The 47,778-nt window shown below is 40.8% G+C and carries 46 protein-coding genes and 3 pseudogenes; 27 read left to right on the forward strand and 22 right to left on the reverse strand.

Going from position 1 to position 47,778, the window contains the following annotated elements:
- The 5 genes from QZ488_RS06410 to QZ488_RS06430 all read left to right on the forward strand — a co-directional run.
- The coding region (locus tag QZ488_RS06410) for an IS110 family transposase (RefSeq protein WP_293747007.1) at positions 1-723 on the forward strand (723 nt) is incomplete at its 5' end.
- Between the two features lie 516 nt (positions 724-1,239).
- On the forward strand, positions 1,240-3,396 hold the full coding sequence (locus tag QZ488_RS06415) for a S46 family peptidase (RefSeq protein WP_293747008.1): 2,157 nt from the start codon (positions 1,240-1,242) through the stop codon (positions 3,394-3,396).
- A 496-nt stretch (positions 3,397-3,892) separates the two neighbouring features.
- A complete protein-coding gene (locus QZ488_RS06420; protein WP_293747009.1) occupies positions 3,893-4,171 on the forward strand; it encodes an NYN domain-containing protein in 279 nt (92 codons plus the stop codon).
- 141 nt (positions 4,172-4,312) lie between these two features.
- Positions 4,313-4,633 (forward strand): OST-HTH/LOTUS domain-containing protein, encoded by a 321-nt coding sequence (locus QZ488_RS06425; protein ID WP_293747010.1) that lies wholly within the window; start codon positions 4,313-4,315, stop codon positions 4,631-4,633.
- A gap of 89 nt (positions 4,634-4,722) precedes the next feature.
- On the forward strand, positions 4,723-5,097 hold the full coding sequence (locus QZ488_RS06430; protein WP_293747011.1) for a hypothetical protein: 375 nt from the start codon (positions 4,723-4,725) through the stop codon (positions 5,095-5,097).
- A gap of 108 nt (positions 5,098-5,205) precedes the next feature.
- On the opposite strand, the gene QZ488_RS06435 is transcribed toward QZ488_RS06430, so the two are convergent.
- Entirely contained in the window at positions 5,206-5,877 is a 672-nt protein-coding gene (locus tag QZ488_RS06435; protein WP_293747012.1) for a hypothetical protein, read from the reverse strand.
- A gap of 5 nt (positions 5,878-5,882) precedes the next feature.
- Complete coding sequence (locus QZ488_RS06440; RefSeq protein WP_293747013.1) at positions 5,883-6,431, reverse strand: hypothetical protein; 549 nt, start codon at positions 6,429-6,431, stop codon at positions 5,883-5,885.
- Here QZ488_RS06440 and QZ488_RS06445 point away from each other — a divergent pair.
- Positions 6,352-7,086, forward strand: a pseudogene (locus QZ488_RS06445) (IS3 family transposase); the annotation flags it as partial. The gene QZ488_RS06440 and the pseudogene QZ488_RS06445 sit on opposite strands and share 80 nt — an antisense overlap.
- 406 nt (positions 7,087-7,492) lie before the next feature.
- Here QZ488_RS06445 and QZ488_RS06450 read toward each other — a convergent pair.
- Together QZ488_RS06450 and QZ488_RS06455 are read right to left on the reverse strand one after the other, a co-directional pair.
- Positions 7,493-8,170 (reverse strand): DUF2293 domain-containing protein, encoded by a 678-nt coding sequence (locus QZ488_RS06450; protein WP_293747014.1) that lies wholly within the window; start codon positions 8,168-8,170, stop codon positions 7,493-7,495.
- Between the two features lie 58 nt (positions 8,171-8,228).
- Positions 8,229-8,648: a ribosome recycling factor family protein gene (locus QZ488_RS06455; RefSeq protein ID WP_293747015.1), complete on the reverse strand. Its 420-nt coding sequence runs from the start codon at positions 8,646-8,648 to the stop codon at positions 8,229-8,231.
- 247 nt (positions 8,649-8,895) lie between these two features.
- On the opposite strand from QZ488_RS06455, the gene QZ488_RS06460 reads away from it, so the two are divergent.
- A complete protein-coding gene (locus QZ488_RS06460) occupies positions 8,896-10,335 on the forward strand; it encodes an SDR family NAD(P)-dependent oxidoreductase (RefSeq protein ID WP_293747016.1) in 1,440 nt (479 codons plus the stop codon).
- A gap of 179 nt (positions 10,336-10,514) precedes the next feature.
- On the opposite strand, the gene QZ488_RS06465 is transcribed toward QZ488_RS06460, so the two are convergent.
- The 3 genes from QZ488_RS06465 to QZ488_RS06475 all read right to left on the reverse strand — a co-directional run bounded on the left by QZ488_RS06465 (position 10,515) and on the right by QZ488_RS06475 (position 13,626).
- Positions 10,515-12,293, reverse strand: a complete 1,779-nt coding sequence (locus QZ488_RS06465) for a protein adenylyltransferase SelO family protein (RefSeq protein ID WP_293747017.1) — start codon at positions 12,291-12,293, stop codon at positions 10,515-10,517.
- 152 nt (positions 12,294-12,445) lie between these two features.
- The gene (locus QZ488_RS06470) at positions 12,446-13,051 is read right to left on the reverse strand and encodes a DNA-3-methyladenine glycosylase I (protein WP_293747018.1); all 606 of its coding nucleotides are present in this window, start codon (positions 13,049-13,051) and stop codon (positions 12,446-12,448) included.
- Positions 13,052-13,125: 74 nt separating this feature from the next.
- On the reverse strand, positions 13,126-13,626 hold the full coding sequence (locus QZ488_RS06475; protein WP_293747019.1) for a hypothetical protein: 501 nt from the start codon (positions 13,624-13,626) through the stop codon (positions 13,126-13,128).
- 288 nt (positions 13,627-13,914) lie between these two features.
- On the opposite strand from QZ488_RS06475, the gene QZ488_RS06480 reads away from it, so the two are divergent.
- Complete coding sequence (locus QZ488_RS06480; protein ID WP_293747020.1) at positions 13,915-15,528, forward strand: cation:proton antiporter; 1,614 nt, start codon at positions 13,915-13,917, stop codon at positions 15,526-15,528.
- 173 nt (positions 15,529-15,701) lie between these two features.
- A complete protein-coding gene (locus QZ488_RS06485; RefSeq protein WP_293747021.1) occupies positions 15,702-16,505 on the forward strand; it encodes a caspase family protein in 804 nt (267 codons plus the stop codon).
- Positions 16,506-16,520: 15 nt separating this feature from the next.
- Here QZ488_RS06485 and QZ488_RS06490 read toward each other — a convergent pair whose 3' ends face one another.
- On the reverse strand, positions 16,521-17,321 hold the full coding sequence (locus tag QZ488_RS06490) for a hypothetical protein (RefSeq protein WP_293747022.1): 801 nt from the start codon (positions 17,319-17,321) through the stop codon (positions 16,521-16,523).
- A gap of 357 nt (positions 17,322-17,678) precedes the next feature.
- On the opposite strand from QZ488_RS06490, the gene QZ488_RS06495 reads away from it, so the two are divergent.
- The 5 genes from QZ488_RS06495 (at position 17,679) to QZ488_RS06515 (ending at position 20,911) form a co-directional block, all read left to right on the forward strand.
- On the forward strand, positions 17,679-18,233 hold the full coding sequence (locus QZ488_RS06495; RefSeq protein WP_293747023.1) for a hypothetical protein: 555 nt from the start codon (positions 17,679-17,681) through the stop codon (positions 18,231-18,233).
- Positions 18,234-18,362: 129 nt separating this feature from the next.
- Positions 18,363-18,548: a DUF2970 domain-containing protein gene (locus QZ488_RS06500; protein WP_293747024.1), complete on the forward strand. Its 186-nt coding sequence runs from the start codon at positions 18,363-18,365 to the stop codon at positions 18,546-18,548.
- Between the two features lie 529 nt (positions 18,549-19,077).
- Positions 19,078-19,365, forward strand: a complete 288-nt coding sequence (locus tag QZ488_RS06505; protein WP_293747025.1) for a hypothetical protein — start codon at positions 19,078-19,080, stop codon at positions 19,363-19,365.
- 42 nt (positions 19,366-19,407) lie between these two features.
- On the forward strand, positions 19,408-20,403 hold the full coding sequence (locus QZ488_RS06510; RefSeq protein ID WP_293747026.1) for a methyl-accepting chemotaxis protein: 996 nt from the start codon (positions 19,408-19,410) through the stop codon (positions 20,401-20,403).
- Positions 20,384-20,911, forward strand: coding sequence for a DUF6436 domain-containing protein (locus tag QZ488_RS06515; protein ID WP_293747027.1), 528 nt, complete (start codon positions 20,384-20,386; stop codon positions 20,909-20,911). Before QZ488_RS06510 ends, QZ488_RS06515 begins: the two co-directional genes overlap by 20 nt.
- A gap of 19 nt (positions 20,912-20,930) precedes the next feature.
- Here QZ488_RS06515 and QZ488_RS06520 read toward each other — a convergent pair whose 3' ends face one another.
- Positions 20,931-21,623 carry a Crp/Fnr family transcriptional regulator gene (locus QZ488_RS06520; RefSeq protein ID WP_293747028.1) on the reverse strand — a complete coding sequence of 231 codons (693 nt, stop codon included), beginning with the start codon at positions 21,621-21,623 and terminating at the stop codon, positions 20,931-20,933.
- Between the two features lie 89 nt (positions 21,624-21,712).
- On the opposite strand from QZ488_RS06520, the gene QZ488_RS06525 reads away from it, so the two are divergent.
- From QZ488_RS06525 to QZ488_RS06560, 8 genes are all read left to right on the forward strand, one after another.
- Positions 21,713-22,468 (forward strand): class II aldolase/adducin family protein, encoded by a 756-nt coding sequence (locus QZ488_RS06525; RefSeq protein WP_293747029.1) that lies wholly within the window; start codon positions 21,713-21,715, stop codon positions 22,466-22,468.
- Between the two features lie 3 nt (positions 22,469-22,471).
- Positions 22,472-23,362 (forward strand): alpha/beta hydrolase, encoded by an 891-nt coding sequence (locus tag QZ488_RS06530; protein ID WP_293747030.1) that lies wholly within the window; start codon positions 22,472-22,474, stop codon positions 23,360-23,362.
- 55 nt (positions 23,363-23,417) lie between these two features.
- Entirely contained in the window at positions 23,418-23,870 is a 453-nt protein-coding gene (locus tag QZ488_RS06535; RefSeq protein ID WP_293747031.1) for a DUF3291 domain-containing protein, read from the forward strand.
- 89 nt (positions 23,871-23,959) lie between these two features.
- The gene (locus QZ488_RS06540; RefSeq protein ID WP_293747032.1) at positions 23,960-25,087 is read left to right on the forward strand and encodes a 4-phosphoerythronate dehydrogenase; all 1,128 of its coding nucleotides are present in this window, start codon (positions 23,960-23,962) and stop codon (positions 25,085-25,087) included.
- Positions 25,088-25,143: 56 nt separating this feature from the next.
- Complete coding sequence (locus tag QZ488_RS06545) at positions 25,144-26,160, forward strand: aspartate-semialdehyde dehydrogenase (RefSeq protein WP_293747033.1); 1,017 nt, start codon at positions 25,144-25,146, stop codon at positions 26,158-26,160.
- Between the two features lie 394 nt (positions 26,161-26,554).
- A complete protein-coding gene (locus tag QZ488_RS06550) occupies positions 26,555-30,187 on the forward strand; it encodes a FimV/HubP family polar landmark protein (RefSeq protein WP_293747034.1) in 3,633 nt (1,210 codons plus the stop codon).
- 237 nt (positions 30,188-30,424) lie between these two features.
- Positions 30,425-31,063, forward strand: coding sequence for a methylamine utilization protein (locus QZ488_RS06555; protein ID WP_293747035.1), 639 nt, complete (start codon positions 30,425-30,427; stop codon positions 31,061-31,063).
- Between the two features lie 64 nt (positions 31,064-31,127).
- Positions 31,128-32,303 (forward strand): hypothetical protein, encoded by a 1,176-nt coding sequence (locus QZ488_RS06560; RefSeq protein WP_293747052.1) that lies wholly within the window; start codon positions 31,128-31,130, stop codon positions 32,301-32,303.
- Positions 32,304-32,326: 23 nt separating this feature from the next.
- Here QZ488_RS06560 and QZ488_RS06565 read toward each other — a convergent pair whose 3' ends face one another.
- From QZ488_RS06565 to QZ488_RS06575, 3 genes are read right to left on the reverse strand one after another with little or no spacing between them, the layout of a single operon-like run.
- Entirely contained in the window at positions 32,327-32,638 is a 312-nt protein-coding gene (locus QZ488_RS06565) for a cupin domain-containing protein (RefSeq protein ID WP_293747036.1), read from the reverse strand.
- Positions 32,639-32,860: a DUF1272 domain-containing protein gene (locus QZ488_RS06570; RefSeq protein WP_293747037.1), complete on the reverse strand. Its 222-nt coding sequence runs from the start codon at positions 32,858-32,860 to the stop codon at positions 32,639-32,641.
- Positions 32,847-33,491: a DJ-1/PfpI family protein gene (locus tag QZ488_RS06575; RefSeq protein ID WP_293747038.1), complete on the reverse strand. Its 645-nt coding sequence runs from the start codon at positions 33,489-33,491 to the stop codon at positions 32,847-32,849. Before QZ488_RS06575 ends, QZ488_RS06570 begins: the two co-directional genes overlap by 14 nt.
- A gap of 163 nt (positions 33,492-33,654) precedes the next feature.
- Here QZ488_RS06575 and QZ488_RS06580 point away from each other — a divergent pair, with 163 nt between their 5' ends.
- The gene (locus QZ488_RS06580) at positions 33,655-34,614 is read left to right on the forward strand and encodes a DJ-1/PfpI family protein (RefSeq protein ID WP_293747039.1); all 960 of its coding nucleotides are present in this window, start codon (positions 33,655-33,657) and stop codon (positions 34,612-34,614) included.
- Between the two features lie 57 nt (positions 34,615-34,671).
- On the opposite strand, the gene QZ488_RS06585 is transcribed toward QZ488_RS06580, so the two are convergent.
- The 3 genes from QZ488_RS06585 to QZ488_RS06595 form a co-directional block, all read right to left on the reverse strand.
- Entirely contained in the window at positions 34,672-35,394 is a 723-nt protein-coding gene (locus QZ488_RS06585) for a DUF481 domain-containing protein (RefSeq protein WP_293747040.1), read from the reverse strand.
- A 99-nt stretch (positions 35,395-35,493) separates the two neighbouring features.
- Positions 35,494-36,282, reverse strand: a complete 789-nt coding sequence (locus tag QZ488_RS06590) for a DUF481 domain-containing protein (protein WP_293747041.1) — start codon at positions 36,280-36,282, stop codon at positions 35,494-35,496.
- Between the two features lie 183 nt (positions 36,283-36,465).
- A complete protein-coding gene (locus QZ488_RS06595) occupies positions 36,466-37,311 on the reverse strand; it encodes an HDOD domain-containing protein (RefSeq protein WP_293747042.1) in 846 nt (281 codons plus the stop codon).
- A gap of 162 nt (positions 37,312-37,473) precedes the next feature.
- Between QZ488_RS06595 and QZ488_RS06600 the strand changes: the two genes are divergently transcribed.
- The 3 genes from QZ488_RS06600 to QZ488_RS06610 are packed head-to-tail and all read left to right on the forward strand — an operon-like array spanning position 37,474 to position 40,678.
- Positions 37,474-38,922 (forward strand): wax ester/triacylglycerol synthase family O-acyltransferase, encoded by a 1,449-nt coding sequence (locus QZ488_RS06600; protein WP_293747043.1) that lies wholly within the window; start codon positions 37,474-37,476, stop codon positions 38,920-38,922.
- 24 nt (positions 38,923-38,946) lie between these two features.
- On the forward strand, positions 38,947-39,747 hold the full coding sequence (locus QZ488_RS06605) for a hypothetical protein (protein ID WP_293747044.1): 801 nt from the start codon (positions 38,947-38,949) through the stop codon (positions 39,745-39,747).
- 22 nt (positions 39,748-39,769) lie between these two features.
- Positions 39,770-40,678 carry an alpha/beta hydrolase gene (locus tag QZ488_RS06610; RefSeq protein ID WP_293747045.1) on the forward strand — a complete coding sequence of 303 codons (909 nt, stop codon included), beginning with the start codon at positions 39,770-39,772 and terminating at the stop codon, positions 40,676-40,678.
- Here the strand turns inward: QZ488_RS06610 and QZ488_RS06615 are convergent.
- From QZ488_RS06615 to QZ488_RS06625, 3 genes are all read right to left on the reverse strand, one after another.
- The gene (locus QZ488_RS06615) at positions 40,671-41,453 is read right to left on the reverse strand and encodes an SDR family oxidoreductase (RefSeq protein ID WP_293747046.1); all 783 of its coding nucleotides are present in this window, start codon (positions 41,451-41,453) and stop codon (positions 40,671-40,673) included. The genes QZ488_RS06610 and QZ488_RS06615 overlap by 8 nt on opposite strands.
- Positions 41,454-41,510: 57 nt before the next feature.
- A complete protein-coding gene (locus tag QZ488_RS06620) occupies positions 41,511-41,777 on the reverse strand; it encodes a DUF1289 domain-containing protein (protein ID WP_293747047.1) in 267 nt (88 codons plus the stop codon).
- 94 nt (positions 41,778-41,871) lie between these two features.
- Positions 41,872-42,579: a hypothetical protein gene (locus QZ488_RS06625; RefSeq protein WP_293747048.1), complete on the reverse strand. Its 708-nt coding sequence runs from the start codon at positions 42,577-42,579 to the stop codon at positions 41,872-41,874.
- A 235-nt stretch (positions 42,580-42,814) separates the two neighbouring features.
- Between QZ488_RS06625 and QZ488_RS06630 the strand changes: the two genes are divergently transcribed.
- Positions 42,815-43,588 (forward strand): transporter substrate-binding domain-containing protein, encoded by a 774-nt coding sequence (locus QZ488_RS06630; RefSeq protein WP_293747049.1) that lies wholly within the window; start codon positions 42,815-42,817, stop codon positions 43,586-43,588.
- An 11-nt stretch (positions 43,589-43,599) separates the two neighbouring features.
- Here QZ488_RS06630 and QZ488_RS06635 read toward each other — a convergent pair.
- The 4 genes and pseudogenes from QZ488_RS06635 to aceE form a co-directional block, all read right to left on the reverse strand.
- Positions 43,600-43,857: pseudogene (locus QZ488_RS06635) on the reverse strand (M13-type metalloendopeptidase); the annotation flags it as partial.
- 267 nt (positions 43,858-44,124) lie between these two features.
- Positions 44,125-45,546: a dihydrolipoyl dehydrogenase gene (gene lpdA / locus QZ488_RS06640; RefSeq protein ID WP_293747050.1), complete on the reverse strand. Its 1,422-nt coding sequence runs from the start codon at positions 45,544-45,546 to the stop codon at positions 44,125-44,127.
- Between the two features lie 121 nt (positions 45,547-45,667).
- On the reverse strand, positions 45,668-47,329 hold the full coding sequence (aceF, locus tag QZ488_RS06645; protein WP_293747051.1) for a dihydrolipoyllysine-residue acetyltransferase: 1,662 nt from the start codon (positions 47,327-47,329) through the stop codon (positions 45,668-45,670).
- Positions 47,330-47,355: 26 nt separating this feature from the next.
- Positions 47,356-47,778: pseudogene (aceE, locus tag QZ488_RS06650) on the reverse strand (pyruvate dehydrogenase (acetyl-transferring), homodimeric type); the annotation flags it as partial.

The raw sequence follows: 47,778 nt of genomic DNA on the forward strand, positions 1-47,778 counted from the left end.
CATATCCGTTTTGTACCGGTGAAGTCTGAGCACCAGCAGGAAATTTCCTGTTTGCATCGTATCCGAGAACGACTGGTCAAAAACAAAACTGCGATGAGCAATCAAGCCCGAGGCTTATTAAGTGAGTTTGGTGTGGTGTTTCCTTGTGGTCACAAGGCGCTCTTAAGTGGATTAAGCAGCGTCATAGATAACCCTCAGTATAGTCACCGATTACAAGATATGGTGATAGACATGTTGAGTGAGTATAACGTCACACTTAAACGCCTAAAAAGTATTGAAAAACAGTTAGGCGAATTTGTTGATGGCAGTGAAAGCGGTAAGATATTAAGCAGTATTCCTGGTATCGGTGTGATTAATGCTTCAGCATTGTTAGCTGCCATAGACAAAGGGCAAGCATTCAATAGCCCCAAAGAGTTTGCCGTGTGGTTAGGGCTGACGCCCAAACAACATGCCTCGGGTAACATCAGTAAAATGGGCGGCATCACCAAGCGCGGTGACCGCTACTTACGTAAACAACTGATACATGGTGCTAGAGCCTTTGTCAGTCGTGCAGCCAAAAGCACCGACCCATTAGCTTTATGGGCAACTAAGCTTCGCCTCACCAAACCGTTCAATAAAGTGGCAGTCGCCGTAGCGCATCGCTTGGCGCGTTTAATCTGGATATTGCTCACGCGCCAAGAGCACTATCGCGTTATGCCTACTTCTTTAGAGGTCAACGCGTAACATGAAACAGTTTACGTTATTCCAGCCTTGTTCAATTCCGTCCGAGACAAAGGCAACAAGCCTGTGTGGGTGTTGTGGAAGGCAAGACTCGGGATAACACCTTTTTACCCAACCCGCTTAGTCAGAACATGATGAAGAAAACGGTCTACCCTACCTCATCAAAGCCAGACTAGGACAAGGATTACTAATCCGTGTGGGTGTATTTTAAAGGCGATAAGGTACGGAGTTCATCAGAGGCCAGTGTTGATAAAACCAACGCTAATCAAGAGCCTGAATATATGTCAGAACTAAGCCATTTTTAGACTGCCTTCAGCACAACAGACTAGCGGAAAAAGAAGATTAAGAACGTAATTCGTGCTGAAATCAGCAAGAAGAGACAGGTATTGCGTTGACATATCGGGAGCGTCCATATATGTCTAGTTTAAGTTCTGTATTCTTATAGCAAGGTTTGAAAACCCCAGCATTAGGTGTTAGATTTCTTGGCTAATTATCCAATATAAAATAAGAAGAATGGCGATGAAAAAAACATTTATGGTGGTAAGCGCCATGCTGATAGTTGGCCTGCAAACGGCAGTGGCAAAAGAGGGCATGTTCACGCCAGAACAGCTCCCTCTTATCAAAAAAGACTTAAAAGCAACGGGTCTTAAAATTTCTCCAGAATCTCTTTCCAGTTTGACCGGTTTTCCTATGGGGGCGGTTGTATCACTGGGTGGTTGTTCAGCATCCTTTGTTTCACCTAAAGGATTGACAGTGACCAACCATCATTGTGCGCGAGGCTCGGTGCAATTCAATAGCACTGCCGAAAACAATTATCTCGAAAATGGTTTTTTAGCTAAGAAGTTGGGCGATGAACTACCAGCAGCACCTGGCTCTCGTATTTATGTAACAGAGGCGTTTAGTGATCTAACTGAAAAAGTCATAGGCAACTTAGCAGATACTTTGCAGGGTAAAGCCCGATATGACGAAATTACTAACAGACGCAAAGCCTTGATCGCTGAATGTGAGCAAGATGAAGGCTACCGTTGTTCTGTCAGCTCTTTTTATTCAGGCAAAGAATTTAAACTTATTAAGCAACTTGAAATTAAAGATGTGCGCATTGCCTATTCACCTGCCGACTCAGTGGGTAAATATGGTGGTGATATTGATAACTGGATGTGGCCGCGCCACACTGGTGATTTCGCTTTCTATCGCGCTTATGTTGATAAAAATGGCAAGCCAACAGAGTACAGTAAAGACAACGTACCCTATGAACCCAAACATTTCTTGAAAGTGTCGGCTAAAGGCCTTGATGATGGCGACTTTGTGATGGTGGCTGGTTATCCTGGTTCCACTAATCGTTATGCTTTGTTGTCAAATGTCGAGCATGTTTTTTCATGGTTATATCCTACTTACATTGACATAGTCGCTGAATGGATCGAGACAATTGAAAAAAGTGCACCAGTTGGCAGTTACGCCCGGGTTAAATATGAGTCATCTTTAGCCGGCCTTAATAACTTTTTGAAAAATACCAAAGGCCAGTTAGAAGGTGCTCAGCGAGTTGGTCTAGTTGACCGTAGAGCAGATCGCGAAGCTCAGCTGAATCAGTGGTTAAATAAAGATAGCAGTCGTCTAGATGTGGCTAAATCAATTGCTAAACTTAATGAAATGGCGAAGCAAAAAGCCGTCACAGATAAACAAGAATTTTGGTACGGCTTTGCCACTCGCCCTGCGCTTTTGGGTGTAGCACAAAACCTATATCGACTATCTATTGAAAGTCAAAAGCCCGATACACAGCGGGAGCAAGGGTACCAAGAAAGAGACATAGAGCGTATCGAAGAACGTATGAAACGGATTGACCGCCGCTTTGATGCCACCGTTGATATGGCACTTTGGCAAATGTACCTGGCAAATTATTTAGCCGAGCCTGAAGAGCGTCGTGTGCTGGCATTAGACAAAGCCCTTGGCCTAGATGAAGTAGGTGATTTGAGTGCAAAATTAGGCGTCTATTACAAAAACACTCGCCTTGATCAAGTTGAAGAACGCCTAGCGATGATGAAAGCGACTCAAGCAGAGCTAGAAGCAAGTGATGACCCTTTCATGCAGCTTGCCGTTGCTTTGTACGATGAAGAAATGAAACGTGAAAACGAATATAAAGAGCGTGAAGGACAACTAGCCGCGCTGCAGCCAAATTATATGAAAGCCATTATTGAATGGCAACAGAGTAAAGGCCAGGTTCTATACCCAGATGCCAATAGCACTTTAAGAGTGACCTATGGCAATGTGATGGGCGGCTCCCCTAAAGATGGCCTGATTTATGAGCCCTTTACTCGTTTAGAAGGCATAGTCGAAAAAGACACGGGGGTTGAACCGTTTTATTCACCCAAGGCGCAGTTAAGCTTAATTGAAAACAAACAATATGGCGATTACACCCTTGATAAGATTGGCAGTGTTCCGGTCAACTTTTTGAGTGACTTAGACACCACTGGCGGTAATTCAGGCTCGGCAACCTTAAATGCTAATGCTGAATTAGTTGGGTTACTGTTTGATGGTACCTTTGAAAGTGTCAACTCAGATTGGGACTTTGACCCGCGCACTACCCGCAGTATCCATGTTGATACACGCTATATGTTGTGGTTGATGGAATATTTAGATGATGCCGGCAATCTAATTGATGAAATGACTATCGTTAAATAGAAAAACGGCTTTAGACATACAAGTTGCTTGCTATAAGCAAATACCTTGTATGGCTAACTATCGGAGTCAGAACAAATTAACAAGAAAATTTACAACAATTAACAATAGAAACAACAATTAACAAGACACAATAATGATAGCGTTCAACCCCAAAAAATAGCTTTCGGTTTTATTACGAATCGCCGTCTTTTTAATTTTCTTTTTTAATTACGTTTGAAATGAAAAGTCAAAAAAGGAAGGGCACGACACAAGTCGTGCTTTACCGGCCGAAGGTTAAATGAAAATGCTGTTCTTGTTGTTTTAATTTTTTCTGTGTAAAACAGTGACTAGCGATGTCTAAACTTAAATAGGCCACCCATAATAATTTGACTGTTTTTTTTTCTGCACTAAGCTTTACTAACACTAATTGAAATAGCACAAATTGAAAGGAGTCTCTTATGCCCAAGTCTCGTTCATCTCAGATCAGCCTCATCGATACCGTGATTCAAGAATAGATATGAAAGACTTAGATGTTCACAAGAAAATAGCGGTACTTATTGATGCCGACAACGCACAGCTTTCAAAGCTTAAAGCAGTACTTGATGAGATATCAGCACATGGCCATGTTCTGATAAAGCGTGCATACGGTGATTGGTCGATAGAACATTTAAAGAACTGGAAGAAACCGTTGAATGAGTTAGCCATTCAACCTATACAGCAATTTGCCTACACCACTGGCAAAAACTCAACTGTTGCCTCGATGATTATTGATGCAATGGACTTGCTCTATTCTTAGACAATCGATGCCTTTGCGCTGGTATCCAGCGATAGTGACTTTACCAAGCTCGCATCCAGGCTTAGATAATCTGAAAAATTTGTATTTGGTGTTGGTGAGAAGAAAACACCAGTTTCATTTAGAAATGCCTGTGATGGCTTTGTGTACACCGAAAACTTAGACAGTGCTAATAAAACGGAAAAAGATACAAAAGAAGAGCCTTTGCAAGATAAAGGTAACCTTGATGAAGTAGTCCCATTGTTACATAAAGCATGGAAGCAGTTTCAGGATGATGACGGTTGGGTAAATATTGGTGCCGCAGGTAGCTTTTTAAAAAGAGCACAACCAGATTTCGATCCACGCTCTTATGGAGTAACCAAAATGACTCAAGTTGTACAAATGCTCAACAGCGTTTTTGAAATGAAAAAACAAAAAGGTAAGGGCACTACACAAGTCGTGCTTTACCGACCTAAGAGTAAATAAAAATGTGTATCATGTTGATATACCTTTTTGCAGCATAAAACGGCGACCACAACAACAAACAACTATTTTAAAAGGGAACTATTAGGGCGATGGATCATGAAAAATTCCAAAGTTTGATAAGGCAACTTTATTCAACAGTAGCTGAACTAGAAGAAATGTTTCCCGGCAGACACTTTACGCCACACGGCCACATGGTTGGCAGCATTGGAGAGTGCCTAGTTTCTGATGTCTATGATCTGATACTTGAAACGGCTTCCAACAAAGGTTTTGATGCCGTTACTGCAAATGGTAAGCAAGTAGAAATTAAAGCTACTCAGTCCAAGTCCGTCGCTTTTCGTAGTGAGCCAGAACATACGATAGTTATTAAAATACTACCTAACGGATCATTTGAAGAGATCTACAATGGCCCTGGTTCTTTGGTTTGGGAGCAATTCGAGGGAAAGAAAATGCCTATGAATGGTTAATATCGGATATCGATAAACAAATTGAAAAAACTTAATGAATTAATCGATATTAAAAATCGTGTGTCTAGAATTTGATAGGTTGAAAGAGTTATATTTACATTTTTTATTTCAAACAATCACGACACTAAAGTTATCTTCAGATTCTGCCTCTAGTCTTCTGATTTCAGTTGGAACGCTTTTCAAAATATTTGATAAGTTTGTCTGTAATAGAGGCTCAGTTACAGACCAAAACCCATCGCTACAAAGGATTAAACGTTCTACATTCAATGTAGCGACTTTCTTTATCGTTAGTGAATTATGGTTATTTGCACCAACTTTCAATTTAGTCGAAATTAAGTGTCGTGCTTTAGCATAAATTTCTTTTGTTATGTGACCTTTGTTGTAGAGGTTAAGTGCTGGTACGTCATCTTTAGTTAACCAGCGTACTCCTTCTTTGGTTAAATCTCCTATTCGACAGTCACCACAGTGAGCTAAAATTGTTTCTTTTTCAAAAACGATAGCAATACAACAACAAAATGTCTGACCATTATGTTCAGACTGCATTGATTCGAGTACTTTAAGAATATTATCTCTCACCTTTTTGTCAGGGCTATCGATATTAATCCAATCAGAATTAATTAGACTTTTAGCAAAATATTGAACAGCAGCCATAGTTTTATCATTGTGGTTTACTCCATCGCAAACCAGATAAATACTCCCATTTTCTATTTGCCACTCTGTAACAAGATCTGCATTTACTGGTTGCACAGGACCTTTGCCAGTAGAAATGATGTATGCCATTTATGTTATACCTTTTCATCTGCCAGTTTATGAAACAGTTCTAGTACGATATCAATTCGATCTGGTTCTTCTCCATTTAGTGCGTTCGCAAAAAGATATTCAAAATTGCTATTGGCAATAAATTGCTTCATTTGTGACTTAATATAGGAAATTAATTCAGTTGGTCCTTGAAACACTTCGTCGATTAAAGCATCCCTCCCATTTATAAGAATACAAATATCTTCTGCATCCTTACTTTCTAGGATATCGATTTTACGTCCCAAAAAAGCGGCTAACTTTGTTGCTAATAGATATTTAGCTTTTACTAATCTTATTTTAACCCCATGCGGTAATTTATACTCAATTGGATCTTTTTGACCAGGTTTGAACCACTGATTGCTAAAACCGAGAATATTCTCATCATCTGGCATAACATCAACAAGAATCCCATTACAGACAAAACGGCAAAGTGGATCCTCATCATCTTGCGGAATGCTGTATCGACGAGCAAAAGTATTATTCAAGGCAAGTCGAAACAGTTTAGGCAGCAGAGAGCTTGCTAAAGCACTACGCAAAGAAGGCTTTCAAATAACGCGGTATCGCGCCATTAAGTTAATGGAACGGCTTAAATTAGTTGTGACTCAGCGAATAGCTTATAAAGTGACAACCAAGCGCAAACACAGTGATGCTGTGGCTGACAACTTGCTAAATATGAATTTCAATCCTGTTGGACCCAATCAAATTTGGGCGGGTGATGTGTCCTATTTAAAGACTGGTGAGGGCTGGTTGTACTTAGCCATTGTCATGGATTTGTATTCACGCCGGGTTGTAGGTTGGCATATATCAAAACGCATGACGCGTGATTTGGTCGAGCAAGCACTGACAAAGGCTCATAATTTACGCAAGCCAGGCAAAGGCTTGGTGTTTCACAGTGACAGAGGCTCTCAGTACACGAGTAAAGGCTTTAGAAACCTACTGTCGCGATTAGGTTGTCGAGCTAGTATGGGTGACGTTGGAGCTTGCTGGGATAATGCTGTTGTAGAACGCTTCTTTGGAAGTTTAAAGTATGGTTGGTTGTTTAAAGTACCGCAGCCCACTCGAACACATATGCGAGAAGATGTTGCTAGGTACATGAAATATTATAATGTTGAGCGACTGCATTCAGCCAATTTGGATCAATCGCCAATTGAATTTGAAAACTCCTTTAGGAAAGTGTCCGGTTGGAGTTGACCAGAACAAACCATGATAATTAGTCATCAAAAAAAGAGCTGTTCTAACTCTTTAGTTCAAATCTCTGGTGGCTCCGCCACTGCTTTCCCCGCATGTAAAGTTTCAGCACAAAAAGGCTTATTTTAGGGGCAAATGACAGGGAAGTCATTTGAGTGAAAGCTGGAGGGACACATTCTGTAGCGACCCTAAAATAAGCCTTTTTGTGCGGTTAAGAACTTTTGAAGCGGCGGCATTTTTCTGGTTACTCTATTTTTTGCTGCTGAAAAAAGAGTAATTGGCTTGAAAGGATTCAAGTCAAAAACCATCACGGACGATGGCGCGAAGCGTGCTTTTAATCTTTTGAATAGCGAAAAAGCATACGCTGTGGCTTATCACGGTTCAGCGTGATCAACGCCAAACAATCCTATTACCCATGCAAAGCCTTACAAAGCGGGCAAGCTTTAAAATCAAAATCCTCTCCACTCCGATACTTAGCCAAAATTCGCTCAGACTGCCGCGCTATCTGTCGCCTTAACTCTCGCCTAGCGCCCTTAACACGGGGAACAGGTGTTGAATCATAAGCACTGGTTTTATGCCGCATCCAGGCCATGACTGCCAAGGCCGCTTTATCTTCTAAAGTGACCGATGAGCTGCGCGCTACTGTACCGCTGCCAACGGGCACCGCATGTTCTTTTACCAGCTTTGACAATTGCTCAACCAAAAGGTGATGCTTTTGGTCGAAGTTGAGAAATTGAATGATTGCTTGTTGAAAGTCTTCGCCGAAGACCGTTTCCTTTGCTTCGCGGCGCACTTTTACCTGGGCTAATTTTTTTTGATGTTTGGGATCGGCGCGTTGCGCTTTGACCAGTGTTATCGCTTGTTCAATCTGTTCTTTTGCAGCCCAGACGCCGTGAGAAAATGCCTTGCGGCCTTTTTTTTCCTGCACTGTCCAAGTAGGTCCTAGGGATTTTAACTTGCGTGTTACCGAGGCATCGCCGGCAGGTAAATTCTCCCAACCTGTTGGTACTGTAAAAACCTTGCCCGTTTTATCTTTAAGGCGATTATCAGACTCAGTGATTAAAAAGCTGCGTGTTTCTGTAGGCATTCATTATTTCCGGTCAGTTGTTTGATTCAGTACTTCGATTCAGTTCTTAGATGCATCATTACCAGCTTTCAGCCTCAAAGCGAGCAACTCTTGCCTCTGCCTCGGTGCATTGGGTAAGTAATACCAATTGTGCTAACGTGATATTTGGGGTTTGGGTGATCAATCGAATCAACTTTGCTTCTAACGTTTCTAATTTGTCAGCATGTCCCAATAAAGCCGTTTCAATCTTCTTGATAAGATAATGAAACTCACCATCACCTTGTTTATTTAACTTATGTGAAATCATTTGATGTGCTTTTAGCTGTGCGGCGTAAGTTTGAACCTTTATCGCATCACCCGTTACACGCCAGTTTCTTGAACGACGTACTCGTTTTAATTCGCATTCATACTGTAATGCCATTGCTTTAGCTTGTTTAGCGGTCTCGCTGCCAATTCGGTGAATGAGAGAAGGCAGCGCAATGATAATATCTTCATTCATGACGGTGAGTGCGTAAGTTTAATAAGGCTCTATGACTGGCTATTAAATCATTAAGTTGGATATTTCCCCATTTATTTCTTAATTTTGCTATTTAACGAATAAATCAAAAGAACGAGTGCTATTAAACATCGGGGCATCTAACTTGGATTTGACCTTTCTTAGACGCAGCAATTCATTTACCCCATCGCTGAACTAAAATACTCGTCGCCGCGTATTTTTAAGTTATCTGTTAACAATGGAATGTAATGTGAGCAATATTATTACCCTAGATAAAACTATTGAAGTGACACGCAAGCTCCATGAGGCATTTGCCTACGTGAGTGAGTTCTCACGTATTGAGCAATGGGATCCTGCTGTAGCTAGTGCCTCGAAGTTATCTACTGGGACACCCAGCGTTGGCAGTCGTTATCAGATCAACATGAAAGCAGGCTTTAGCCTGTACTACGAAATTATTGAATTTGAAGCGAATAAGCGCCTGCTAATGACGGTCGATTCAAAACTATTTACAGCCGTAGAAGAAATTATATTTACCACTACCGATACCGGCACCAAGGTGCGTTATATCGCTAACTTTAACTTCCCGGCGCCCATAGCGATTATCAGTCGATTAAACCCTGCAGTAATGGATAGGGTCGGCAACACTGCACTTGAAGGCCTAAGAAAAGCATTAGAAGACAATTTTACTGCTCCCAAGGCGTCAAAAGTTCTGGCAGTTGCCGACAAACTAATACTGCCAGGTGTCTGGCGTTTTACTCGCTTGGGGTATACCAATTCTCGTAAGCGCTGGCATGCGCTGTCGGCATATATGTATGATCGCCATGCAGTCATAACCGGCGCAACTTCGGGTATTGGTTTGGCAGCTGCAAAACAATTGGCCGAACTTGGCGCAGAGTTAACATTGGTAGTACGTGATAAAAACAAAGCGCAACAAGTTGTACGTGAACTAATAGAGCAAACTGGTAATACTCGAATCAATATAGAGGTTGCCGATATGTCGCTAATGAAAGATGTACATGGGTTGGCAGGCCGTCTACTCAAAGCAGGTAAACCGGTTGATATATTAATTAATAATGCCGGCGCTTTGTTTAATCCTCGCCAACAAACCACCGAGGGTTTAGAGCAAAGTTTTGCCTTGTTGTTACTTGGGCCTTATATCCTTACCGAACGATTGCATCCATTACTGGCAAAGTCTGAGTCAGCAAGAGTTGTTAACGTATTGTCGGGCGGAATGTACTCGCAAAAGATTCAGGTAAACGACTTACAAAGCCAACGCGGTAAATACTCGGGCTCTACCGCATATGCCAGAGCAAAACGTGGCTTAATTATCTTGACTGAAGAATGGGCTAAGCGTTGGCAAGGTGATGATATTAGCGTTAATGCAATGCATCCTGGCTGGGTTGACACGCCTGGGGTTGTTAATGCTTTGCCAGAGTTTTATAAAGTGACTAAGTGTATGCTGCGCACGCCTGAGCAAGGCGCGGATACTATCACTTGGCTAGCCGCTGCTAAAGAAGCGAGTCAAGTCTCTGGTAAGTTTTGGCTAGATAGAGAGCAGCACCCTAGTCATCTTTCAAAACGTACAGTTGAATCTGCCGCGCAGAGAAAGCAGTTGCTAGTGGAGCTGGAAAAATTAGAAAAAACAACTGCGGCGACTAAACCCAAACCACGAATAAAAGCCACTAGTTAACAACTGTTCAGCTAATAATTAACAAGAAAGTCGGCAAAGCCGACGCTGTTGTTTTTTGATTTACTCTGGCATTTTTGTTTGCCAAGCGCCTTTATTGAATAGAGCTAAAGCATGCCGACGCCGCGCGGGATGCCAGTGTGCATAGCACATGCTTTGTTTACTAAAAATCAAAAGAACAATTACGATGAACAACTAAGGTGAGATACCCCCGCCACCTCAAAGAACTCATTCGGTTTCAACCGGTAGTATTTGTCTTCAACAAGCTTGGATTGCTCTGCATAGGGTTGTGTCATCACCGCTTGTAATTCGTGAATGAGCGCATAATCTCCCGACGTGGCTTGCTGATAAGCCGGCACAACAAACCACTCGCGCAAAATGTATTTTGGGTTAACCCGCTTCATCTGCTTAGATATTTGGTCACTTGAACGGGCCGAAGTGGCATTGGCGTTACTCGCGCCAAAGAGCAGTGTTTTCCAGTTGTCTAGCCACTGTGCCCAGCGTTTGTTGATGTCTGCGGTATCACTGGCAGTATGTTGGGGCACGTTTTTGTAGAAACTTTTCTGCAACGGGCTAATGTCGCTGGGTATTGACGAGAGCTCTCGGAAGAAAATAGTGTAATCCACAGGCGTTTGTTGCATCAGAGTGTGTAATTCGCTGAGCAGTAGGTTGAAAGCGGCTTCGTCAGTGTCAGAATCTATAGCCAAAGTGCTAAGGCCCAGCTTGGCAGCCCAAATTATTTTCATTTGTGTGTGCATGACCTTGGAAAATCCATCTTGCACCTCGTCGAGCGCTAGCAAATAGTCTTGATGCGCTGCCAGTAAAGGCCGTAACGCTGAACAAAACATCTCGAAGTTTTTTTGCGCGGCATTGGGTTGGTTCATAAACGAGAAGTGATGGCCGCCGCCTGTCCAAGGTTGATAATAGGGTTGAAACATATCGCAAAAACCAAAGGGACCATAATCAAGGGTAAAACCGCCTACTGCGCAGTTATCGCTGTTGAAGTTACCTTGGCAAAAACCTACACGGATCCAATTCGCCACCAGTGACGCAAGGCGGCCTTGAAACTCGCGCGCCAGCAACACTACTTTTTCAGGGGTAGACAGCTGGGTGTCGATAACGCCTGGGTACTCACGGTCAATCACGTGCAGCACAATTTTTTCGAGCTCTTGCATGGCTGTTGGGTGTTGTTTGACACGGGCACGACGAGCGAAAAGTTCAAGTTGGCCAACCCGTATGAACGACGGCGCAACACGTGTTGATATGGCTGTAGGTTCATAAATATACCTATCGGGATCCTGCGATAGCGAACCCGGCGAATACCACGGGCGCTGCACGGTATCGGTTTTTGACACGTACAAACTTAAAGATCGTGATGTGGGTACGCCTAATGCGTACATGTGTTCTTGGGCCAAGAACTCGCGAATACTTGAGCGCAAAACAGCGCGACCATCCGCGCCACGGCAATAGGGTGTTTGGCCGCCCCCTTTGAGCTGCATTTCCCAGCGCTTGCCGTTAATTACAGCCTCAAGTACAGAAATTGCGCGACCGTCGCCATAGCCGTTGCCCGTTCGAAACGGACACTGTTGAATGTATTCTGTGCCATAAATTGACAGTGCATAGCCCGTTGCCCAACCCGTCTTGCGCATTGGCGCTGGCACCTCAGAGGTGTCGCCTGAGAACATGCGAACGAAGTCGGCTGATTGCGCCATACTGTCGGCAAAGCCAAGTTCACTGAAGAAGGTTTTGCTGTGCGCCACATACTCTGGGTCGTTAATTGGCGTAGGATTAACAGGCACGTAATGGCCCGAGAAAACTTGTCGAGGCGCATGGTCAACGCCATTTTGGGTTGCATCAGGATCACAGTTGAGGGTGTCCATCAGCGAATAATTAGCCAAGGTGGCAAGATCGTTAAGCGTTGCTATAGTTGCGGGTTTTTTTTGAGGCAGTGTGTTTGTCATCGTTGTGTATACCAAGGCGCGTAAAGATAAATGTTGATACTGGGTATCTTACCTTATTAAGTTTGCAGAAATCTGTGATCTGCGGTGCCAGGTTCGTTGAAAATTATTTTCTAAGACAGCCATCATACTGCTATTCAAGCAAACTCATCACCTCATGGCCGAACCAACTTCGCCCTTTGCTGCATCGCCTTTACTCTCAAAGCACAGCCATCAGCATGATCATTCACCATGCCCATTGCTTGCATAAAAGCATACATAGTAGTGGGGCCAACAAATTTCCATCTGCGTTTTTTTAAGTCTTTAGATAATGCGATGGATTCTTCGCATGTCGCCATAAACCCTGGGGCAATCGCTTCATCACGCTTTGGCTCAAATCGCCAAAAGTAATGGGCTAATGAACCAAATTCCGTCATTAGTTCTTGAGCGCGTTTGGCGTTGTTTATGGTGGCAGTGATTTTACCGCGATGCCGCACTATGCCGGCGTTTAACATTAAACGCTCAACATCGTCATCGGTAAACTTAGCCACAAGGTTAAAATCGAAACTAGCAAAAGCGGCTCTGAAATTATCGCGCTTTACCAATATAGTTAGCCAGCTTAGGCCAGACTGAAACCCTTCTAAACAGATTTTTTCGAATAGCCGTTGATCATCGGTAACGGGGTAGCCCCACTCGTTCTCGTGATACGCAACATACTGAGGCGTTGCCTGACACCAAGCACATCGCGCTTTGCCATCCTCGGCGATATAGATTTCTGACATAGTTAAATTTCACTTATTGGTTTAAAAGAAAAACGAGTTACTTACTGGTTTGATTAGGCTCGATTTCAATCATCTCATTCATTGTCCAAAAAAGGCATTAACTCTTGGGTTTGGTTATTCCATCTGGCATTAAATGTTTTTAGGTTTTGTTTTCTGACTTTGGAGCAAGCAACGAATATTTTCATATCGCTTTTGTTGCTTAAACATTCAACCGATTCTTTGAAATAGCGATACCAGGCTATTTTCTTTTTACCCTTAAAGTTTGTGTAATCAGAGACAATTAGATGGCCAGAACTTTTACGAGGAGAAAATTTATACTTAGGTTTTGTGATCTTGCGAGCTTTGCTGCTTGAATGTTTAGGGGATGTCTTTTTTACTTTTGCTTCTTCTGTTGGCTGTCGTAAGCAATCTAGAAAATCACTTTTTGCTTCACGGTGTTTGTTTCTTGCCAACTCTGTGACTCTATTTTTAAGAATACTATTCCATTTATCGACTAGTTTTTTTTCTGGTTCACATTGACTGTAGGCTAATTGGCTAAAAACACTCATGACTAACAATAATATTACTATTTTCAACTGATAAGTTCCTTTTCATAGTCTTGGTGAATTTTTAATTATGCCCAATTTAGTTACCGATGCGAGTAAATGTTACATCTGCATGGAATGAAAAGGTAACCATCAAAGTGTTAGCGCCAAAGTCGATGCCATTGTCTTTTGATTTACCCTTGCATTTATGTTCGCCAAATCTCACAGATAATTGGACATAATCCCAAGCAATGCTTATTCTATAAATGTAGGACACATTAAAAAAACAAACCTTTTTGTTATAACTTTGTTAATCACGCTAAGGCTAGTACGCTAATTATGGACTCTATTCTCCTTATTATTTTTATCTCTCTGGCGATTGCCAGCGTGCTTAACTTGGTGTTAAAAAAATTCTCCATTTCGCACATTATTGGTTACATCATTACCGGCACCATCATAAGTAATATCTTCGATTTTAATGGCAGTGAAAACCTAAGCTCTTTGGACCTAATTGGTGAATTTGGCATTGTATTTTTAATGTTTACCATAGGTTTGGAAATGTCTTTTGCCAAGCTTAAGAAAATGCGTGAAGTGGTGTTTATTAACGGTACATTGCAAGTGGTGATCAGTGCTTTAGTGATTTATCCGGTTGCTCATTATATTTTTGCTCTCGACTCCACTTCTTCTATTGTTATTGCGCTGTCTTTTAGTTTGTCGTCTACCGCTATCGTATTGACTTACCTGAAAAAGTCTAAAGATATTGTTACTCCTTATGGTGAAAAATCAGTGGCCATCTTAATCTTTCAAGATTTGGCGGTGATCCCCATTTTGTTATTGATAAGTTTTTTAGCCAATAACGAGCTGTCTATTCAAGAAGTGCTGCTAAAAACCTTGTTGTCAGCTGCTGCAATTCTCATTTTTATGTTTACGTTAGGTAAAAAGTTGATTGAGTGGTTATTACATTTTTCGACTCATGCCAAACTCGAGGAGTTATTTTTAGGCTCGGTGTTAACCATAGTAATAGGCGCATCATTATTGGCTCATGAGATCGGTTTTACTTATTCTTTAGGTGCTTTTGTTGCAGGTATGATTATTGCCGAAACGCACTATCATGTGAAAGTTGAATCTGATATTGCGTCATACAAAGATATTTTACTTGGTGCCTTTTTCTTTTCTATTGGTACCAAGATAGATATCCATTATTTTTACCAAGAGTTCTTTTTAGTGTTAGGCGTATTGTTGCTAGCAATGTTAGTTAAGGCAGTGATCATTTTTGCTTTGATTAGGCGTAAAAACAACAAGAGTGATGCTATCAAGTCAGCCATTGCCTTGTGTCAAATAGGTGAGTTTTCGTTTGCGATATTTTCTTTAGCCACTAGCCAGCACATCATTGCCGCACAGTTAGGAAGTTTTCTGATTTTGGTGACGGTGTTATCCATGATAGTCACGCCCTTTATGGTGAATAATATCTATAAATTGGCCTCTTATTTTGTGGTGGAGTTTTTTGAGTCAGACAAAATTGCGCTCATTGTCGCGAACAACCACATTATTCTTTGTGGGTTTACCATAGTAGGGCGCATTGTTGCTACTGAGCTGAGTAAACAAGGCAAAAATTTTGTGATTATCTCGGACAATTTATCCCATGTATTACTTGCTCGCGATCGCGGTTATATGGCGTATTTTGGTCACTTGGAAAAACTACCAGTATTGGAATCGCTGAGGGTTGAGCAGTCATCAAGTATTATTATCACCATGAACACATTGTTAACCCAAAAAATCATCTGCCAAGCGGTATTGGATTATTATCCCCAAGCCAAACTTATCGTAAAGGTGAATAGCCGCGCCGAACAATCTGCTTTGTCGGGACTGAATATTCAGTCTTTTGTTCACGCCCGTCATGAGGCGGCTTTATTGCTGGTCAAAAAATGCGTGGAATCAACAACTTCAACTTAAAGTGCCGCGAATACAATAGCGCGCTTTTTCTGGGGAGTGTGGTCAACTGGTCAAAGAACCCGAAACAAATTAAACAAGTGCATATATGGCTAGATTCCCTTTGAGTAATTTAATCCTGTTTATCTAGCGCGAAAATTGTATTATTTTGGCAGAAGACAGTAAAAAGGCTTGGCATGTTCAGAACACTATCTAGATTTACCCTGCTATTTTTTGCTTGGAGTTTTTCGGCATTCGCATATGAAGATAACGTTGCTCGATTTGCTTTAGTGATAGGTAATCAAAATTATCAGCAAGCGCCATTAAAAAATCCTATCAATGACGCAGAATCGATTTCAACTAGCCTGTCTGAGTTAGGTTTTGCGGTGACTACTGTTTTAGACAGTTCCTCGACCGATCTTAAACAAGCAATCAGCGCGTTTTATGGGAATATTCAACAAACAAATTCGCCGCAATCTTTAGCGGTGTTTTATTATGCAGGGCATGCGATTCAGATTGAACACCATAATTATTTGGTGCCTTTAGACATCCAATTTGGTGAGAATGAAAATTTTGACAAGGTGTTGTTCGATCTTAATTTACTGTTTGCGCAAATGTCTCAACTCAACAATGTACAAAACATTATTATTTTAGATGCCTGTCGGAATAATCCTTTTGCTGTGGCTGATACTGCGGGTAGCCGTGCAATATCGGTGGGGTTAGCACCTTTGAAAGCGCCTTCAAGTACCTTGATTGCATATGCTACCGAACCGGGTGGTGTGGCATCAGATGGTAGGGCTAAAAATGGTATATACACTAAACACTTATTAAGACATATCGACAAAAAAATCACGGTTGAAGAAGTGTTTAAAAAAGTCAGAAAAGGGGTCGCCAGAGAAACTCGTAATAAACAAATCCCTTGGGAACATTCATCCTTGTTGCGCGAGGTGTTTATCAACCCTCCGCGCAACAAAAATGTGCCTGACCTGATTGCTTTTTAACGGCATACAGCCAATTTAGAACACGTAGGCTAGCCCTACATGTAAGGTTGTAAAATTTTCGTCAATATCTTTGAAACGAGTCCCTTCGAATTTAATATCTTGTTGATAGTCATTTAGTTTTAGACGGGTCTGAAACAGTAAGTTGCTTGATAAGGGCATGGTCCAAGCCACGCCATAACTTAGCCCGGTAATGTCACCCTCGACCCTGCCAGTGAGATCATCGAATTCTAACTCTTCTTCGTCTTCACCTTCTTCTTCGTCATCATCAGTATTGGCAGCAAAGTTGTTGGTGGCGTTTAAATAGGCATAGGCTAGCGAGATACTTAATCGTCCCGCGCTTTCAAATTGCCAACTATAACTGCCACCAATAAACGGGCCTTTTTGCGAATAGCTTTCATTTACATATTCCACTTCATCTTCGTCTTCAATGTCTCGTTCGACAAAGCGCATCTTAGTTTTACCTGATTTGTAACCCGCAAAGAACGCCCATTGTTTAGTGGCTTGGTAGGCTAAGGTTAAGTCGATGTCGCTTCTTGATGCTTTACCAATGTCTTCTTCTTCAGAAATGGTGGCGTCTTCTAGGGTAAAACCACCATTTAGTGAAAGTTGCCAGCGATCTTGCGTGGCGACTAATGCCAGATTGGTGCTGGGGAAACTGATGTCGTGGTCTAATTTTTCTGGAAAAGAAAAGGTGCTAAAGCCAAAAGACAAACCTGTGACAAAGCGAATATCCTCAAAGCTATTTTCAGCGTTTACCTTACTCATTGGCAGAAGCAAACCCGCGATAATCAGGCTGCAGTAGGTAATACGGGGCATTTTTATTCATCCTTTTAATAAAATATACTGGAATCTTTGCTACAGAAATTTTGATTTTAGCAGATATGCCAACAGGCAAAATTTCAATAATAGAGCGGGTATGTGCGCAAAAATGTTCTAATATAAATATTCTATAAAACAACATGTTAGAGAATCATAGATGATGCTTAAAAATTGCACAAGGATTGCCTTGTTGGGCGTTATGTTTAGTTTAGTTGTTGCTTGTAATGCTACGCCAGATAGCGAGGAGCCGGAACAATGTCGCACTCAGAACGAGGAGGCTTGTAATGAATCAGCTGAAGATCGAGGGTACAATCCCTGTCTTGTGAATAACAAATTGCCGGTATGTAAAGGTAAGTGACTGAACAAGAAGTTAAACTACAACTAGCGGAAATAATCGGCACCTGGGTGGCGGCTATCGCTGTGGTTGTGGGTGGCATTTTTGGTATGTTTCAGTTTCTTGAACATAAGTCAGCGTTGCGAGTTGATCGTACCATGGCTTTTGTCGAACGTTATCATGCGAATAACTTGTTAGTAGAAGCCCGCTTAAAAGTCACCGATGTGATCAGTCGTCGGGTAGAAGACATCAACGAAGTGTTGAAAGATCCAAATGTTCAACCTGACAAACTGGCGAGTTTGTACAATGCGCAAGTGGTTCAAATTGTAAAAGAGGAATCCTTATCCAGTGCTTTAGAGCAGCTATTTACTTTTTATGAACAGATATTAATGTGTCGTAAAATGGAGCTATGTGAAGCCGAAGTCGCCGAGAATTTTTTTGATACTGACGGGCAGGCTTATTTGCTTACCTTCTACCCTTATATTTGCCATATACGCAGTGAATGGCATAACCCTAAGCAGTACGAAAAAATTGTGACTTATTATCTGGGTGAAAGTACCGAGATATGTAACTAAAGTCAGTAGGCACATGGTTAGTTTGTTTTTGTTGTTTTTGTTGTTTTTGTTGTCCATCTTGTAGGAAATGAAGAGACTTAACACATATGAATGTGACCAATATCTAGCATAAATAGGAACTAAATTTAAATGGCAAAAACCAATTTATGGCATGTATTTAAAAGCGTAGCCGCCAGTGTGTTGGGTGTGCAAAGTGATGCTAATTACAAAAGTGATTTTGAACAATCGTCTTTTGTACCTTACGCCATAGTAGGGGTGTTGTTTGTGCTGGGGTTGATTGGTTTGTTAGTACTAATTGTGAATCTTGTGCTGTAAGGCTAGGGTTGTTAAACCTGACTTACTTTTTTAGGGGCGAGTGCCCCTTATCTAAAATACACAATCCTCACTTTGTAGAAACCCAACCTAAAATATAATGCATTTCAGCCTGTAAATACCTAGCTGAATTGACTAACTCAAATATGACAGCGCTTAAAAACACTAATCAGTAATACACTATAATTAGAGTGACCTTTCTAGGTTTTTTAAAAGTAATAGTTATCTTGCGTTGTAAAAGTTGAATTGGATGACCAATATTGCTGACTATCACTAATCAGACTAGTGGTTTATTGATTTACCTGCTTTACTCAACGTTATGATCAAGTGGTCGATACCTAATTAGTGACGATGTTAACGGTTTAAACCTCAATAGGGATCTAGAATTAATGAATGCAACCAATAGATTATTCACCTATCTTTTCAGTGCTTTGTTTTTAGAAAGTTTAGTACTCGCATTTTTTATGAAACATTTACCTCTGCGTTAATCATTGGCCTTCCTGCACTGTTAGTTCCTTTGTATTTTAATAGGATGGCACCAGAAGCAACCATGACAAAACATGTGTCTGCATTAGCAACCATGATTTTTGCTGCCTTGCATATTCATCAAACGAATGGATTAATTGAAGTCCATTTTGAAATTTTTATTCTGCTGGCATTTTTAATAATTTATAAAGATTGGCGAGTATTTATTACTGCTATTTTAGTTGTAGCGGTTCACCATATATCATTTTATTTTTTGCAAGTGAACGATGTCGGCGTATATATTTTCGACCAAGATAGATTAGCTTTTACAACTGTGATAATCCATGCGGTTTAAGCTATAGCAGAAGCCTGCATTGCTGGTTATATGGCAAAAGTGATGGCAGAAGAAAGTAAAGCCGGAGAAGAGTTAGCCTTTGTCGCCAGTGAATTAATGGCTGACGAAAGTGCAATTGACCTGAGTGTAAAAACTAATGCCGGAAGCAACATTACCTTAATATCATTTAACGAATTGTTGGAGTTGCTGTTTAAGGTTATTAGCAATGTTAAAGAACAAGTAATTGAATTAAATGCTAACGCAGATAATTTAGTCAAAACCAAAGAGGACTTAGAAAAATCTTCTTTGCAACGTCAGTTAGAAACTGACGTGATTGCAACATCTGCCGAAGAGATGGCAGTGACAGTTGCCTCAATTTCTGAAGAAACCAGTAATTTGAGTACTCAAATGCAAGAGGCAAATGATTACACTAAAGCGGCAAGTGAAGTGATTGTTAAAATTAACGCTCAAAATGAAAGCCTCACGGCGGCCTTAGAAAATACCAATGTGCAAGTTGTTGAGTTAGCTAACTCAACAGAGGCTATTTCAAACGTGTTATCTGAAATCACCAGTATTGCAGAGCAAACAAACTTATTGGCGCTTAACGCGGCGATTGAAGCGGCAAGAGCTGGAGAGCAAGGAAGAGGTTTTGCAGTGGTGGCCGATGAGGTACGAGCATTAGCAACACGTACCAAAGACAGTACTAATAAAATTGGTGGAACACTTTCACTACTGCAGGGCTATTCTGAATCAACGACTGAATCTATGACTGAGAGTATTCAAATTGTTCAATCAGTGATTGAAAGTGCAGATAAAGCACAGCAACAAATTGTGCAAGCATCTGGTTTAGTTGAAGACGCCAGTTCAATATCAATCAGTGTGGCAGCAGCAGTTGAGCAGCAAGCTGTGACAACAGACGGTATAGCCAAAAGTGCAGAAACACTTAGAGGTACAGTACAAACAGACAGGGAAAAAGTCGATTTGTTAGGCTCTGAAGCCACAAAAGCCAGTCAAATATCCGGTGACATGGAGCAAAGTATTGCCCGCTTTAAGTCGTAAATTAAAAAAGCGGCACCTTACTATTGTAGGCGTTTGGATTATTTTTACGGTGCTGGCATTCGCTTATTTTTCAACAGCGAGGTTAGTCAATTTTGATGTTGATAACAAATTGCTGGAGGTTGACCACCTTCAGCTTGGACGTTATTTGAAAAACTATCAGTCCTCCCAAGAAAATGGCTTAGCGAATAGTGTGATTCATTTTTCTAAGCCAAATTGTACTTGTAAAAAATTTAGTCAGGATCATATCCAAGATATTAATAAAATGGCTGAAGACAACCAATTCAGTGTGACCAATGTGGTGCTTGAACAGCATGCTATTATCCCTGCTACCCCTTCAGTTGCTATTTTAGATGCCTTTGGAGAAGTGATTTATTTTGGTCCTTATGGTCAAGGTTTAGGTTGCTCGCAAACGTCTGGTTTTGCGCAAACTATGCTTAATAACTTTGTAAAAGGCTTTTCAGCTAACATTATTATTAGGGAAGCAAAAGGTTGTTATTGCTCTGTGTGATAATCTGCAATTAAGCCTTTTATATTTTACCCAACTCATCAAGTATCGACCTGTCTAGTACGATTATTTTTCCGTAACGTAAAGCAATAACTTTATCTGTTTGTAAGCTTTGTAGTATTTTGTTCACTGTTTGCCGAGAGCTATGGATCAGCTGAGCAAGTGAGTCTTGAGATATCGCCAATTCATTGGTTGTTGCGCCCTGATGTTGTTCTTCTAAACCTTGTTGCATCAAACTTAACCTTTTACACAATTGGCCTTTTAAGGATAGACAGCCAGTTTCATCTATTAAGCTAAAGGTTGCTCTTACTCGCTGACATAACAGGCGCATAATGTGAATTTGCCACTGGTTATGTTCAACCAGTAATAGATCAAAAGCGGATTTTGGACACATCAGTAAGGTGGTGGAACCCTCGGCATGGGCGTCGTGTGTGCGAGGTAGTCCATCTATTAAGGATATTTCACCAAACCAATTTCCAGTCTGGATCCAAGTGAGTACTAGCTCCCTGCCTTCCAGAGTAAAGTTACTGGCGCGAATTCGACCTGTAAGCACACAATAAAAGCCATCGGCTAGGGCATTTTTTTGATGCAACATTTGTTTGTCATTCAGATGTTTTATTTTACTTCGTTGTTGTAATTGTTTGGCCAAATCTTCTGGCAAAGAAGCAAACCATGGGTTTTGTTTGAGTATGTTATGTATTTCACTGGCGAGCATAAAAATATTCCAATTGTCATCTAGGCGACAGTTTGTATTCTGCGCAGTAGATTAAGGTAGTGCAACTTAAATTTAGCCGAGAATGTGATATGACCTCTTCAGTAAAACAACAAGTAAGTGAACAAGAATGGCAAACCCGAGTGGATCTAGCCGCCAGTTATCGAGCAGTGGCCATGTTTGGCTGGGATGATTTAGTGTTTACCCATATATCTGCACGGGTACCGGGACCGGAACATCATTTTTTAATTAATCCATACGGATTGATGTTTGAAGAAGTGACGGCTTCGAGTTTAGTTAAGATTGATCTTCAGGGTAATAAGGTGATGGACTCAGAATATGAGATCAATCCTGCTGGTTTTACTATTCATAGTGCTGTGCATGAAGCACGTGATGATGCTAAATGTGTTATGCATTTACATACTGCAGCAGGTATTGCGGTGTCGGCCACTAAAGAAGGTTTGTTGCCTCTTAGTCAGCAATCGTTGTTTGCCTTGTCGTCTTTGTCTTACCACGACTATGAAGGTGTAGCACTGAACCCTGATGAGAAAACACGCCTTGTGGCTGATTTAGGCGAAACCAATTTTATGATTTTGCGTAATCATGGCTTGTTAACCTGTGCGGGCTCTATTGCTGATGCATTTTTAGCTATGTATTTATTAGAATGTTCGTGCCAAATTCAGCTTAAAGCACAGGCTAGTGGTCAAGAATTGATCCCTATCCCATCACAAATTTTAGCCGGTATTCAGGCCCAAGCGAAACAAGTAACACGTTCTGCAGGTGGAAGCTTGGCATGGCCGGGCATATTGCGTAAATTAGACCGCATCAATCCTGGATATGACTTATAAAGTTTGAATCAACTTAGTTTCGAAAATTACCAAAAACATGCAGATTATAGCCAATTGTGCGGTCACCGTATCGCACATTGGCAGTCTTTAGGTTTTCAACAACAAATAGACAAACCCACAATAGTATTTATTCACGGCTTTCCAAGTGCTGCTTGGGATTGGCATTACCAGTGGAAACACTTAGCTGGGGAATACCGATTACTGAGTTTAGATTTATTAGGTTTTGGTTTATCCGATAAACCGACAGATCACCAATATAGTTTGCTCGAGCAAGCCGATATTGTGCAGGCGTTACTCAACAGCCAAGGTGTTAAGCAATATCATATCTTGGCCCACGACTATGGTGACTCGGTTGCCCAAGAGTTGTTAAGCCGACAGGATGATAGTCCGAATGACGTAAAAATTTTGTCTGTTTGTTTTCTAAACGGTGGTTTATTTGCTTCCCATCACAGACCATTATTTACCCAGAAATTATTAAAAAGTTGGCTCGGCGGTTTGGTCAGTCACTTTATGAATAAGTCGAGTTTATCCAAAGGGTTTAATAAAATATTTGCCAAGCATAGTCCGCCCAGTGCGCTTGAAATAGATACCCTGTGGCAATTAATCGAGCATAACAATGGCAAAAAAGTGTTGCCTAAGTTGTTAAGCTACATTGATGAACGCAGTCAACATGGACAACGTTGGGTTGAAAGTATGATCAGTACCTCTGTTCCCCTGTATTTTATCAACGGTATTCACGACCCGATTTCAGGGCAACATATGCTCGACCATTATATTGATATTATTCCCAAGTCAAAAACAACCGCGCTTGATGTGGGGCATTACCCACAGTTAGAGGCACCCAAAGAGGTTTTGGCTTTGTATCAGACTTTTTTGAATGAAGTTATAGGTTGAATTTTCTACACTGAGCCTTATTACTATTGTCTTACTTCGAACATAAAGAACCAATATGTATCAATTAGCCCAAGTTAATATCGGTATCGCCAAAGGCGAAATGGATAGTGAGGTCATGAAGGTGTTTGCTGATAATCTTGAACCCATCAATGCCATTGCTGAAGCATCAGTTGGTTTTGTATGGCGTTTAAAGGACGACGGTGGCAACGCAACCGATATTGTTTTTTCAGACAATCCTAATGAATTAGTGAATATGTCGGTTTGGGAGTCGGTAGATGACTTAAAACACTTTATGTTTAAAACTCATCATATTGATTTTCTAAAGCGTAAAAAAGAATGGTTCGAAACACCGTCACAAGCAACTTATGTACTGTGGTGGATCCCCGCCGGACATCTTCCTAGCATTGAAGAAGCCAAACAAAAATTGACGTTAATTAGAAAATACGGAGAAACAGCCGAGGCGTTTAGTTTTAAAAAGGTGTTTGCTTCTCCAAGCGACTGCTCTTAATTAACTAATATATTAGCACCAGTTGTTTTCATAAAACATGTCAGGGCATGGCATAATATCCGCCTCACAACATTTGTTATTTCTTATCTATGAAAATCTATTACGAAGACAGTATGCCTTATGCCGCTGAGTTCTTTTCTGAACTGGGAGAGTGTCAGGTATTTTCTCATAAAACTGTTGATTCTAGCATGTTGTCCGATGCGGATGTTTTATTGGTGCGTTCTACCACAAAAGTAAACGCTAACTTACTTGACGGTAATTCCTGTCTCAAATTTGTGGCGACTGCCACTGCAGGTACCGATCATATAGACCAAGAGTATTTAGCAAAACGCGGGATTCCTTTTGTTTCAGCTGGTGGCTGTAATGCAGTCGCTGTAGCTGAATATGTGTTGAGTGCTATGGTCGTAACAGCCAATAAGCAAAACTGGAATTTAGCCGACAAAACAGTGGGCATTGTTGGGGCAGGGCATGTGGGCACCGCACTATCGAGAGTATTAACGGTGCTCGGCATTAAACACAAGTTGTGTGATCCACCTTTGACCGATGCAGGCGACCCCCGAGCTTTTGTGACTATGAACGAAATTATGCAATGTGATGTGATTACTTTGCATGTGCCCTGGGTTAAAGCAGGCAAATATCAAACACAAGGTATGTTTGATAAACAAAGATTAAGCCAATTGTCTGAACAGCAATTATTAATCAACGCCTGTCGAGGTGAAGTGATTGATAACCAGGCCGCACTAGAATTGTTTGAGCAGGGTAAAAAGCTGAATCTGGTGTTGGATGTATGGGATAACGAACCTGATATTAAATTGGAACTGATCCCGCATATCGCGCTTGCTACAGCACACATAGCCGGCCACACCATTGAAGGTAAAGCCAGAGGTACCGAAATGTTGTATTTGGCTTTGTGTGAGTTGTTAGGAAAACAAGCAGATAAAAAACTCAGTGATTATTTACCTGAATCCACTATTGGGCCTTTGCTAGTCAAAGAGGATCAAGACTTGTTACAGGCTGCAAGTCAGTTGACACTTGAAGTGTATGATATTTCGCAAGATGATCAAGCCTTTAAAAAACAAGCACAAGGTCCAGAGCAGTTTAGATATATCCGAAAACACTATCCTATAAGAAGAGAGTTTTCTGCAATTGCCGTAAATACTGGAAATTTTGTTGATTCAAAGGCAATCTACGCTCTTGGATTTTTGCCGACTAAATAGTCTAGGCGAAATTCAAATCAACCCATTTTTTTTAAATTTTTAGGAGTAATAAAACCATGTCTCGGGCCTTTGATGTCGCCGTGTTGGGCGCTACTGGATTAGTAGGACAACACATGATCGAAATTCTTGAACAGAGAGATTTTCCGATCAACAAACTTTATCCATTAGCCAGCGCACGTTCTGCAGGTGGAAAGGTGACCTTTAAGGGAAAAGAGATTACCGTTTTAAATGCTGATGAATTTGATTGGAGTCAGGTGCAACTTGGTTTCTTTTCTGCTGGTGGCAGCGTATCTGAAAAATTTGCGCCAATCGCCGCTGAAGCAGGGTGCGTGGTGATCGACAATACGTCTCACTATCGTTACGACGCTGACATCCCTTTGGTTGTGCCAGAAGTAAATCCTCAGGCATTAGCTGAGTTTCGTAATCGAAATATTATTGCCAACCCAAATTGTTCAACTATCCAAATGATGGTGGCCTTAAAGCCTATCCATGATGCTGTTGGTATTGAGCGTATTAACGTGTGTACCTATCAGTCTGTGTCTGGGGGTGGTAAAGCCGCTATCGATGAATTAGCTCATCAAACTGCCGCGTTGTTAAGTGGCAAAGAAGTGAAAACCGAAGCCTTTAGTCGACAGATCGCTTTTAACGTTATCCCGCAAATTGATGTCTTTATGGACAATGATTACACCAAAGAAGAAATGAAAATGGTCTGGGAAACGAAAAAAATCATGGGCGATAACAACATTTTAGTGAATGCAACGGCTGTTCGTGTACCGGTATTTTATGGTCATGGTGAAGCTATTCACATAGAAACACTTGCCCCCATTGATGCTGAAGACGTTAAAGATTTACTCGCCAATGCGCCAGGTGTGGTATTACATAGAGAAAGAGAAGATTTCCCTACTCAAGTAAGCAGTGCCAGTGGTAACGATGATACTCATGTGGGTCGAGTCAGAAACGATATTTCTCATCCTAATGGGATTAACATGTGGGTTGTTTCAGACAATGTACGTAAAGGTGCTGCAACCAACAGTGTGCAGATTGCTGAAGTACTGATTAGAGATTATATGTAGATATAAATCTGTCGAGAGCCACGGGCATGTGTGGCTCTCATTAATTCCCTTCTATTGCCGATAATATTACAAGTATTTTAATAAACTAACCTTGTCTTGGAATTCAAGTTATTTATATTGGCATACAAGCCAGTGATTCTAGATCAATCTGATCATCTGGTTTATAGTTGTGTAAATATTTAGCGGTTATTCTCAAACTTGGAATACGAATTGCTAAACCATATAAATCTATGCACCAATAAGTCAATAAAATGACAACTGTAGCAATGACTTAGCAAGCCATTTATAGCGATAGATAATTACTTTTTTAAACTAGATTATTCCAGAATAACACCGCAGCGTACGGCCATCTTTATTGTGATGAAAGTTGAATTTTTGGGGAAAAAGGAAACATATGAATTTGCGAAAGTTAGCAATACAGCTTTTTATCATGCTGAATTTCGTTACTGCTGTTCATGCTCAACAAGTTCAGCTGAAAGGCCCTAAAAACTCTAGGCCACGAGTTTCCCAACCCGCTCCGCAACCAGCACCACAGCAAGCATCTCAACCTGCATCTCAATCCGTATCTCAAATAGCGTCGGAAAGCGTTTACGGGCCAATTGTATCTTCTGATACGTTATGGCAAATAGCCAAACGATATAGACAAAATAACTCACAGTCTATTTACCAAGTGATGCAAGCTATCTTTGAGCTTAACCCTGAAGCATTTGATCAACAAAACCTCAATTTGTTAAAAGATGGCTCAATGTTAACATTGCCATCAGAGCGCTATATCGCCAGTGTTAATACACAACAGGCGCGAGAGAAGGCCGAAAACGATTCACAAAATTTTCAATCTAGTGACGCTACTTCTAATACAAAGAACCAACAAACGGCTGCTGCAAACACCGAAGCACTTAATCAAACTAAAGAGTTTATTGAGCAAAAATTAGGTGCTATTGACGAGGCACAAAATCGCCAGTTTATGGCAATTCGGAAGCAATTTGCCGAATCTATCAACAGTGTACAAAGCATATTAGATGAGAATAAAAAATTATCTGAGCGACTAGCTAAAGTTAATACCGATATTGATGAAATGCGCGTTCAGGAAGAACAAAAATCCCTGCAAATGAATCAAATGGGTGAAAGCATTGAAGAGCTATTAGAAAAGTCGCGTCAGGATGACGCTGAAAAAGCAGCTCAAATGGTTCAAGAAGAAAAGTCTTGGCTAGATAACCCTTTGACACTGATATTGGTGTTCACATTACCTGTTTTATTAATACTTGCCGCTTTTGCCTATTGGATGATTAAACGCAAGGCACCAGCGTTAGTCAAACCAGAAGAGGATGATATTGACGACCTTTCTTTGGATCCTCTGGCAGCCGAAATGGATGATTTATCCGATTCTCTAAGTGCTGAATTGTCGGAAGACGCTTTAGATGAAACAGATGAAACAGATGAATTAGATGATGATAATTTGTTTGGGGATGATGATTTACTCGATGATGTGTTATCTGAAGAGCTTGAAGAATCATTAGATGATGCGCTGGAAGATAGCATAGAAGAACCTCTTGTTGATGACGCTGAAATATTTGATGAGCTAGGTGACGATGTACTTGACGATGACGAATTTGAAGAAGGGTCTGAGGTTGTTGAGCAAGATGACTTAGATAGTTTATTCGAAGAAGATGACGACTTGTTAGCTGAAGTTAATGAAGACGTAACCGACGACTTGTTGGCTGAAGTTAATGAAGATGTTGCTGACGATCTGTTAGCTGAAGTACAAGGTAGTGATGAAGACTCTGACCTAGATGACATGTTGATTGAGGAAGACGAGCAACAAGTCGACTCTACAGTCGATGAGATGGAATATGAGGAAGACGAATCACTTCTGGCTCCTGTTGAAGATGAAGATGAAAAAACCATTGAGTCAGTGGTAGACGACGAAGAACCACCAGAAATTAGTATTGATGACCTACTTGATGAATCAACAGATGAAGTGTTCGAAAACTCTCTGACAGATGATTCAGAGGGCATTAACGAAGAAGTACTGCAAAACTTAGATAAAGAAATCGCTTCTCAAAATGAAGAATTAGATAGGGTTACAGGTAGTCTAATTGATGAATTAGAACAAGTCGAACAAATGCGTTCTATGCTTCCAGATGATGATGAAGAAGAACTATCCGACGGCGCTGATCCTCAGCTGGATATTCAAAAACTCGATGATTTAGCAGAAGAAATAGATGAAGATTTGTTGGCCGATGAAAGCGCTGACGATTTGGTCGATGAAAGTGCTGACGATGACATCGAGATTGATATATCTGAAGTCCTACAAGGGGCTGAGCAGGCAATTGAAATAGAAGATTCAGAAGATTCAGAAGAGTCGAAGTCTGAGGTTGAAGCTGAAGAGTTAGTAGAGTCAGAGCCAGAAATTGAAGCTGAAGCGTCAGTAGAGCTAGAGCCAGAAATTGAAGCTGAAGCGTCAGTAGAGCTAGAGCCAGAAATTGAAGCTGAAGAATTAATTGAGTCAAAGCAGGAAGTTGAATCTGAAGAGTTAGTTGAGCCAGAGCCTGAAGTTGCAGATGAAGCGTCAGTGGAATCAGAGCCTGCTGTTGAAGCTGAAGCGTCAGTAGAATCTGAGCCTGCTGTTGAAGCTGAAGCGTCAGTAGAATCAGAGCCTGAAGTTGCAGCTGAAGCGTCAGTGGAGCCAGTGCCTGAAGTTGCAGCTGAAGAGTTAGTTGAGCCAGAGCCTGAAGTTGCAGCTGAAGCGTCAGTGGAACCAGAGCCTGCTGTTGAAGCTGAAGTGTTAGTTGAGCCTGAGCCTGAAGTTGCAGCTGAAGCGTCAGTGGAACCAGAGCCTGAAGTTGCAGCTGAAGCCTTAGTTGAGCCTGAGCCTCAAGTTGCAGCTGAAGCGTCAGTGGAACCAGAGCCTGAAGTTGCAGCTGAAGAGTTAGTTGAGCCTGAGCCTGAAGTTGCAGCTGAAACGTCAGTGGAACCAGAGCCTGAAGTTGCAGCTGAAGAGTTAGTTGAGCCAGAGCCAGAGCCGGAAGTTGAAGCTGAGGAATTAGCTGAGCCAGAGCTTAAAGCAGAAGCGTTGGTAGAACCTGAAGTTGAAGAAGATGAGTTGGCTGATCTAGAGCGGGCAATTGAAGATGAAGACTTGCTTGAGCCAGAATTCGAAGCGCCAGCCAGTAGCATTGATTCGATATTAGACGAAGATCAGTTAGAAAAAGCCCTAGAAGATTTTGAAAAAGAAGAGTTGGATGAGGTATTAGAAGATCTCACATCAAATGAAACTGCCTCTATTAGTTCACTGGATGATCTAGAATTTTCTGCAGATGACTTTGTGACTAAAGAACAAAAAATTGAGCCTGTAGCATCAGCGGTGCCAACCTTAGATGATATCGAGTCGATTGACGATTTTGATGATAGTGAACTAGAAAATGCATTTGATGAAACGGTCGAAGAGTCATCACCTAGTAATAATGACGAATTAGACGATTTACCAGGATTGGGGGATTGGTTAGACGAAGATGATGTCAAACCTAGCACCCAACAAGCTGGGAGCAATCAGGATAATGACGTCATAGAAGAGCTTGAAGAGTCAAGCTTTGATGAAATTCTTGAATCTATCGATTTAGACGATGACATATCAACTACAGAAGATGATGATACTGGGTTTGATATTGCCGCTTTACTGGATGAAACAGCACAAAGTGAAAGTGTCAATTTTAGTGAGCAAGAGACAGAAGATTTTCTGGATGTTGAAGCCTTGTTGAATGAAAGTGTTGATGCCGAGTCTGATGATGAAATAGACAAAGCGTTAGATTTAGACATTCCTTTAGAGCCTTTTGTCAGTGAGCAGGATGGTTTAGAGATGATCGATGTTGACGCTGATGACGGTTTAGGGGCTAAGTTAGATTTGGCACATGCCTATATTGAAATTGGTGAAGACGAATCTGCAAAAGAATTATTAAGTGAAATAATTGAAAATGGCACACCAGAGCAAGTTAGCCAAGCTAAAGGGATTTTAGGTACCTTAGATTAGTAAGGTTTTTTGGATTTAAAGGGACCACTGCATTAGTTATTGATTGGATTAAGCGTTTCATGAATTTTTGGGCTTTCTCGCCTTAGTGTATGTGGATGTTATTCAACTGCGCATAAAATTTTATTTATATTCAAGATGTATGAATGATTTAGTTAATTTCTCCTGTCTACTCTCCTTGGGTATGAATTATTGTATGCTTGTCTTTGCTGGCAGATACGTTAACTAATGTGAGTGTTCATGAATAGATTTTTGATTGTTTTTTTATTGGTTAGTCATGTTGTTCAATCTAAAGAAATATCAGTCAGCCTTTTGACGAAATCTGATCAAGAGCTCGCCAATGTTGTTGTGTACTTTACGCCTAAACAGAAACAGGGTTTAGCGCAAACCCACGAAATGGCTATTATGGATCAGGTGGATACACAATTTTCACCGCATATTTTGGCGATACAAAAAGACACTCAGGTTCGTTTTCCCAATTCAGATTCAATCAAACACCACGTGTATTCTTTTTCACCAGCTAAAACCTTTGAATTACAATTATATAAAGAGCTTCAGGCAGATCCTTTACTCTTTTCAAACCTTGGTTCGGTTGAGCTAGGCTGTAACATTCATGATTGGATGTTAGGTTATATTTTTGTTGTTGATACTCCGTATTTTGGCAAAACTGATATCAAGGGAAATCTGACCCTAGATTTACCTGATGGCGAGTATCAACTAGATGTTTGGCATCCTAGGATCAAGGATAAATTGAGTTCTTTATCCAGACAACTTACATTGCCGAGGGAATCTGAAATAAAAATTAACCTTAAATCAGCACTTTTGCCTGACGTAAATCAATATGAAAATGTATCGGATGAATTTTCTGATTATGAATAAAGATTTGAAATGGAAAATGGAGTCTTACGGGAAGGTTTTACAAGTATTTTTTCTGAACCTGTGTATGTTAAGCGTTAATTGTATCGCTGCTGAAGTTAAAGGGGTTGTGCAACTTAACTATGTTAAGGCGGATGAACAACCCTCTTGGTTTGATAAGGACACAGGCATTCTCGCCTACTCCAAAGATAGTGCAAACGTACAACAAGCTTTGGTTGAGCTGTCAGATAATTTTGCCAGTGGTCTGAGTTACGTTGTTGTAGCTAATTATTACCAGTTGGGCGAGCAAAACCTTGGTATATCCCAAGCCCAGATCAGTTACAAACCATTAAGTAATAGTAAATTTAGGTGGCGCGCAAGAGCTGGCTTTTTCTATCCTAAATTATCTTTGGAGAATGTTGATACTGGATGGCTGTCACCTTTCACCTACACTCAATCAGCAGTGAATAGTTGGGTCGGGGAGGAGCTGCGTACCGCAGGATTGGAATTGACCTTATTTAGTCCTGGTCGTGCTCGCAATAGTCCTATCTCCTGGGAATTCCATGCTTCACTGTTCAAAGCAAATGACCCTTTGGGGACACTTATAAGTTGGCGTGGTTTTGCATTGCATGACAGACAAAGTTTAAATAATGACCGTGTACCTTTTGCACCCTATCCCAGTGTTATTCAAACAGACCGTATTTTTCATCCAGATTATGTTGAGCCTTTTCATGAGTTGGATGGGAACATTGGTTTTTATCTGGGTACACACATTGAATATTATAAACAGTCCACTTTGCGCTATTACTATTACGACAATCAAGCCGATCCATTAGCGGTCAGTCAGGAAAGATTATACGCTTGGCGAACTAAATTTCATTCCCTTGCTGTACAACATAAATTTAATGGCAATACACGTATACTGGGGCAATGGCTAACAGGCAGTTCTGTCATGGGCGACCGCTTTGTTTTTATTGATTTTGATGCTTGGTATGTGATGCTGAGTCACAAACACAAAGACCATAGAATTAGCCTGCGTTTTGATAAGTTTAAAGTCGCGGAAGATGATATTTTTCCATGGGACCCGAATAATAGCGATGGCCAAGGTTATACATTGGCTTGGCGGTATGATTTAGATAAGAATTGGCAAATTGGTGTTGAGCAGCATATCAATAAAAATGCTGCTGATATCAGAGCAACCTTAGGTCAAAAAGTCGAAATCAATCAACAGCAAAGCCTCGCAGTACTGCAATACCGTTGGTAAAGAATATATAACCTGAGTACAGGTTATATGCTGCCCTGCTGTTCAATCACTAATACTCTCGCTTCACCAATAGGAGCAGCATAGTGTTTGGTGCCAGTGGACGCATAAAAGATGTCGCCTATTTCAAGTGGTTTTGAAAACTGTTTACCATGTTGCTCGTAGTACATGACAACTTTACCATCCAATACCACAAATACTTCTTTACCCTCATTAATATGCCAATAATATGGCGTGTCGATCCAATGCAGGCGGGTTGAAACTCCTTGCATGCGGGCAATCGTTATTGCCTGCCATGAATTTTCAGCTGTAAAATCTTTGGCGCTAATAAACTGCATTTAGTTAGTAACCCTTTTAGTTGATGGTGGATATTTGTCTAAGAGTTCTTTAGGGCGAATGGGCCTTTTCTCCAAGTTACCGCGGCAATTTGGACAAATATGTGTATGTGAATTGACGGCGCAATTTTCACAGAAAGTACATTCAAATGTACAGATATAGGCTGCTGAATCGGCAGCTAAGTCGAGGTTACAACTTTCACAGTTGGGTCTAAGTTGCAGCATGCTGTTTTTCCTTAGTTGGGCAATGGAATCCTGTATTGGTCCACTGGAATTCCATTTGTTTAGCCGTAGATAATGCCAGTTGTTGGCTGTAAAATTTGCTGAGCAAATGTAAGCTCATGTCGATGCCGGCAGAAATTCCACCAGAGGTGATAACGTGTTGGTTATCTACCCAACGAACATTCTCAATTATCGGAATATCAGGAAATGATTGTTTAAAATCCTCGATATCACTCCAATGGGTTGTGGCTTGATAATTGTTTAGGATGCCGGCTTGGGCCAATAAAAAAGCACCGGTACAAACAGAGGCGATAATAGGAACCTTATTCGCTTGTTCTTTTAGCCATTGAATGATTTGGGCTTTATGCATTTCTTCGGTGTGCACACCTCCGGCTACTATAAGCAAATCAAGTTTTGGGTGAGTTCCAATACAATATGTTGGTGTGATACAAAATCCACCTCTTGCCTGAATAGCCAGTTCAGTCTCGCCAATCAAAAATACATTCATTCGTAGTTTTTTTTTGTTTAAGCGATTAGCGGTAGAAAACACTTCAAAAGGACCAGAAAAGTCCAACACTTCAGCGTTTTTATAGATGTATATGCCAATATTTAGCTGTTCAATTTTATCTGCCATTAGATTTATCCCAAGGTGATTAACGTATGTTGATAATTATATAAGCGACTATTTTAGGCTTATGAAGTCCCGTTTCTTGATATGTTTTGTTGTTAATCGAATGAGAAAAATACTAATGGATAAACTGTTTGACAGAAATGACATAAAAGCATAGTTTTATGCCATGTTTGCAACTCGGCGTATCCTATTTGTAATATTTGATCAGTTTGAATTACTGGATCTCTCTGGGCCGTCTTCGGTCTTTACGGCTGCAAAAACATTAGTAGAACAACCAATTTATTCAATATGTACTCTTTCTTCTGGTGGTGGACTTATCGGATCGCGCAGCGGTATTGAGGTCAATAGCCAAGCTATTGAAGGATTCAATGTACGTTCTTCAGACACTATATTGATTGTAGGAGGGGAAAAAAAAGCAATCAGTCAGGTCTCTGAAAAGTCTAATTTAAGTGCTTGGTTGGCGCTAAATTCGCAAAAAGCTGAACGTTTAGGTTCAATTTGTTCTGGTGCGTTAGTGCTTGCAGCAAACGACTTGTTGCATGGTAGAAAGGCCACAACACACTGGGCTGATCTTGAGCAGTTGAGTAGTGATTACCCTAGGGTAAATGTAGAACAAGACGCATTGTATTGTATTGATGACAATATATGGACATCTGCTGGTGTTACAACGGGTATCGACATGGCACTGGCTATGGTAGGCAAGGATCATGATCAGAAAGTGATGCACAAAGTGGCTAGTTGGTTAGTCGTTTATGCTCAGCGGCTGGGACACCAATCGCAGTTTAGTGAATTGTTGGCAGCACAAAATCAGCATATGTTTTCAGATATTGTTGTTTGGCTAGATAGAAACCTGCATAAACCTATTAAAGTAAGAGATATGGCTGAACAATCAGCAATGACTGAACGTACATTTTATCGAAAATTTACTGATGAAGTAGGTTGTACACCTTCGAAGTTTTTAGAAAATAGGCGTTTGTTTAGAGCGAAACATTTATTAGAAACGGGCAGTGTGGTTAAGTCGGTTAGTGTTAACGTAGGTTATAAGTCGATATTGGGTTTTTGTAGTGCGTTTGAAGCTAAGTACGGTTTATCACCAGCATTATATAAACGTATACATTGTAAATGACGGAAAATTTTCTAGCAGACCGGATGGCCTGCTAGAAAATATTAAGACATATAGGTTTTAGAAGAAGCTATAAACTAAAGTCACAGCTGTTTGTGTATCTAGATTGTCGATACCGTCAGCCACATCCGAGTTATGATCTAGGATAAGTGAGACTTTAAGAGATAAACCTCCGCTTATTTGCGCAGACACAGAAGTCTCTGATTTAGACTTAGTATTGTCGCTGCCGACCTCAGTACTAACTAGCTGTTTGAAGTTGGCGGTATCAGAAATTTTCCATTGGTAATCCAACGCAGCCCTAACAATGAACCCATTTTGTTCAACACCTTCGTTAGTTTCAGCAAATGAATAACCAGGACCGATGCTGTAATTAAATTTACTTGTATCGTCTTCCCACAACTTATGTGACCAACCAGTAGCTAAAGTTGCTTGGTAGTCGTAACTGCTAAACTTGTCGTCTTCATATGAAGCAAAACCAAATAAACGATGATCAGGATTTTCTAACTTGTAGTTACCTTGACCTGATAAGAAATATTTTTGTGCGGTTGTTTGTTCCACACCACTGATTTCGTCTTTTTTGTACAATGCTTCAACAGTGAAGTCATTGCTCCACTGAGTCAGTTCCTGATGGGCTGATAACTTAGCTTTAATCGAGGTTGTTTCAGTATTACCTGTTGTTGCAATGTAACCAAATTCGCCGTCCATTGAGAAAGGTTTTACTTCGTCTGCTGCTAATACATTCCCTGCGGCACAGAGCCCAAGTAAAAATAAAGATTTGTTCATTCGTATATCCTTTGTGTGTAAATAAAACTCAGTAGCCATGCACTTAATAGTCTGACAGAAACTTAACTATAATCGTATTCTACGTTAGTCGAACTTTGTTTAAAAAAACTGATAAACCAAGGTTACTGCGGCTTCAGTGTCCAGTTCTTCAGTATCGGGCCCAACGCTGGTATCGAGATTCATGACCAAACTTAACTTCATAGCCAAAGCCCCAGTCAACTTTGTAGACAGTGAGGTTTCAGATTTGGTTTTGGTAAATTCTTGGTCTGCTTCAGTGCTCAAAAATTGTCGAAAAGTCGCACTTTTAGAAAATTTTCGTTTGTATTCCATTGCAGCTCTTACAATAAGACCTCTGCTATCTTCTTCATTATTATCATCTTCAAGTTCTGATATGGCGTAGCCGGGACCCACACTGTATTTAAATTCACTTTGTTTATCGTGCCACAACCTTGACGTCCATCCGGTTGCAAATGCAGCTTGGTAACGAAAACCACTGAAGCGATTATTTTCATATTCACCGTAGATAAAAAGTCGGTCATCGGGTTCTGCCAGTTTGTGATCGAGTTGCCCAGATAAGAATAGTTTTTGTGCTGATGCGGTATTACTTCTTTCACCCTCAACTTCTTGTTGGCTTTGTTTGTAAAGAGCATTACCTCTGATTTGATAACTCCAAGAGGTTAACTCTTGACTGGTATTTATCTTAGCTGTGATTGTTGAGGTATTGGTATTTCCACTTGCCACCAAAAAGCCAAATTCGCCAATCATGGATAATTCATCATCATCATCATAAGTAGGTCTATCTGCTAGATAAAGAGAGTGCATGATGCCTTGCTTAGCAAAAGCACTACTTGCCGTTAGTAAAACAAAAAGGAGGAGAAAGCACTTCATGATCTTAAAAACACTACTAATCTAAAAATTTAGCGGAATATTATATCTATAATTATTAGACTTGTGGATAGATAAAGCACAAAACATGCAACAAATACGGGTTTTTCAAGGTGTTTTTCCCTCCCATCCCCAAATGACCAATTCAGTATGACAGGGCACTTTGCGGTAGGAGAGGTGGAATGATTAGCCAAATGAGGGGTTCATAACACTCAATACGCCATCCGCTTCCATTGATGCAAATTTAACCGCATCTTTCAAATCTTCTTGATCGAGCTTCAAATATTTTAAAACTAGAGGAGTGACTAACTGACTAGCTGAATACAAATTATCATGGGTCATCGCAACAGCAGCTCTTACAGCGGTATAAATTATCGCGATATCTTTACTTTTTAATGCTTTATTTTCATCATGCAGTTCCATCACTGGAAGGTATAACTGGCTAGGTAAATGCCAAAATTCCATTAATTTTGCGCTGCAACTTGCGTAGTCAAAACCAAGAACTTGCTTCTGTAATTTCCATGGCGAGGTTTTTTCGTCATATTTACAACATTCAATTGCCAAATTTGGGGCTTGAACGGCCACTAACAACTCACCTAAATTATGTAACAATCCTAATAAGAAAAAACGTTCGCTACCTCTTATTCTGACCATTTTAGCTAGATGTTTTGCTACCAACGCAGCATAAATACTCTGTAACCAAAACCTTTTTAAATCAATTACATCACTGCTGAAGTGTTCAAATGCCGAGCTCGCAGTTTCTGCCATGACTAGATTATATAAGGCTTCGCCACCAATAATATTGATGGCTTTAGCTAAAGAATCGATTTGAGACTCAAAACGGAATAAGGGACTGTTTGCTAACTTAAGTAGTTTAGAAGATAAAGAGGGATCGAGGGAAATGAACCGACTAATATCCTCTAAGTCTGATTGGCCATCATCTAACATTGCGCGGATACGCACACAAATGTCCGGTAAGGCAAAAGATTGACTGGCGACTCTAGCAATATCTACTGGGTAAATTGATGACATAGTTTATGTTTTTGGAAATTATGTTGACCTAGTATAAACACTCATGATTTGAAAAAGGAGTTTCTTTTTATTTACATTCAGCTGTCTAGCTAAAATAGGTTGATTTTTATTTAGAAAAAGATAGGGTGTTTTAACAAGTTATTTACAATATGAATGGTTCCTATGGAAGAGCTTTCTGGATTAGATGCTTCTTTTTTATATCTTGAAACACCGAAGATGCCTATGCATATAGGCGGAGTCGCCATCTTAGAAGGTGCGCTTAAATTTGAAGACTTTCGTCAGTATGTAAGTGAGCGGGTGCATACCGTAGAAAAACTTACGCAAAAATTGGTCACAGTGCCTCTTAGTTTAGATAGACCATACTGGGTCGAAGATCCTGATTTTGATATCAATATGCACATGCACCGAACTGCTTTGCCGCGACCAGGTGGCTGGAAAGAACTACGTTATTTGGCATCTAGGTTGTTTTCTCAACAGCTAAACCGAGAACGGCCTTTATGGGAGTTTATCTTCGTTGAAGGCATAGACAGCATCCCCCAAGTGCCAAAAGGCTCAGTTGCCTTAATTAGTAAGGTTCATCACTCAGGTTTTGATGGCAAGTCTGGCGCCGATTTGATGACGATGCTGTTTGACGTATCACCTACACCAAAACCTCCCAAACCAGCTGTTATTAAGCAGAGGCAAGAAATTCCTGGTCCGGTTGGATTGATGGCCAAAAGTGCCTATAACTTTATTTCGCGGCCGACTAAACTTCCAGGATTATTGTGGGATACAGGTAAAGCTACATTAAAAGCCGGTTACATGACCCGAGCACAAGGCATTAAAATGCCTACAATGCCGTTTAACGCGCCCAAAACAAGGTTTAACGATACGGTAGAAATGGAGCGGACCTGGGACTCTGCAATATTGGATATCCATCGCGTTAAGGCCCTTAGAAAAGTAGTAGATGGGGCTACCCTAAATGATGTGATTTTAGCCATATGTGCTGGTGCACTTAGGCATTATCTATTGGAAAAGGGTGAGTTACCTGATAAGCCCCTTGTTGCCATGGTGCCAGTATCAACTCGCACAGCAGAAGAAAAAAATGCCATGGGTAACCAAGTGTCTGCAATGTATGTGCAGTTGGCTACCGATGTTGAAGATCCAATAAAACGCCTTGAGAAGATTCAAATTAATACTATGGTAGGAAAGCTTTATCAAGATGCCATAGATGCAAAAAGTTTGATGGGATACGCCGAATTAATTCCATTTGGTTTAGCGGGTGTGGCAGCGAGGTTTTACTCCAGAGCCGCAATAGCCAAACACCATAGTCCTCTTTTTAATGTGGTTATAACTAATGTACCCGGCCCACAAATACCCATTTATCTAGCTGGTCATAAGCTGATTGTTAATATGGGAACAGCGCCTATTTTTGATGGCATGGGGTTGATCATGCCTATTTGTAGTTATAACGGCACCCTATCTATTAGCCCAACAAGTTCAGCAAATTTAATGCCCGATTTACATATGTTTACCCGTTACATTCGCGAAAGTGCTAATGAGTTGGAGCTGGCGGTGCAGGAAAAACTAACCAATCAAGCGGCCCTTAATGCGCTTATGCAAGACGAATAAGTTACTCCATTTATAGGATTTGTTATGAAACATGTATTACCTACTATACCAAGGCCCTCGTTATTTCATATGTTCAGCGAAGGAAGATCATTAATTGAACTCAGTGTTTTTGGTGCGGCGTTGCCCTTTTTAAGAAAAGCTCCTTCTGGGGACGGTCACCCAGTAATGGTGCTGCCAGGATTCTTAGCCAGTGATTTATCGACTAAACCAATAAGGTCATTCTTAAAAGGTAAAGGTTATAAAACCTATGGCTGGGAATTGGGACGTAATTTAGGTACGCATATAGTCGGTGGTGAACAAGTATTAAGTGACAAATTGATTAATCGAGTGATTGAATTGTCTGTTATCCATAATGCTAAGGTGAGTTTAGTTGGATGGAGTTTAGGTGGTATTTTGGCTAGAGAGCTGGCCCGCATTATTCCAGATTGTGTGCGCCAAGTGATTACACTTGGCAGCCCTTTCAATGGACCTCATGGTTCAACTCCCGCAGCTGAAGGATTGTTTGAATTTATCAATGGTAATTTAGCGCAATCTAATCCAGAGGTGTTGCAGCAAATGTATACACCGCCCCCGGTCCCCAATTCTGCATTGTATTCAAAAAGTGATGGTGTCGCGCATTGGCAAGCTTGTATCAATCACCGAATCGAAGATCATCATCAAGCGGAGAACATTCAGGTAAGAGGCAGTCATACTGGTTTAGGGCATAATCCTCAGGTCGTTTGGGTGGTAGCGAATAGATTGGCTCAAGAAGAGTCTAACTGGCAGCCATATAACAATGATGAGCTTGAAAAATCTCAGTTTTCAGGCAAGCTAAAGTTCGTTTAATATTCTACGAGTTGTAAAGCCTTTGAGTTCGATTGTCCACCACCCTGAGCAGCTGGCTTCAGCTAACGATATTCAGATTAATTACGATAGTTTCGGGGATAAAAGTCATCCTGCGATTGTATTGATCATGGGGTTAGCCACTCAAATGATTTATTGGGACGAAGAGTTTTGTAAATTACTTGCTTCACAAGGTTACTGGGTTATTAGATTTGATAACCGTGATATTGGCAAAAGTACTTGGTTGGATTCTTTGCCGGCCCCTTCTGTTGCGGCGTTACTGGCAAATGCCGTGTTTAAACGCTCCTTAGGCGCAGCTTATTTATTGTCTGATATGATGAATGACACTCTAGGCTTATTGGATGCCTTAAGCATCGAAAGTGCGCACATTGTGGGCGTGTCCATGGGCGGAATGATTGCCCAAGAAATCGCCATTCATCATCCTCATAGAGTTAAAACGTTAACCTCTATCATGTCTACCACTGGTAATAAAAAGCTGCCTAAACCGTCTGCGGCATTTAGTTTGAAAATGCTCAAACCACCGCCTAAAGATGTCAATAAAGCCATCACCTATGGCATGCATGTATGGCGGATAATTCAGGGGGATTTTTATCCATTTGACCAACAAAAAGTGCTTGGTTTGATAAAACGAGCATTACAAAGAGGTTTTAATCCTGCTGGCAATGGGCGTCAACTAGCCGCTATTTTGGACTCACCAGATAGAACTGCAGCTTTGCATACTTTAAAAATACCTAGCTTGATTTTACATGGAGAAAATGACCCTTTGGTACTTGTCGCCTGTGGGCATGCCACCGCTAATGCTATACCAAATTCCAAAATAAAGACTTATCCTGGAATGGGCCACACCATTCCAAGTCAATTATATAACGATATAACCAGACAAATACTGCAACACATTAAGCATGTTACTTAAAACGGGCAAACAAGCCGTTTACGCCGCGTACTAGCCATCTAGGATAGTGCGTGGCCCATTGTACTAATAGTTTATTTGCTACCTTGTCCAAAAATACCACATCCCCTTTCATGCTTGCCTTGTATGCTTGTGCAGCAAGTTCCATTGGGTCTGCTTTTAAAAATTTAGGAATGAATTTTTCCATGCCTTCGGCGTGACTGAGCATTTTAGTTTCTGTCATGCCTGGACATACGCAAGTGACACTTACACCCGTACCACGAAGTTCTTCGGCAATACCCTCTGAAAAAGATAAAACAAAGGCTTTGCTCGCCCCGTAAGCAGCAAAGTTAGGTGTTGGCATAAAGCTGGCGATTGAGCCCACATTGACTATTTTACCTTGCCCGCGATTGATCATAGGATTGATAAACTGTTGTGTCATATTGACTAAACTTTGGATATTCAACTGTAATAAGTTGTTGAGTTTTTGTGGATCGCTTTCACTTAATTTTTCCACTTGCATCATGCCGGCATTATTCACCAAAATATCTATTTTGATTTCTTTAAGAGCGATGGCTTCAAACAATTTTTGTGCAGCATCAACGGGAATGAGATCGGCAGCGAATACCTCAACCTCTACTGGATATTTAGCTTTTAGTTCCTGTGCAAATTCTTCAAGCTTGATTTTGTTACGAGCAACTAATACGAGATCATGCCCATTTTTCGCATATATTTCTGCAAAACTGCGGCCAATACCTTCTGATGAACCTGTAATGAGTGCGGTGTTAAGTTTGGACATGACGAACCTCTTTATTGATTAAACTGATTTGTGGAGGGAGCCTTTAGGCTAGCTGCATTATTTTTTTTGAGTAAATGAATCGTCTAAAAAGCCAAGTTGGTTTGAATCATCAGTTGGACTTTTTTTGTTTTTCCTCAATGCGTTTGCCCTTTTTTTGCGCACTGCACAAGCTTTAATTATTTTGCTCTGTACATCTTGTTCTAAGTTTATCCAATGTAATCTTTCCTCTCTGGAACGATAACAGCCAATACAGAAACCTTTTGCCCCAGACTGGCAAACTCCAATACACGGACTGGTAATTTCAAAGATTTCAATTTGCTTCAAAGTTTACCTCTGTAATTTATTCAACTTACTATAAGTCATTACTCACTCTCAAAACGTCCAGTCTATTTTTAGTCCTTTCTAATGGCGATTGGTATTACACCCGAGCTTTAGTACGATATTTAACCCTAGCATACCAAGGCTTTATTATAGAAAAATATATTAATAACAATCCTGTCATCGTAAACGCTAAAGACAGTAATGCAGCGATTATTAGAATAGGGTGATTAAAGTCTTCGCGTTCTTGATAGTCCATAATATGTAACATCCAGAAAAAATCATAGAGACGCCAGATATCGCTTCGCACCGAGGATATATCACCAGATTGTGGGTTGATATAAAACGTACTATTGATCCAGTCATCGAAATTGACTTGATATAAAGGTGTTGCCAAGTGCCTAACTTCAAAAGGGATTTGTTCTAAATTATAGATTGCTGCCACTTCAACCTGATTAACATGACGTGAGGTGGCAATACTGTTAATTTCAGTTTTGCTTAAATGCCCTACTGGCTGTCCGCTTGAGGGATCAAGCCATTTTGTTTGACCATCAAAACCAGTCGCTTTTATTATCCATTTATTCCCTCTTAGGTGCCAATTTATGCTTTGCCATTGATTGAGGGATAAGGTCTCACTTAGCACTGTGTTTTGCGGTTGTATGCTGTCGCTTATAGGGACAAGCAGATGTTTTCCCCTTACTTCTTCGATAGGCAATACACTCATAACCACGCCGCCACTTATCCATAACAACACTTGGATAGCGACAACAAAACCTAGCCATTTATGTACCTTACGCCAATATTTCACTCAACACCTCAGCTCACCATGTCTTAAAAAGGCCGCTATTAGCGACCACATTAAGTTACCAGATTTTAACTCTGTTGACCGATTTTCCTATCAACTTGGTATCTTTAAAATGGAATTCTTATTTAACACGCTTATCTATGTTTAGCCCCAACTTGTAATAATAAATTATTGGTTTAGGTAGGTTATTGCATTTTCAAATGAAATGAATAAGGTTAAGGTGAATGTATAATTTTTTATGGATATTTGCAGTATGCGCTGTGCCTTTCTTATTGCTTTTTTTTGTTTCACGCTTCTTTCTGTTGAAACACAGAGTAAAGAAAAGTGCTTGGACATGCATGTCATTCAAAATGCACCTTTGGGCTATTACAACAAGGATAATAAACTTGTAGGTATGCACACTGAAGTGCTTGAAGAGATTGAAGCCTTGTCTGGTATTTGTATGCGTATACGGTTAATGCCTTATGCCCGAATATGGAGAAGTATAGAAAATGGGCATCATGATGGAGGAATTGTATTTCGATCCCCTAAACGCTCTCATCTTGTTGAGTATGTTGCCCTTATTAAAAGCTTTAAAACTGTTGTCATTCCAAAAGTGGGTAAACAAATTCGAACATATGATGATTTATCATCGCTTATTATTGGTAAAACTCGCGGGACTCGTTTGAGCGATAAATTCGATAATGATGATAAATTGACAACCTTAGAAGTGACGAACTATAAGCAGGCAGTTAGCATGCTTAATATTGACCGTGTTGATGCAATTGCGGGCAGTGCCTTAGTCCTTTCCTACCAGCTCTCACAAAATAAAATTCCAGTGACAAGTGTTGACCCAACTAATAATTTTGTAATCGGAGAGCGTGAACAATGGTTGCAGTTATCTAAGCATTCTAAAAGTAAAGTGGATATTAGCCAGTTACGACATGCAGTAAAATTATTGATTGATAACGGCACCCTAAGTAACATCATGAGCAAGTATTACGGAGAAAATTGGCATCAAGTTAATCAGTAGGTGTTAAGTCAATCAATCACTGGTGCATCTTTGCCATTTAGTGACATCTGATACGCTTTGTAACCAATAGTCACACCTGCTAAATCATCGATGTTTTTGCCTAATACATCAAAAACTGGACCCTCTTTATCTGTCCATCAACTACGTAAGTTACTTTGACCATCATATTTTGATCTTTGGTGGTCAAATCCAAGACCAATTTTGTGGCCAATTACTGCGTCAATTGCTCCGTAATTACCGGCATCTTCTGGATTCATATCAAAGAAGGGAATCAGTTTACTGATTGCTGGAAGCAACTACAAAAACTGAAAAAAGTTAAGTATGAGGATTTGTTACAATGAATGCACTTGAGAAATGTAATCATTAAACCATAGAGAACTTGGCTACACAGAGGAGTAAATGGATTAAAATACCTAACTAATCGATGATTATTGGCTTTTCTGTGTGCTCTCCTTTTCCTCTGTGTTGGGAAAAACAAGTTAAATTTGAGCAATAAAAAAGGGCCAGACGGCCCTTTTTGTTAGAAATAAAATGTATTACTTTTTCTTAGCCTTGGCGTTAGGCAAGTCAGTGATACTACCTTCGTACATTTCAGCTGCTAGTCCGATTGACTCGTTAAGAGTTGGGTGAGCATGAATGGTTAATGCTATGTCTTCTGCATCTGCGCCCATTTCAATTGCTAAACCAATTTCACCTAACATTTCACCAGCGTTAATGCCTACAATGGCACCACCAATAATACGATGCGAGTCTTTGTCAAAGATTAACTTGGTTAAACCTTCTGTACGTGCAGATGCTATCGCACGGCCTGATGCAGCCCAAGGGAAAGTCGCCGCTTCGTATTTAATACCTTGTTCTTTGGCTTCTTTTTCAGTTAAACCTACCCATGCCATTTCTGGATCGGTATAAGCAACCGAAGGAATACATTTAGGGTCAAAAAAGTGTTTCAATCCTGAAATTACTTCAGCCGCTACATGACCTTCATGTGCTGCTTTGTGCGCAAGCATCGGCTGACCGATTACATCACCTAAAGCAAAAATGTTAGACACGTTGGTACGAAGCTGCTTATCAACATTGATAAAACCACGCTCATCTACTGCTACGCCGGCTTTTTCTGCGTCTACCATGCTGCCATTTGGACGACGACCAACCGCCACTAATACTTTATCGTATTTAACTGGCTCTGCTGGGGCTTGTTTACCTTCAAAAGACACATACAAACCATCTTTCTTAGCTTCAACACCTGTTACTTTGGTTTCAAGCATAACGTTAAATTTGTCTTTAACGTATTTTTGATAAACCTTTACCACGTCTTTGTCGGCTGCTGGCACTAACTGGTCAAGAAACTCAACCACGTCAATTTTTGAACCCAGTGCACGATAAACAGTACCCATTTCTAAGCCGATGATTCCGCCACCTAGGACTAACATTTTTTCAGGAATGTCGGCCATTTCTAGTGCGCCAGTTGAATCGATTACGCGAGGATCATCTTGTGGAATAAAGGGCAGACTCACTGGCTCAGAGCCAGCTGCAATAATAGCGTTATCAAAGGTAATAGTGGTTTTACCGTCTTTACCTTCCACTTCTAGAGTATTGCTTCCAGAGAATTTGCCATAACCTTGTACGTGTTTTACTTTACGCATTTTAGCCATACCAGATAAACCTTTAGTTAACTGGGTAACTACGCTGTCTTTCCATCCACGTACTTTGTCTAAATCGATGGTGGGTTCACCAAAAGTGACACCGTGACCGGCCATCTCTTTGGCATCGTCAATGACTTTGGCTACGTGTAATAGTGCTTTTGATGGTATACAACCCACGTTCAAGCACACGCCGCCCAATGTTTCACGAGCATCTACTATCACTGTTTCTATACCTAAATCTGCAGCACGAAAAGCAGCTGCATAGCCTCCTGGGCCTGCACCTAATACTACTAGTTGAGTCTTAATTTCGCTCATATGATCCTCAAATTCTGTTTTTGAACAACATGTTTTGCCCGTTGTGCAAGTAACATGTCGTGAATGAATTCAGCCTTGTTGGCTTAATAATAGGTAACAGTATACTGCTACCTATTGTTCACTAAAGTATTATTCTACGTAAATCAGTTAAATTTGCAGCAACTTCAGTAGAAAAACGAGCACCTACCGCACCATCAATTACTCGGTGATCGTAAGACAAACTTAACGGCACCATCAATCGGGGTTCAAATTCCTTGCCATTCCACTTAGGTTTCATCTCTGATTTAGAGACGCCTAATATAGCAACTTCAGGCGCATTAACAATGGGCGTAAACGCTGTACCACCAATACCGCCTAAGCTTGATATAGTAAAAGTACCCCCTTGCATATCCGTTGCTTTTAACTTGCCTTCACGGGCTTTGACTGAGGTTTCAATTAACTCTTGTGACAGTTGCTCAATGCCTTTTTTATTGACGTCTTTAATAACGGGAACCACTAAACCGCCTGGGGTTTCTACCGCGATACCAATATTAATAAACTTCTTAAGAATTAAACTTTCGCCATCATCAGATAATGAAGAGTTAAATGCCGGGTATTTTTCAAGGGCTTTAGCAACTGCTTTCATAACAAAAACTAAAGGTGTAATTTTTAATCCAGATTTGATTTTTCCATGGTAAGCATTTTGCTCTTTGCGGAAATTTTCAACATCAGTGATATCGGCTTCGTCAAACTGGGTAACATGCGGGATAGTGGCCCAGTTACGGTGTAAGAAGGGGCCAGATATCTTTTGAATACGAGTTAAGGGTAATACTTCAATCTCACCAAACTTGGCATGGTCAACCGGTTTAACCGAGGCAATTTGTAAAGCATTACCACCACCAGCTGCATTGCCACTGGCTGTGCGTGGTTTGGCCAATTCTGCTTTCACATAAGCTTGCACGTCTTCTTTAAGAATTCGCTTTTTCGGCCCAGACCCTGCGACTTGGCTTAAATCTACACCAAATTCTCTCGCTACTCTGCGTACTGAAGGTGAAGCGTGGGCTTTACCACCAGTTGATTGAGTAGGTTCCGCTGGCACAGGTGCGGCTTTTGCTGGAGCAGGTGTTGTAACTGCTGGTTTTTCTGCTGCTACTGCAGGAGCTTCTGCCACAGGTGCAGCTTCAGTTGCTGCTGGAGCACCACCGGCGGTTTCAAGCTTAATAACAAGCGTGCCTTGCTTAACTTTATCGCCACTTGATATGTAGACTTCTTTGACTGTTCCAGCGTGAGTCGATGGCACATCCATAGTCGCTTTGTCTGTTTCTAAAGTGATTAAACCGTCTTCTAGTTCAATTACATCACCAACAGATACCAATACGTCAATCACATCAACTTCGCCATCTTCACCTATATCAGGCACAGCTACGTCAACAAGTTCACTTGCAGTGTTCGCTACTGGAGCTGCTGCGGGTGCTGGTTCAGCTGATTTTTCAGCCGCTGCAACTGGTGCTTTTGTTGGTGCTTCTTTTACCGGCGCTGCTTCCTCCGATTCAGCTGAAGCTGAACCGGCTGCTTTAATTTCACCAATGACATCACCTTCTTTGATTTTGTCACCTACTTTGACCGATAAACTGGTTAATTCACCAGCGAAAGGTGCAGGGATATCCATTGATGCTTTATCAGTCTCAACGGTAACAATACCTTCGTCGGCTTCTAGTGTGTCGCCAACGGCGAAACAAATTTCGATTATTTCAACTTCTTCGCCGCCTACATCGGGGACTAGAATTTTTTGAATATCAGACATATGTAAGACTCCTTATCTAGTCACAATTAGGCGTAAAGTGGATTGATTTTATCTGCATTGATCTCAAAGCGTTCAATTGCCTCAGTTACAACACTCTTCTCAACTTCGCCACGTTTAGACAACTCATACAAAGAAGCCACTACTACATAAGCAGCATTCACTTCAAAGTGAGTACGAAGATTCGCACGACTATCACTGCGGCCAAAACCGTCGGTACCTAAACAGCGATAATCAGTGTCGATGAACGCACGAACTTGATCTGAATAACCTTTAATATAGTCAGTCGCAGCAATTGCTGGACCAGCGTCTTTAGTAATGACTTGACCAATGTGCGCAGTCAAAGGTGTTGCTTCTGGATTTAACATATTCCAGCGAACCACGTCTTGACCTTCACGGGCTAATTCATTGAATGAAGTAACAGAATAAACATCAGAAGAGACATTGTAGTC

This window comes from uncultured Paraglaciecola sp., assembly GCF_913020055.1.
Classification (GTDB): Bacteria; Pseudomonadota; Gammaproteobacteria; order Enterobacterales; family Alteromonadaceae; genus Paraglaciecola.

Coding starts and splice junctions, on each gene's coding strand:
- QZ488_RS06590 (WP_293747041.1), bottom strand. CDS start 36,282: ATGAAGTGCTTTCTCCTCCTTTTTGTTTTACTAACGGCAAGTAGTGCT.
- QZ488_RS06630 (WP_293747049.1), top strand. CDS start 42,815: ATGGATATTTGCAGTATGCGCTGTGCCTTTCTTATTGCTTTTTTTTGT.
- QZ488_RS06500 (WP_293747024.1), top strand. CDS start 18,363: ATGGCAAAAACCAATTTATGGCATGTATTTAAAAGCGTAGCCGCCAGT.
- QZ488_RS06595 (WP_293747042.1), bottom strand. CDS start 37,311: ATGTCATCAATTTACCCAGTAGATATTGCTAGAGTCGCCAGTCAATCT.
- QZ488_RS06565 (WP_293747036.1), bottom strand. CDS start 32,638: ATGCAGTTTATTAGCGCCAAAGATTTTACAGCTGAAAATTCATGGCAG.
- QZ488_RS06560 (WP_293747052.1), top strand. CDS start 31,128: ATGTTAAGCGTTAATTGTATCGCTGCTGAAGTTAAAGGGGTTGTGCAA.
- QZ488_RS06450 (WP_293747014.1), bottom strand. CDS start 8,170: ATGCCTACAGAAACACGCAGCTTTTTAATCACTGAGTCTGATAATCGC.
- QZ488_RS06555 (WP_293747035.1), top strand. CDS start 30,425: ATGAATAGATTTTTGATTGTTTTTTTATTGGTTAGTCATGTTGTTCAA.
- QZ488_RS06415 (WP_293747008.1), top strand. CDS start 1,240: ATGAAAAAAACATTTATGGTGGTAAGCGCCATGCTGATAGTTGGCCTG.
- QZ488_RS06485 (WP_293747021.1), top strand. CDS start 15,702: ATGTTCAGAACACTATCTAGATTTACCCTGCTATTTTTTGCTTGGAGT.
- QZ488_RS06605 (WP_293747044.1), top strand. CDS start 38,947: ATGAAACATGTATTACCTACTATACCAAGGCCCTCGTTATTTCATATG.
- QZ488_RS06435 (WP_293747012.1), bottom strand. CDS start 5,877: ATGGCATACATCATTTCTACTGGCAAAGGTCCTGTGCAACCAGTAAAT.
- QZ488_RS06525 (WP_293747029.1), top strand. CDS start 21,713: ATGACCTCTTCAGTAAAACAACAAGTAAGTGAACAAGAATGGCAAACC.
- aceF (WP_293747051.1), bottom strand. CDS start 47,329: ATGTCTGATATTCAAAAAATTCTAGTCCCCGATGTAGGCGGCGAAGAA.
- QZ488_RS06535 (WP_293747031.1), top strand. CDS start 23,418: ATGTATCAATTAGCCCAAGTTAATATCGGTATCGCCAAAGGCGAAATG.
- QZ488_RS06430 (WP_293747011.1), top strand. CDS start 4,723: ATGGATCATGAAAAATTCCAAAGTTTGATAAGGCAACTTTATTCAACA.
- QZ488_RS06550 (WP_293747034.1), top strand. CDS start 26,555: ATGAATTTGCGAAAGTTAGCAATACAGCTTTTTATCATGCTGAATTTC.
- QZ488_RS06520 (WP_293747028.1), bottom strand. CDS start 21,623: ATGCTCGCCAGTGAAATACATAACATACTCAAACAAAACCCATGGTTT.
- QZ488_RS06585 (WP_293747040.1), bottom strand. CDS start 35,394: ATGAACAAATCTTTATTTTTACTTGGGCTCTGTGCCGCAGGGAATGTA.
- QZ488_RS06575 (WP_293747038.1), bottom strand. CDS start 33,491: ATGGCAGATAAAATTGAACAGCTAAATATTGGCATATACATCTATAAA.
- QZ488_RS06480 (WP_293747020.1), top strand. CDS start 13,915: ATGGACTCTATTCTCCTTATTATTTTTATCTCTCTGGCGATTGCCAGC.
- lpdA (WP_293747050.1), bottom strand. CDS start 45,546: ATGAGCGAAATTAAGACTCAACTAGTAGTATTAGGTGCAGGCCCAGGA.
- QZ488_RS06600 (WP_293747043.1), top strand. CDS start 37,474: ATGGAAGAGCTTTCTGGATTAGATGCTTCTTTTTTATATCTTGAAACA.
- QZ488_RS06570 (WP_293747037.1), bottom strand. CDS start 32,860: ATGCTGCAACTTAGACCCAACTGTGAAAGTTGTAACCTCGACTTAGCT.
- QZ488_RS06490 (WP_293747022.1), bottom strand. CDS start 17,321: ATGCCCCGTATTACCTACTGCAGCCTGATTATCGCGGGTTTGCTTCTG.
- QZ488_RS06470 (WP_293747018.1), bottom strand. CDS start 13,051: ATGTCAGAAATCTATATCGCCGAGGATGGCAAAGCGCGATGTGCTTGG.
- QZ488_RS06540 (WP_293747032.1), top strand. CDS start 23,960: ATGAAAATCTATTACGAAGACAGTATGCCTTATGCCGCTGAGTTCTTT.
- QZ488_RS06615 (WP_293747046.1), bottom strand. CDS start 41,453: ATGTCCAAACTTAACACCGCACTCATTACAGGTTCATCAGAAGGTATT.
- QZ488_RS06420 (WP_293747009.1), top strand. CDS start 3,893: ATGAAAGACTTAGATGTTCACAAGAAAATAGCGGTACTTATTGATGCC.
- QZ488_RS06580 (WP_293747039.1), top strand. CDS start 33,655: ATGTTTGCAACTCGGCGTATCCTATTTGTAATATTTGATCAGTTTGAA.
- QZ488_RS06465 (WP_293747017.1), bottom strand. CDS start 12,293: ATGACAAACACACTGCCTCAAAAAAAACCCGCAACTATAGCAACGCTT.
- QZ488_RS06455 (WP_293747015.1), bottom strand. CDS start 8,648: ATGAATGAAGATATTATCATTGCGCTGCCTTCTCTCATTCACCGAATT.
- QZ488_RS06505 (WP_293747025.1), top strand. CDS start 19,078: ATGGCACCAGAAGCAACCATGACAAAACATGTGTCTGCATTAGCAACC.
- QZ488_RS06510 (WP_293747026.1), top strand. CDS start 19,408: ATGGCAGAAGAAAGTAAAGCCGGAGAAGAGTTAGCCTTTGTCGCCAGT.
- QZ488_RS06545 (WP_293747033.1), top strand. CDS start 25,144: ATGTCTCGGGCCTTTGATGTCGCCGTGTTGGGCGCTACTGGATTAGTA.